The following is a 55,306-nucleotide window of genomic DNA, read 5'->3' on the forward strand; positions in this document are numbered from 1 at the left end:
GGAGGCCGGCGCGCTGCGGCCGGATGCGCCCACGGTGGTCCTGGACCGCCTGCAGGATGCCGGCAATGTCGGCTCCATCCTGCGCAGCGCCTCGGCCTTCGGCTTCCGGCAGGTGGCGGCGCTCAAGGGCACGGCGGCCCTGTGGAGCCCGAAGGTGCTGCGCGCCGGCATGGGCGCGCATTTCGCGCTGCACCTCGTGGAGGGGCTGGCCGTGGAGGACATCGACACGCTGTCGGTGCCGCTGCTGGCCACCAGCTCGCACGAGGGCGATTTCCTGCACCGGGCGGCTCTGCCCTGGCCGTGCGGCTGGATCATGGGCCACGAGGGGCAGGGCGTGTCGGCGGAGTTGCAGCGGCGTGCCCGGCGCCACATCCGTATCGCCCAGCCCGGGGGCGAGGAGTCGCTCAACGTGGGCGCCGCCGCGGCGATCTGCCTGCATGCCAGCGCGGCAGCAGCGGGCGCAGGCCCGGCCGCTTGACGTAGACAACGGCCCGTAGCGCTCCGGGCCCGGTGGGGCTTCTGCTGCACGGGCCTGCCAGTCCCCGCGCGCCTCTGCGCAAGCCAAGAAAAAGGCCCCGCCGTGCGGGGCCTCGTGCCGTGGGCCGAGCGTTCTCCAGAGGCGCCCGGCGTGGCGCGCCGCCGGTCAGGGCTGCGCGGGCAGGCTGTAGGCGATCACGTAGTCGCCACGGTCGGGCGAGTTGCGCGCGCCGCCCGCGGACACCACGACGTACTGCTTGCCCGTGCCGGGTGCCTTGTAGCTGATCGGGGTGCCCTGGCTGCCGACGGGCAGGCGGGCTTTCCAGGCCTCCTCGCCGGTGCGGCTGTCGTAGGCGCGCAGGTAATAGTCCTGGGTGGCGGCGATGAACACCAGCCCGCCCTGGGTGGCGAGCGTGCCGCCGATCGTGGGCATGCCCACGGGAATGGGCAGGCGCATCTTGATGCCCATGGGGCCGGTGTCCTGCACGGTGCCCACGGGCACCTGCCAGGCGATCTGGCGCGTGCGCAGGTCCACGGCCGTGAGCGTGCCGAAGGGGGGCTTCTGGCAGGGGATGTCCAGCGCCGACATGAAGCGCAGCTTGGCATTGATGGCGTAGGGCGTGCCTTCCAGCGGCACGGCGCTGGCGATGTTGGCGGCCTCGCCGCCGTCGTTTTTCGCGCCGCCGGCCTTGGGGGCCTGCGGCATGAGCTGCACCTCCAGGCCCACGCGCATGTCGTTCACGAAGAGGGTCTGCGTGGCGGGGTCCACCGACAGGCCGCCCCAGTTCATGCCGCCCAGGGAGCCCGGCAGGTTGAGCGACGGGTCGGTGCCGGGCGGCGTGAAGAGGCCGGTGTAGCGCATCGACTTGAACTTGATGCGGCACAGCAGCTGGTCGAACGGCGTCGCGCCCCACATGTCGGATTCGACCAGGTCGCTGGCGCCGATCTGCGGCATGCCGACCGAGAAGGGCTGCGTGGGCGCATAGGTCTCGCCCGGGATGTTGCCGGCGGGAACGGGGCGCTCCTCCACCTGCGTGAGCGGCTGGCCGGTCTGCCGGTCGAGCACGAAGAGCTGGCCGGCCTTGGTGCCGAAGACCAGGGCGGGCGTGGTGCCGCCGCCTTCGCGGGGGAAGTCCACGAAGGTGGGCTGCATGGGCACGTCGTAGTCCCACAGGTCGTTGTGCACCGTCTGGTAGACCCATTTCTCGCGCCCGGTCGTGGCGTCCAGCGCCAGCAGGGAGGCGCCGTACTTGCGGTCCAGGGCCGTGTGCTTCACGCCCCAGAGATCGATCGCGGCGCTGCCCACGGGCAGGAAGACGGTGTTCGATGCGGGGTCGTAGGACATCGGGGCCCAGACGTTGGGCGTGGAGCGCGTGTAGGTGCGGCCCGCCAGGGGCAGCAGCGTGGTCTCCGGCGCGCCGGGATCGAAGGCCCAGCGCAGCTCGCCGGTGACCACGTCGAAGCCGCGCAGCACGCCGCCGGGCATGTCGGTGCTCACGTTGTCGGCCACGCGGCCGCCCACGACGATGGTCGTGCCCGCGAGCGTCGGCGCCGAGGTCAGCGAATACTGGCCCTTGTCCACGCCCTTGCCGATGTCCTTCTTCAGGTCCACGCGGCCGTGGCTGCCGAAATCGGGGCAGAAGGCGCCGGTGCCGGCATCGAGGGCGATGAGCTCGGCCTCGATGGTGTTCATGAGGATGCGCTGCTGGCACGGCGCGCCGGGCGGCACCGCGGGGGCCTTCACGGGCGTCGCGCCCGCCACCGTGGGCTGGGCGATGGGCCGCGTGGCATCGAAATAGGCGAGCCCGCGGCAGCGCATCCACTTCTTCTGCTTGGCGTTGATCTCGGTTTTCCAGACTTCCCGGCCCGTGGCTGCGTCCAGCGCGATCACGTTGTTGTGCGGCGTGCAGAGGAACACGCGGTCACCCACCTGCAGCGGCGTGAGCTGGTCCTCGGCGCCGTTGCCGCCGGGGCTCTCGGGTACGTCGCCCGTACGGTAGGTCCAGGCGACCTGCAGGGTGTCCACGTTGGCGCGGTTGATCTGGTCCAGGGCCACGAAGCGGGAGCCGCCGGGCGTGTTGCCGTAGTGCTCCCAGTTGGCGGCCTCCGGCGTGGCAGCGGCCGCCGGTGCGGCTGGCGCGGCCGGTGCGCCGCTGGCGGCCCGCGCCGCGACGGTGGGGTGGGGCACGAACATGCCCAGCACGATGCCGGCCGTGGCGACGGCCAGCAGGCCGGCCAGCGCGAACGGCGGGCCGCGCCGTGGCGCCTGGCCGCCCGCGCGCCGCATCAGCGGATAGGAGAGCGCCACCAGCATCGCCACGCCCGTGGGCAGCAGCAGGCGCGAGACCTGGGGCCAGAATTCGAGGCCGGCATCCCAGAGCGCCCAGGCCACGGTGGCGGCGAAGGCCACGGCGAAGATCAGCCCGCCCGAGGCGCGGGCGCGCAGGATCTGGATGCCCGAGAGTGCGAGCGGCACGCCGGCCGCCACGAAGTAGAGGCTGCCGCCGAGCCGTGCGAGCTGCACGCCGTAATAGAGGAAGAAGGCGCCGGCGGCCAGGAGGGCCAGCCCCAGGAGGGTGAGCCACAGCCGGGCGGGCAGCGAGAGCGATGGAGGAGGGTTACGCGGTTCCATAGACGGTCGGAAATGAGCAGTGCGCGCGATGCGAACGCATTGGCATGGCCCCGGCGAAGCGTTGCCCGCGCACGCTGTGGCCAGGGCGCACGGTGCAGGCTTTTTCGGGGGAGGGCATCGTAGGAGATGGAATGCGGGCCCCGGCACAGCGGTGGTGCGGGGTCCAGGGAACGGAGACTGTAATGAAAAAACCCCTGACTCTTTCGAATCAGGGGTTTTTCATTTTGGTGCCGGAGAGATGAATCGAACACCCGACCTTCTCATTACGAATGAGCTGCTCTACCGACTGAGCTACACCGGCGAAGAATTGAATTATATACCGGAATAGTAGCCCGTCACGCGATCCACTTCATTTTTCGAACCCAGGATCACGCTGACGCGTTCGTGCAGCTGCTTCGGCGGGATGTCGAGGATGCGCTCGCGGCCGTTGGTGGCCGCGCCGCCGGCCTGCTCGATGAGCCACGCCATCGGGTTGGCCTCGTACATCAGGCGCAGCTTGCCGGGCTTGTTCGGTTCGCGCTTGTCCCAGGGGTAGAGGAAGATGCCGCCGCGCGTGAGGATGCGGTGCACGTCGGCCACCATGCTCGCGATCCAGCGCATGTTGAAGTCCTTGCCGCGCGGGCCTTCGGTGCCGGCGAGGCATTCGCCGATGTAGCGCGTCACGGGCGCGTCCCAGTGGCGCATGTTGCTCATGTTGATGGCGAATTCCTTGGTGTCGGCGGGAATGCGCACGTTCTCCTGCACCAGCACGAAGGAGCCCTGCTCGCGGTCGAGCGTGAACATCGCCACGCCGTCGCCCACCGTGAGCACCAGCGTGGTCTGCGGGCCGTAGATGCAGTAGCCCGCCGCGACCTGCTTGCTGCCGGCCTGCAGGAAGTCCTCGGTGGTCACGCCGGGGTGGCCCTCGGGCTTCTTGAGCACGCTGAAGATGGTGCCGATGCTCACGTTCACGTCGATGTTGGAGGAGCCGTCGAGCGGATCGAACATCAGCAGGTATTCGCCCTGCGGATAGCGGTTGGGCACGACGTAGATGCTGTCCATCTCCTCCGAGGCCATGGCGGCGAGGTGGCCGCCCCATTCGTTGGCCTCGATGAGCACCTCGTTGGCGATGATGTCGAGCTTCTTCTGGATTTCGCCCTGCACGTTCTCGCTTTCGGCCGAACCGAGCACGCCGCCGAGCGCGCCCTTGTTGACGGCCTGGCTGATGCTCTTGCAGGCACGGGCCACGACTTCGAGCAGCAGCCGCAGCTGCGAGGGAATGAGCCCGTCGACGCGTTGCTGCTCGACGAGGTAGCGGGTGAGGCTGATGCGTTGTGCCATGGGGTGGGCGTCTCTCTGGTCTTGCGTGGGGGAGGCGTGGGCTTCAGTCGGCCAGCGCGCGGCTGACGACTTCGCGCACGTCGTTGGACAGGTCGGGCTTGGCGGCCACGCGGGCGATGGCCTCGCGCGCGGCCGTGCGGTAGGGCTCGGCGAGCTTGCTCCAGCGGTCGAGCGCGCGCGCCAGGCGCGCGGCCACCTGCGGGTTGATGGCGTCGAGTTCGATCACGCGGTCGGCCCAGAACACGTAGCCCGCCGCGTCCCGGCGGTGGAAGGCGCCGGGGTTGGCGCTGCAGTAGCTGAAGATCAGGCTGCGCGCGCGGTTGGGGTTGCGGATGCTGAAGTCCGGGTGCTTCATGAGCTGCTTCACCGCGGGCAGCACGTCGCCGCCGCGGTCGGGCGTGCCGGCCTGCAGCGCGAACCACTTGTCGAGCACCAGGGCCTCGTGCTTGAAGAGCGCATGGAAGCGCGCGAGCGCCTGCGCGCCCAGAGGCTGGCCGCTCGCGACCAGGGCGCTGAGCGCGTTGAAGCGGTCGGTCATGTTGCCCGCGTCCTTGAAGCGCTGGTAGGCCTTGCCCGGCCACACGGTGTCGCCCGAGCTGCGCGCCGCCAGGCACAGCATGGCCAGGGCCATGCCCGCGAGTGCGCGGCGCCCGGCGGACACGGCGTCGGGCCGGTAGCCGCCCGTGTCGTGGTGCTGCTCCCAGGTCCATTCCCAGTCGGGCTGCAGCGCCGTGGCGAGCTGGCCGCGCATGGCTTCGCGCACGGCGTGGATGCGCTGCGGATCGACCACGTCGAGCTGCTCGGCGATGTAGCCCTCGGAGGGCAGGGCGAGGACCAGCTCCTTGAAGGCCGCGTCCAGCGTGGGGTGGCGCAGCACGTCGCGCATGGCCGCCACGAAGCTGTCCGGCAGGATGTTCTGCTCGGAGGGGGCGCTTGTCGCCGTGTTTTCTGCATTGTTTGCTATGTTGTTGATAGCAATGCGCAGCGCGAGGCGCTGGCCGGCCTCCCAGCGGTTGAACGGGTCGGTGTCGTGCGCGAGCAGGACGAGCAGCTCCTCGTCGGTGCTGTCGATGTCCAGCAGCACGGGGGCGCTGAAGCCGCGCAGCAGCGAGGGCACGGGCGCCGAGGGCACGTTCACGAAGGTGTAGGCGTGGCGCGGCTCGGTGAGCACGACAGTGCGGTCCGTGCCGCCGGCCTGGGCTTCGCCTTCGAGCTGCAGCGGCAGCGCGCCGCCATCGGCGCCCAGCAGGCCCAGGGCCACGGGGATCACCATGGGTTCTTTCACGGGCTGGCCCGGCGTGGGCGCGAGGCTCTGCTCCAGCGTGAGGGTGTAGGTGCGGGCGGCGGCGTCGTAGGTGCCGGCCGCGCGCACGCGCGGCGTGCCGGCCTGGGCGTACCAGCGCTTGAACTGCGGCAGCCGCCGCGCGAGGTCGCTGTCCGGATTGGCGTCGGCGATGGCCTGGGCGAAGTCGTCGCAGGTCACGGCCTGGCCGTCGTGGCGCTCGAAGTAGAGCTTCATGCCCCGGGCGAAACCGTCGCGGCCGACCAGCGTGTGCATCATGCGCACGACCTCGGCGCCCTTCTCGTAGATGGTGACGGTGTAGAAGTTGTTGATCTCGACGTAGCTGTCGGGCCGCACCGGGTGGGCCATCGGGCCCGCGTCCTCGGGGAACTGCGCGGTGCGCAGCACGCGCACGTCCTCGATGCGCTTGACGGCGCGCGCCGAGGGGCTGCCCGAGAGGTCCTGGCTGAATTCCTGGTCGCGGAAGACCGTGAGGCCCTCCTTCAGCGAGAGCTGGAACCAGTCGCGGCAGGTGACGCGGTTGCCGGTCCAGTTGTGGAAGTATTCATGCCCCACCACGCTCTCGATGTTGGCGAAATCGGCATCGGTGGCCGTGGCCTGGCTCGCCAGCACGTACTTCGTGTTGAAGATGTTCAGGCCCTTGTTCTCCATCGCGCCCATGTTGAAGTCGCTGGTGGCGACGATCATGAAGCGCTCCAGGTCGAGCGGCAGGCCGAAGCGCGCCTCGTCCCAGGCGATGCTGGCCATGAGCGAATCCATCGCGTGCTCGGTCTTCTCCAGGTCGCCCGGGCGCACGAAGATCTGCAGCAGGTGGTCGTTGCCCGAACGCGCGCGGATGCGCTGCTCGCGCGCCACGAGCTTGCCGGCAACCAGCGCGAACAGGTAGCAGGGCTTGCGGTGCGGATCGGCCCACTTGGCGAAGTGCCGGCCGTCGCCCAGATCGCCCTGGTCCACGAGGTTGCCGTTGGACAGCAGCACCGGGTACTCGGCCTTGTCGGCCCGCAGCGTGACGGTGTAGCTCGCCATCACATCCGGGCGGTCGAGGAAGTAGGTGATGCGGCGGAAGCCCTCGGCCTCGCACTGCGTGAAGAACGTGCCCTGGCTCACGTAGAGGCCCGAGAGCTGGGTGTTCTTCACGGGCGCGCAGGTGGTGAAGATCTCCAGGTCGAAGGGCTCGTGGCCCTCGGGCAGGTTCTCCAGCACGAGCTGGCTGCCTTCGAGCTTGAAGGACGTGCCCGCCCCGTTGACGAGCACCCGCGCGAGGTTCAGCTCCTGGCCGTCCAGGCGCAGCGGCGCGGCCGGCACGTCGGCATTGCGGCGCACGCGCAGGCGGCTCAGCACGCGGGTCTTGGCGGGATCGAGATCGAACGTGAGGTCCACGGTGTCGATCCAGAACGCGGGGGCGGTGTAGTCGGCACGGTGGATGGCGGCGGGTTGTCCTTCACGCATGGGGCGTAATCTCCAGGTTGGGCGCAAGCCGTCTCACGGCGGGCAGGGGGGGCATAAGAATCATTGGACGAGGTTCAATACCGCGCGACTGAGGCGCTGGAAACTCGGCGAATGTTGTCCGAGGTAGGTCAGATTCAGTTGGGACGCTATTTTTGCCTGATGCGTCGTGGGTTTGTACGCCATGCCCTTGGGCTGCGCGGCGGAAAGCCAGCCTTTGGCATCTCTCACGCTTTCCGGGTCGGCAGGGAAAACCGTTTCTGGCGGTATGGCTGGAAGGGCCGATCGCGTGGTCGCTTCGTCGCATAAAAAAAGCGACTCGAATTCCTTCACGATGAAGCAGGCCTCGAAAGGGTAATCGGTCCGGATACCCCGGGCCATGGATTTGAGGTTCCGCTCTTCCTGCTCCACGTCGAGGCACCATTCGCAGTCGAAGTCCAGCACGCACAGCACGGCGGCGTTTTCCAGCATGGCGGCCTCGAAGAAACGGGCGAAATTGGCCTTCACCTTGGGCAACTCGCCCCGACGCTGCGGCTTCAACACCTGCACGTCATAGCGGCCATGGTGTTCCAGAATGTGCCGCAGCAGCACGGGCACCGCGCGCTCGTCGCCCTCTCCTTCCACGATGGCCAGCAGGCGCTGGCGGATCGCCGTCATTGAGCGTCTTCCGGCTGGAGACCTTCCGCCGCCATGAATTCACCCAGCGTCATGAGGCCGCGCTGCACGGCCTCGCGCTGCGACGCCTTGATGGGGGCGATGTGCGTCACTCCTTCCTGCATGGTGACGATGCGGATGTCGCTTGGCTCGAAGTGCTCGATGAGCTGTGGGCTGTGCGTGGTGACGATGATCTGCGTCACTTCCGCCACTTCTTTGAAGGCTTCTGCGAGCATTGACAGAACCGCGGGGTGGACCGTTTGCTCGGGCTCTTCGATCACGATGAGCGACGGCGTCGGCGTCTGGTAAAGCGTGAGCAGGATGCCCAGGATGCGTAGCGTGCCGTCGGAAAGCTGGGCGGGGTCGAACTGCCTCTGCGCCTGCCCTTCCTGGCCGAAGCGGAAAAAGGGGATGAGGTAGCTGCCCACGGGTGTGACCGCCACGTCCATGAAGTCGGGCAGCACGACGCGCATCATCTCGTAGATGCGCTCCAGCATCTGGCGGCCTTCTTCCGTGCGTTGCGCGGAGCGAATGACGGACACCCAGTTGCTGCCGTCTTCGCGCAGGCTCGTGTCTGCGTGTAGGGTAGTGACTTGCCGCAGGATGTTGGGATAGAGCGAGGAAAATCTCCAGCGCAGGATGTGACGCTCCAGCGGCTTTCCTAATTCATCGAATCCGAACATCCTGGTCTCTCCCAGCAGGGCGCCTAGCGCTAGGCGCTGCGGATCTTCGATAGTGAAGGGTGTGTTGGGGGAGATGTTCTTCCTCAGGATCTGCCCTGTTCCGTCCCGAGTGAAACCGAATTCGAACACTTCCCAGGCCCATCCTTGCTGCCGCCCGTCCCGCGGAACGAGTTCTTCGTGGTGGTAGTTTGCATCCTCGCTGGCCACGCGGTAGTTGCCATCGGCGGCGCTGTCGATTTTCAGCACATAGTGCGCGGGCTGATTCGCGTGCTCCCTGAGAGACTGCGTGGCATGGATACCGATTTCCACCGAACCGGGCACGTCCGCTTCTCCGCTGTGCTGGCGCAGGCGACCGATACCGCCGCGCGCCGCGACGGCATGGTCCAGTCCATCGCGCACGGCATCGCGCAGGAACTCCAGCGTGCGCACGAAGTTGGTCTTGCCGGTCGCGTTGGGGCCCACCAGCACCGTCACGCCTGGAGACAGGTCCACACGCACGTCTTCCAGGCTGAAACAATGATGTGCCTCCACGCGGGTCAGTTTCATCGTCGTCTCACACGCCCTGCTTGAGGGAGGCTTCGATGAACACGTCGAGGTCGCCGTCCAGCACCTTCTGGGTGGCGGAGATCTCGACGTTGGTGCGCAGGTCCTTGATGCGGCTGTTGTCCAGCACGTAGCTGCGGATCTGGTGGCCCCAGCCGACGTCGGTCTTGGTGTCTTCCAGTTTCTGCTGCTCTTCCATGCGCTTGCGCATCTCGAAGTCGTAGAGGCGCGAGCGCAGGCGCTGCCAGGCGACGTCGCGGTTGCTGTGCTGGCTGCGGCCGTCCTGGCACTGCACGACGATGCCGGTCGGGATGTGCGTGAGGCGCACGGCCGAGTCGGTCTTGTTGATGTGCTGGCCGCCGGCGCCGGAGGCGCGGAAGGTGTCGGTGCGCACGTCGGCCGGGTTGATGTTGATCTCGATGGAATCGTCGATCTCGGGATAGACGAAGAGCGACGCGAAGCTCGTGTGGCGGCCGCCCGAGGAGTCGAACGGGCTCTTGCGCACGAGGCGGTGCACGCCGGTCTCGGTGCGCAGCAGGCCGTAGGCGTATTCGCCCTCGATCTTGATCGTGGCGCTCTTGATGCCGGCCACGTCGCCCGGGGTCTCGTCTTCCACGGTGGTCTTGAAGCCCTTGCGCTCGGCGTACTTGAGGTACTGGCGCAGCAGCATGCCGGCCCAGTCGCAGGCCTCGGTGCCGCCGGCGCCGGCCTGGATGTCCACGAAGCAGTTGAGCGGATCGGCCTCGTTGCTGAACATGCGGCGGAATTCCAGCTCTTCGATGAGCGGGCGCAGCTTGGCGGTCTCGGCCTCGATGGTGAGCAGGCCGGCCTCGTCGCCTTCTTCCTTGCTCATCTCGTACAGCTCGGCGTTGTCGGCCAGCTCGCGCGTGAGCTTGTCGAGCGTGAGCACCACGCCGTCGAGGGATTTCTTTTCCTTGCCCAGCTCCTGGGCGCGCTTGGGGTCGTTCCAGACCGCGGGGTCTTCGAGCGAGGCGTTTACCGTGCGCAGGCGTTCGAACTTGGCATCGAAGTCAAAGATACCTCCGTAACTCTTGCGTGCGCTGGGCGAGGTCTTCAAGGGTGGTGCCGATGAGGTTGATGCGTTCTGCGTCCATGGGGTGTCCTGTCCTGGGTGTGTGGTGTGGAGTAACCGGCGATTTTCTCATGCGCGGGCCCGGGCACCGCCCAATGCCCCTTCGGGTCCGGGCACGGGCCGCGGTGCCTCGCGCCGGCAGGAAGATTGCTATCGAAAGTGTAGCTATCCATGCAGTCGATACGCCGACATGGAGGCGGAAAGACTCTGGAAAAGGGTCAGGAGGCGCCCAGGAAGTCCTCGATGAGCCGCGCCACGGCCGCGGGCTGGTCGTGGTGCAGCATGTGGCCCGCGTCCTGCACGTGCGCGGTGCGGCAGTCGGGAACGTGCCGCAGGCGCGCGTGGTAGTCGTCCAGCGAGTAGCGCCCGCTCCACCAGAGGCCCAGGCTGTCGTCGCTGGCCTCCACGGAGAGCACGGGCGCGGCGATCCGGGCATACAGCGCGAGCGTCTCCTCCACGCGGTAGAGCTGAGGACTGACGAGCCTGTGCGCCGCATCGCCCAGGATGCGCCAGGCACCCCCGGCATCGGGCCGGGCCCATTGCCGCGCGAGCCAGCCGGCGCGGGCGCGGTCCAGGCGCGGATTGGTCTTCATGAGCCGCTCCGCGACCGCGTCGGCGCTGCCGTAGGGCTTGAGGTCCGAGCCGTCCTGGCCGAAATCGCGCAGCTCGTCGAGCCATTGGGCGTAGCGCTCGGGGGCCTTGTCGGGCGCGGCGGCGGGCAGGCCGAAGCCTTCGAGGTTGACGAGCCGCCGGATGCGCTGCGGGCGCACGCCGGCATAGGCCATCGCCACGTTGCCGCCCATGCTGTGGCCCACGAGGTCCACGGGCTGGCCGGGGGCGTAGTGGTCCAGCAGCCGGTCCAGGTCGGCGAGGTAGTCGGCGAAGGGGTAGTGGTCGCACGGCGCGGGCGGCATGCTGAGGCCGAAGCCGCGCCAGTCCGGCGCGACGATGCGGCGCGCGGCGGCGAAGGCATCGCCGAAGGCGTCCACGACGAACTGCCAGGAGGCGCCCACGTCCATCCAGCCGTGGAGCATGACCAGGGGCGGCGCGGCGCTGGCGCGGGCCGTGTCGCCTTCCCAGACGCGGACGTGGTAGTCGAGGGTGCGGATCGGCAGGCGCTCGCTGCGCGGGGCTCGGGCGGGCTGGTACATGGGGCGATTATTTCCGTGGGGGCGGCCCGGGCGCGGTCAAGGCCGGGACAGGCGGCGCGCGGAGCACGGGCCAGGCGGCTGCAGCGCGCGGAAAAATCCATTATTCTGGACCGCTGCCCACGGAGGGTGTTCGGCCCTCCGTCTTCCTCTCTTTCTTCACCTTCCTCCTTCCCTTCCCATGCAAAAAGTCACGTTGGGCGCGAGCGCGCTCCAGGTCACTCCCATCTGCCTCGGCACCATGACCTTCGGCGAGCAGGTGGGCGAGAACGACGCGCACGCCATCCTCGACCGCTCGCTGGCGGCCGGCGTCAACTTCATCGACACCGCCGAGATGTATTCGGTGCCCGCGCGCGCCGAGACCTACGGCGCGACCGAGGCCATCATCGGCCGCTGGTTCGCGAAGAACCCGGGCGCGCGCGGCCAGGTGGTGCTGGCCACGAAGGTGGCCGGCCCCTCGCGCGGCATGCCCTGGGTGCGCGAGGGCCAGGGCATGGCGGCGGCCGACATCGTGGCCTCGTGCGAGGGCAGCCTGCGCCGGCTGCAGACCGACGTGATCGACCTCTACCAGATCCACTGGCCCGAGCGCCACGTGCCGGCCTTCGGCACCATGTACTACGACCCCGCCAAGGAGACGTCCGCCACGCCCATCCGCGAGCAACTGGAGACGCTCGCCGGGCTGGTGAAGGCGGGCAAGGTGCGCTACGTGGGCCTGTCCAACGAAACCCCCTACGGCGTGCACGAATTCGTGCGCCTGGCCGAGGCGCACGGCCTGCCGCGCGTGGCCACGGTGCAGAACCCCTATTGCCTCGTCAACCGCACCTGGGAGAACGCGATGGACGAGAGCTGCCACCGCCTGGGCGTGTCGCTGCTGGCCTACTCGCCCCTGGCCTTCGGCCTGCTCACGGGCAAGTACGACGAGAGCGGCATCACCGGCCCGGGCGCGCCGCAGGGCGCGCGCATCGCCGCCTACGAGTCGGTGCGCAAGCAGCGCTGGGGCCGTCCCGCGTCGCTGGAGGCCGCGCGCCGCTACAACCGGCTCGCGCGCGACAACGGCCTCACGCCCACGCAGATGGCGCTGGCCTTCTGCTACCGCCAGTGGCGCGTGGCCAGCACCATCATCGGCGTGACGTCCATCGCCCAGCTGGAGGAGGACATCGCCGCGTGGAACACCACGCTCTCGCCCGAGCTGCTGGCGGCCATCGACGCGATCCGCTGGGACATCCGGGACCCGGCCCTGTGAGCCGCAAGGACCGGGCGGCCGCCCACGCCGGCGAGACGCCCGCCACCCAGTTCCTGCGCCGCCACGGCGTGGCGTTCACCGAGCACCCCTACGAATACGTGGAGCACGGCGGCACGGCCCACAGCGCCGCGAGCCTGGGCCTGGACGAGCACACGGTGGTCAAGACGCTGGTGATGCAGGACCAGGACGCGAAACCGCTGATCGTGCTCATGCACGGCGACCGCAAGGTGTCCACCAAGAACCTCGCGCGGCAGATCGGCGCCAAGTCGGTCGAGCCCTGCCGGCCCGAGGTGGCGAACCGCCACAGCGGCTACCTCGTGGGCGGCACCTCGCCGTTCGGCACGCGGCGCGAGATGCCGGTGTATGCCGAGGAGACCATCCTCGCGCTGCCGCGCATCGCCATCAACGGCGGCCGGCGCGGCTTCCTGGTGCAGCTCGACCCGCGCGCGGGCCTGGAGCTGCTGGGCGCGGTGCCCGTGCGGTGCGCGCTGGCAGAATAGCCGGCCCGCCGCGCGCCACACCGGCCGCCGCGCGCCCCGTTTCCACCACAAGGACCGAAGATCTTGACCGCCGTGTATTCCCTCCTGGCCACCGTGGCCGCCTATCTGCTGGGCTCGCTGTCCTTCGCCGTGATCGTGAGCCGCGCGATGGGGCTGAACGACCCGCGCACCTACGGCAGCAAGAACCCCGGCGCCACCAACGTGCTGCGCTCGGGCAGCAAGGCCGCGGCGGTGGTCACGCTGCTGTTCGACGCGCTCAAGGGCTGGCTGCCCGTGGTGCTGGTGCAGGCCTATGGCCGGCCCTACGGGCTGGAGGAGGGCACCGTCGCCCTCGTGGGCCTGGCGGCGTTCCTGGGGCACCTGTGGCCGGTGTTCTTCCGCTTCGAGGGCGGCAAGGGCGTGGCCACGGCGCTGGGCGTGCTGATGGGCGTGAGCGGCTGGCTCGGCCTCGCCACGCTGCTCACCTGGATCATCATCGCCTTCTTCTTCCGCTATTCGTCGCTGGCCTCGCTGGCGGCGGCCCTGTTCGCGCCGCTCTACTACGTGCTGGCCGGCGGCGTGGCGTGGGATGCCGAGGCGCCCGTGGGCGTGTCGATCGCCGTGATGTCGGGGCTGCTCGTCTGGCGCCACCGCGAGAACATTCGCCGCCTCATGGCGGGCACCGAGTCCCGCCTGGGCCGCAAGCCCAAGCACTGAAGCCTGCGCGCGCTCAATACATCGACCGGGGCGTGCCCGGCGCATTGACCAGCCGCGAGAGCCCGCGGTAGTGCTGCGCGGCGTACAGCCCCAGGCGCACCAGCATGCGGTGGTCCAGGTCCACCTGCACGGCCGAGCGCGCGAGCGCCGACTGGATGCGCGGGCGGCCCGTGGCGGTCTGGTGCAGTGCGGGCTGGCGGCGGTGTTCGCCGTTGCGGTCGAGCAGGCTCGCCACCAGGGGCGAGTTCACCTTGTCGCTGCGGCGCAGCACGAGGGCGGTTTCGCCGTTGTCGAGCTTCACGAAGGTGCCCGGAGGGCACAGCCCCACCGAGCGCACGAGGGTGAAGGTCACCTCGTCGCGCCGCTCGTCGTCCTGCCCGACGATGGCGCGCACCGAGTCGGTGGCGCTGCGGCCGGCGCGGGATTTGCGCGGGCTGATCATGGCCGCGTAGCGGTCGATGGTGCCCAGGATGCGGGTGAGCCGGTCGGCGGCGGGCAGGATCGAGAGGGGGCGGGTGCCGCTCTCGGGCGCCGGGGCGTGGTGGTGGTCCACGACCTCCAGCCACAGCGGGTCCCGCACGCCCAGCCGCTCCAGCAGCACGCGGCCGTGGCGCGGATGCTCCTCGATGGCCTTCTGCTGGGCCGGCGTCGGGCGCTCGCGCTGGTTGGCCAGCTCGTCCTGCAGCGCGGTCATGCCGATGTTCATGGTCATCGCCGCGCGCACGAGGCTGTCGCGCTCCGCGGGGGCCACCTCCAGGTCGTGCGCGAGGATGTGGCAGAGCGTGGCGCACACCAGCGCGTGGGAAGCGCTGTAGCCCGCGCTGGAGGTCGCCGCGAGCTGGAACATGAGGTAGAGCGCCGCATCGGTGTCGTGCGCCACGAGGTCCTGCAGCCAGCGGTCGCACTGGCGCACCTTGGCGCCGAAATCCAGGGCCTGCAGGGGCCGCGCGAGCAGCACCGACAGGGCCGACTCCAGGTCGGACCACAGCCCGAGCAGGTCCTCGTACTCGCTGTCGGGCGATTCGGCGTGCGGGGTGGAGGAGGGCGGTGGCATGGCGAGGGGCCGCGGGCGGAGGGGCCGGGCAGGGCTCAGTGGCGCTTTTCCAGCACGAGCTGGTCGTTGAGCCGGGTCATCTGGAATTCGTTGAGGAAGCTGTTGCCCAGCAGCACGTAGGGCATGCCCTGCGGCGTGACCACCGCCTCCACGCCGAACACCTCGACATCGCCGAGCCGCACGGAGTCGAGCTTCACGCGCCAGCCCCGGGCCGTGCCGTTGGCCGTGCCCATCATCACCGGCGGGCCGTTGCGGTAGTCGAGGCCCATGCGCTCGGCGTCGGGCTGGCCGATGGCGACCACGCTGGCACCCGTGTCCACGAGGTACTGCATGGACCGGCCGTTGATGGTGCCGGTGTTCACGAAGTGGCCCCGGCTGTCGGCCGTGAGCACCACGCGCCGGCCGGTGCCGGCGCCCCGGCCGCCCACGCTCACCGGGGCCTCGCCCAGCACCAGCGTGCGGCGCGCGCCGGCGGTCTCCACCACGGCCTCGTCGCGCCCGACCGACAGCACCTTCACGCCCTGGTGGGTTTCTCCGGCGGCCACCGCGCGCGGCGCCGAGCCGTTCACCACCAGCAGCGCCTTGCTGCCCAGGATGCCCGTGAGCGCCACCGCCTGGGCGCACGCGAGCGCGGGCGCCAGCGCGAGCACGCAGGCACCGGCCGCGCGCAGCATGCGCAGGGCGGACGGGGCGAGGGGGGCGGCGTGCATTGGGAGGAGGGGCGTGCTCAGTCGCGGAAGTTGTCGAACGACAGCGGCACGTCGGTGACATCCTTGCGGATCAGTGCCATGGCGGTCTGCAGGTCGTCGCGCTTGGCGCCGGTCACGCGCACCTTGTCCTCCTGGATGGCTCCCTGCACCTTGAGCTTGCTTTCCTTCAGCAGCTTCTGGATCTTCTTGGCCAGCTCGCTCTCGATGCCGTTGCGCACCTTGATGACCTGCTTGACCTTGTCGCCGCCGATCTTCTGCACGGCGCCCTTGTCGAGGAAGCGCACGTCCACGTTGCGCTTGGTGAGCTTGGCCCGCAGGATGTCCTCGACCTGCTGGAGCTGGAAATCGGCATCGCCGAAGAGGGTGATCTCCTTGTCCTTGATCTCGATCGAGGCGGAGGTGCCCTTGAAGTCGAAGCGGGTGCCGATTTCCTTGGCCGAGTTCTCCACGGCGTTCTTCACTTCAACGAGGTTGGCTTCACAGACGGTATCAAAAGAAGGCATGGCTTCACTCTCGGTATCTCGGGGGGAGCCGGCCCCCGCGCGGGGCCGGATGCGACAATCCGGTGGATGTTAGTCGAGAAAAACGTCCCCCTGCAGGCTTGCAACACCTTCGGCATCGTGGCGCGGGCCCACACCCTGGTGCGCGCGCGCTCCGCGGAAGACGTGCGGGCGCTGGTGGCGGATTCCCGGCTCGGCGGCGGCCCCCTGTTCGTGCTGGGCGGGGGCAGCAACATCGTGCTCACGGGCGACGTGAAACCCACGGTGCTCAAGATGGAGATCCGCGGCATCCGCCTCGTGGAGGAAACCCCGCGCGCCTGGATCGTCGAGGCCGGCGCGGGCGAGCGCTGGCACGACGCCGTCGCCTGGACGCTGGAGCACGGCTTTCCGGGGCTGGAGAACCTGGCGCTCATCCCTGGCACCGTGGGCGCCGCGCCGGTGCAGAACATCGGCGCCTACGGCGTGGAGCTGCAGGACCGCTTCGACTCGCTGGACGCCGTCGATCTGGCCACCGGCCGGCCCTTCACGCTCGATGCCTCGCAGTGCGCCTTCGGCTACCGCGATTCCGTCTTCAAGCACGCCCCCTCGGCCGCCGGGGTGCCCGAGGGCCTGCCGCGCGGCATGGGCCTCGCGGGGCGCGCCGCCATCACGCATGTGCGCTTTCGCCTGCCCAAACCCTGGAAGCCCGAGCTGGGCTACCTGGACCTGGAGCGCAGGCGCGCCGAGGCCGGTGTGGAGGCGCCCACGGCGCGGCAGATCTTCGACTGGGTGTGCGAGGTGCGTCGCGCCAAGCTGCCCGACCCGGCCGTGCTGGGCAATGCCGGCAGCTTCTTCAAGAACCCCACGGTGACGCCCGAGCAGTGCTCGGACATCATCGCGCGCGACCCCAAGATCGTGCACTACCCCATGCCCGACGGCACCATCAAGCTCGCGGCGGGCTGGCTCATCGATGCCTGCGGCTGGAAGGGCAAGACCGTGGGCAAGGCCGGCGTCTATGAAAAGCAGGCCCTGGTGCTCGTGAACCGGGGCCAGGGCGCCGACAGCGTGACCGGCGGCGAGGTGATGACCCTGGCCAAGGCCATCCAGACCAGCGTGTACGAGCGCTTCGGCATCCGGCTGGAGCCCGAGCCGGTCGTGGTTTGACGCGGACGGCTGCGGCAGAAAAGAGGCAAGGCGCGGGGCCGCTGGGGCGCGTGCGCCTTGCAGGGGCGCCTCACCAGGCCATCTCGCCCTTGTTGACCTTCGCGCCCAGTTCCAGCGAGGAACCCTCTCCGAGCTGCGGATAGGCCTCCCCCACCGCGCGGATCACGCCGGCGCTGTCCTTCGACTGCTGCAGCGCGGATTCGAACTTCACCAGATAGCCGCGCGTGAAGTCGATGGAGCCGGCGTCCAGCGGCGTGCCGGGCGCCATGTGGCCGGGCACCACCACGCGGGGCTTGAGGGTCTTCATCTCGTCGAGCTGCGCGATCCAGGCCTGGCGCTCGGCGGGCTTTTGCGTGTCGGCCGTCCACACGTGCATGTTCCCGAAGATGCCCACGTTGCCCAGGATGGCGTGCAGCGAGGGCACCCACACGTACGGCCGGTGGGCCAGCGGGCCGCTGGTGCCGCGCACCTCGATAGCCTCGCCGTCCACGGTGAGCGTGGTGCCGGCGATGGCGTCGGGCACGATCGGCTGCGTGGGGGCGTTCGCGCCCATCTTGGGGCCCCAGAACGCCACCTTGGCGGGCAGCTTGGCGACGATCTTCTCGCGCACGGCGGGCGTGGTCTGCACCTTGGCCTGCGGGAACAGGGCCTTGAGCACCTCGGCACCGAAGTAGTAATCCGGGTCGGCGTTGCTCACGAAGATGGTGGTGAGCGTCTTGCCGCTGTCGAGCACGTTGGCGGCGATGCGGTAGGCGTCGGCGCGCGTGAAACCGGCGTCGATCACCACGGCCTCCTTCGGGCCCGTGATGAGTGCGGAATTCACCAGGAAGCTGCTGGCGGGAGCGTTGTACACCTTCAGCTCCAGCGGCTGCGCGGCCGATGCCGCGCCGCAGGCGACGGCCAGGGCGGCGGCGAGGGTGGTGGTGCGAAGGGCGAAAAGCGGAGAGATCGGGGTCATGGTCGTTTCCAGAAAGGGATTCGGGTCAGCCATGGACTGTATTTGCCTGGACCGATCGAATAAACGCCTCAGAATGCCCTTATTTGTTGCACGAACCGATCAAATACCATGGACAGACTCACCGCCATGCAGGTGTTCACGGACGTGGCCGCCACCGGCAGCTTCACGGCCAGCGCGCAGCGGCTGCAGATGTCGCGCGCCATGGTCACGCGCTACGTGGCCGAGATGGAGCGCTGGCTGGGCGCGCGGCTGCTGCAGCGCACGACCCGCAGCGTCACGCTCACCGACGCGGGCGAGCAGTGCCTGCGCCGCTGCCTGCAGATGCTCGACATCGCGCAGCAGGCCGAGGAGGAAACCACGCCCGCCGGCGGAACCCTGCGCGGCCAGCTCCGCCTCACCTGCAGCGTGTCGTTCGGGTATGCGCAGCTCGCGGCCGCGCTGGGCGAATTCCTGGAGCGGCATCCGCACCTCAAGGTGGACCTGGACGCGGGCGAGGGCACCGTGAACCTGGTGGCCTCGCGCATCGACCTCGCGATCCGCATCAGCAGCGACCCCGATCCGGCCCTGATCGCGCGGCCGCTGGCGGCCTGCGAGTCGGTGCTGGTGGCCGCCCCGGACTACCTGCGCCGCGCGGGCCGGCCCGCGCACCCGTCCGAGCTGGCCGGGCATGCCTGCCTGGGGCACGCGACCTTCGGGCGCAGCCGCTGGCGCTTCACGGCCGGGCCGGACGGCGGCGCGGAGCCCGTGGAGGTGCCGGTGCCCACGCGGTTCACGGCCAACGACGCGGTGGTGCTGCTCGCGGCCGCCGAGGCGGGCGCCGGCATCGCGCTGCAGCCCACCTACCTCGCACGCCCCCGCGTCGCGGCGGGGGCGCTGGAGGTGCTGCTGCCGCACTGGCACCCGCCCGAGCTCACCGTGTACGCGCTCTACCCCTCGCGCAAGCACCTGTCGGCGGCGCTGCGGGCGCTGCTGGACTTCCTGGTGGAGCGCTTCGCCGGCGCGCGTTGGTAGGTGCTGGCGCGGCGCCATCCGGTATGAAAAAGGCCCCCACGCTCCCTCGCTGCGCGGGGTCGCTGCCCCCCAAGGGGACGTTTTTCATCTTGGGACGGCCCGGCAATGAAAAATGTCCGCTGTCAAGCTACTTCAGCGGGCGCTGCGCGATGCGCGATGACGGCATGGGATTCAGTCTGGTGCCGTGGCGGCCGGTGATCAAACAGCGGCTGGGGCGGCAGCTCGCCGCGACGGCGCGGGGCGGCGGGGTGCCGTGGGAGATTGGGCGGATTCGCGGTCCCGCTATCGGTCGATCAGGCGTCGAGGTTTCGCTCCGGGCTTGTCCACAGAAGCTGGAAACACCCGCGCGCACAGGAAGTCCACCAACGCCCGGACCTTCGGCGAGGGGTGCTTGCTCGCGGGCCACAGCACGTGAAAGACGCCGCTGCGCTGCACATGGTCGGCCAGGATTGGCTTGAGCCGGCCATCGGCCAAGGGCTCCCGGATGGCGAAGTCCGGCAGGTAGGCGATCCCCAGTCCTTGCAGCGCGAAACACACGCGCGTCTCGATGTTGTTGCAGATCATCGAGGTGGGCAATTGCAGTTCCGGCGCGCCGGGTTCCTGTCGCAACGCCCAGGTCTCCAGCTTGCCGCTGTTGGGGAAGCGGTAATGCAAACAGATGTGTTCCAGCAGATCGGCCGGTGCTTTGGGCGTACCTCGCCGCGCCAGATAGTCGGGTGAGGCGACCAACATCGAACGGAAGGTTCCCAGCCGGCGCGCAGTGAGGCGAGAGTCGGTCGGCTCGCCCGTGCGTACCACCGCGTCGAAACCTTCCTCGATCACATCGACCATCCGGTCGGTGAAATCCAGGTCCAACTCGATCTCGGGGTACTCGCGCATGAACTCGCCGAGCACCGGCAGCACCAGCGAGCTGACCAGCGGAAGACTCACGCGCAAGCGTCCACGGGGCGCCGTGCTGGCTTGCGACAGCTCCAGTTCCGCCGCTTCGATCTCGGCCAGGATGCGGCGGCTGCGCTCCAGGAACAGCGTGCCCTCGGCGGTCAGCGTGACGCTGCGCGTACTGCGGTGGAACAGGCGCACCCCCAGCTTCTCCTCGAGGCGCGCCACGCTCTTGCCCACGGCCGAGGCCGACACGCCCAGCAGCCGGCCGGCTGCGACGAAGCTGCGCGTCTCGGCCACCTGCACGAACACCACGAAGCCGTTCAGGCTGTCCATCCTGTACCTCAATTGCGGAAATTAAGGTCCGCACAAAAATGAACTGTAGCCTACTTTTTCTTTAATCGCAGGATTTCTATCGTCAAGGCTTCACCCATTGAATCGAGCGACTTGCCATGACGAATCCTCCACTTTTCCTGCGCCAAGGCGTTCCGCCGGCGCACCTCGGTACGCGCATTCACAGCACCGTTCAGCAGGCGCTCGACGACCAGCGGCTGGTCGGTGCCGTCATCCTCGTGGCGCGCGACGGCGAACTGATCCACCAGCAGGCCGCCGGCTTCGCCGACCGCGAAAGCGGGCGGCCGATGACCGCCGAAACGGTGTTCCGCTTGGCCTCGGTGAGCAAGCCCATCGTCTCCACTGCGGCACTGGCGCTGGTGGCGCAAGGCCAACTCGACCTGGACGCGGGCATCGAGCGCTGGCTGCCGGAATTCCAGCCGCGGCTGGCCAACGGCCGCCCGGCACGCATCACCGTGCGGCAACTGCTCAGCCATACGGCCGGTCTCGGCTACCGCTTCTTCGAGGCCGATGCAGCCTGCCCCTGCGCACGGGCCGGCGTGTCGGACGGCATGGATGCGTCCGGCATCAGCCTGGAGGAAAACCTGCGCCGCCTCGCCAGCGTGCCGCTGCTGTACGAACCGGGCACGGCCTGGGGCTATTCATTGGCGACGGACGTGCTGGGCGCGCTGATCGCGCGCGTCCACGGCACGCCGCTGGACGAGGCGGTGCGCCAACTCGTGACTGGCCCGCTGGGCATGGTCGATACGGGCTTTGCCGCTCGCGATCCCCAGCGCGTGGCGACCGTCTATGTGAACGACACGCCGCAGCCGCATCGGCTGGCCGAGGGTGAGACGGTCTCGGCCTTCGAGGGCACCGTGGGCATCACCTACAGCCCATCCCGCATCTTCGATCCGCAGGCATTTCCCTCGGGCGGTGCCGGCATGGCGGGGACGGCGGAAGACCTGCTGCGCCTGCTGGAAGCCTTGCGCCAGGGCTGCGGTGCGTTCCTGCCCAACGAATGGATCGCGGAGATGGCTCGGGATCAAACGGAGGGTCGGGCACTGCCCGATGCGCCGGGCTTCGGCTTCGGACTGGGGTTCTCGGTCCTGCGCGACCCTCGGCTGGCCAATTCGCCGGAATCGGCCGGCACCTGGCGCTGGGGCGGCGCCTACGGCCATTCCTGGTTCGTGGATCGGGCGCAGGGCCTGAGCGTCGTCGCCTTCACCAACACGCTGTACGAAGGCATGTCCGGCCGCTTCGTCACCGACCTGCGCGATGCCGTCTATGGCGCGCTGGAGGTGCGGTGATGACAACGATTCCTGCACGCATGGCGGCCATCGCATTTCGCTGCGGTTCCACGCTGGACGATCCAGACTGCCTGACAGACATCGAAACCGATTGTCCCGAGCCGGGGCCGCACGACTTGCGCGTCGTGGTTCATGCCGTCTCGGTCAATCCGGTGGACACCAAGATCCGGGCCGGCCGGGTCGCAGTGCCTGCTGCCGTCCGCTCGCTGGGATGGGATGCCGCTGGAATCGTCGAAGCCGTCGGCGAAGCGGTCACACTGTTTCGGCCGGGTCAGAAGGTCTACTACGCCGGCTCCTTCGACCGCAGCGGCAGCAATGCCCAGTTCCACCTGGTGGACGAGCGCATCGTCGGTCGCATGCCACAGGCCCTGGGTTTCGCCGAGGCGGCAGCGCTGCCGCTGACGTCGCTGACTTCCTGGCAACTGCTGTTCGACCGCCTGGGCGTGGCGCCCGGCAAGCCGGCCGATGCCGGCAGCCTGCTGGTGTTGGGCGGCGCGGGTGGCGTCGGTTCGATGCTGATCCAGCTCACCCGGCGGTTGACCGGCCTGACGGTGACCGCGACGGCCTCGCGCGGAGAAAGCCGCGACTGGTGCCTCGCCCTGGGTGCCGACCACGTCATCGACCATCGGCTGCCGCTGACGGCACAGATCGGCGCGCTGCCGGTGCCGCCCGTCACCCACATCGCAGCGCTGTCGCATACCGCCGAGCATCTGCGCGAGCTGGCGGAACTGATCGCGCCGCAGGGCCGGCTGGCCATCATCACAGACCACGACACGCTTGATGCCGCGCCGTTCAAGGCCAAAAGCGTCTCGCTGCATTGGGAGATGGTGTTCACGCGCCCGCTGTACCGAACCCCGGACATGGTCGCGCAGCACCGCATCCTCGACGAAGTGGCCGCGCTGGTGGATGCGGGCGTGCTGCGCTCGACCGCCAGCCGCGTGCTGTATCCGCTGGACGCAACCCGCCTGATCCAGGCCCATCGACTGGTGGAAGGCGGTGGCATTGCCGGCAAGGTGGTCGTGGCCCGCACGCTGGACGACACGGCGCAACCCGCGCGGGAGGCCCGACGATGAGCGCGGTTGCCCATGACCGCCTGCCGCTGGCGTCGTTGCTGGCACTGGCGATGGCGGCCTTCATCACCATCCTGACCGAAGCGCTGCCGGCAGGACTCCTGCCGCAGATGGCGCAGGGCCTGGCGGTGTCCGAGGCCTGGGTCGGCCAGACCGTGACCATCTACGCCATCGGTTCGCTGGTGGCCGCGATTCCGCTGACCGCCGCCACGCAGGGCGTGCGCCGCCGCCCGCTGCTGCTGGCGGCCATCGCCGGTTTCTTCGTCGCCAATACCGTCACGACGTTTTCCGGCAGCTATGCCCTGACGATGGTGGCGCGCTTCCTGGCGGGTGTGTCGGCCGGGCTGCTATGGGCGCTGCTGGCGGGCTATGCCGCGCGCATGGTGCCCGAGCACCAGAAGGGGCGCGCCATCGCCATTGCGATGGTCGGTACGCCGCTGGCGCTGTCGCTGGGCGTGCCGGCCGGCACCTTCCTCGGCAATCTGCTGGGCTGGCGGATGTGCTTTGGCGTCATGGGTGTGCTGGCGCTGGCGCTCATGGTGTGGGTGCGCACCAAGCTGCCGGACTTCGCCGGGCAGGCGGCGGGCCAGCGGCTGCCACTGGGCCGGGTGTGCACCATCGCGGGGGTACGCCCGGTGCTGTGCGTGGTGCTGGCCTTCGTGCTGGCGCACAACATCCTCTATACCTACATCGCGCCGTTCCTGGCGGCGGCGGGCATGGCCGAACGGACGGACTGGGTACTGCTGGTGTTCGGCATCACGTCCTTGCCGGGCATCTGGATCGTCGGCGTGCTGATCGACCGCCATCTGCGCGCGCTGACGCTCGCCAGCACCGCCGTGTTCGGCCTGTCCGCGCTGGCGCTGGGCGTCGCGGGTGATGCGCCTGTCGTGGTCTATGCAGCGGTGGCCGCCTGGGGCCTGGCCTTCGGTGGTGCGGCGACGCTGTTCCAGACGGCGCTGGCCAAGACGGCGGGCGAAGCGGCGGACGTCGCCCAATCCATGCTGGTCACGGCCTGGAACACGGCGATTGCCGGTGGCGGCATTGTCGGCGGCGTGCTGCTCGAACGGCTGGGCGTCGGCGCTTTCGCCCCGGCCTTGCTGGTGCTGCTGGCAGCGACGCTGGGGGTGGTGTGGGCGGCCAGGCGGCACGGCTTTCCCGCTCCGGTGGGTGCGGCCGGGTCATGCCTAGCAACGACACCCGATCAACAGACAGAGGCGCAGCCATGAACGGCGCGCGCACACTGTTCTTCATCGCACTGGGGCTGTTCGGTCTGTATGCCGTCGAGTTCGGCGTGGTCGGCATTCTGCCGGCCATCGTCCAGCGCCATGGCGTCAGCGTGGCCCAGGCCGGCTGGCTGGTCGCGCTGTTCGCGGGCGTGGTCGCGATGTGCGGGCCGGCCATGGTGCTGTGGCTGTCGCGCTTCGACCGGCGCAAGGTGTTGGCCGGCTCGCTGCTGGTCTTCAGCCTGTGCAGCCTGCCGTCGGCCTGGGCGCCCAGTTTCGGGGTGCTGATGGCGCTGCGCGTGCCGTCGGCCCTGCTGCACCCGGTGTTCTTCTCGGTGGCCTTCGCTGCGGCCGTGTCGTTGTACCCGCCGGAACGTGCCGCGCACGCCACCTCGATGGCATTCCTCGGCACCACGCTGGGGCTGGTGCTGGGTGTGCCGCTGGCGACCTGGATCGAGGCCAGAGTGTCCTACGAGGCGGCGTTCTACTTCTGCGCGGCGGTGAGCCTGGCCGCCGCCGGGCTCTGGATCATGCTGCCATCCAGGCCCGAGGCGCAGGCGGCCATGCCGGGACGTCCGCTGGCCGTCCTGCGCAGACCCACGGTCTGGCTGTCGATCGCAACGGCGGTGTGCGTGTTCGCCGCGATGTTCTCCGTCTACAGCTATGCCGCCGAATACCTGGCGCGGCAGGCGCGCCTGGGCGGCGAGGCGATCAGCGTGCTGCTGGGGGCCTTCGGCGTGGGCGGCGTGCTGGGCAACCTCCTGGCCGGGTGGGCGCTGGGACGCCGGCTCGCCCGGACCGTACTGGCCTATCCCGTGGTGCTGGCGGCCGCCTATGGGGTGCTGCTGGTGTTCGCTTCGCCGTCTTTCGCGGCCATGCTGCCGATCTGCCTGCTATGGGGCGCGGCGCACACCAGCGGTTTGATCGTCAGCCAGATGTGGATGACCTCGGCGGCGCCGGAGGTGCCCGAGTTCGCCACCAGCCTCTATGTCTCGGCGGCCAACCTCGGCGTGGTGCTGGGGGCGTCGGCTGGTGGCAGTTTCATCGATGCAGTGGGGGTGCAGGGAACGGTCTGGAGCGGCTGGCTGTTCGCGGCGTTGGCGGTGGCTGCCGTGCTGGCCAGAAAGCCCTGGCGGGCCAGCGAGGCCGCGTGAACGACGCAACGCTGGCAAAGCACCCCTCGGATGCCACGACTGTTCAGCCCGTCTGGCGGGTTTGGGCGGCGATGCGGCGGATGACGGTGGCGTTCATGCGGGTCGTGGCAGCGGGCTCTCTGGCCGACGTGCCTGAACTGGCGCATGGCGCCACCGCATTCGCCGTCGTGCGGGGGCTGTGGCCCGTGTCGGTGGATCATGGATCTCCCGGCCGTTGACGGAACGGCCTGAGTCACAGGGAACGAGGGAGGGGTGGCGCTTGGAACTGCGCCATCTTCGCTGCTTTCTGGCCGTGGCCGAAGAACTTCACTTCGCCCGAGCAGTTGAGCGACTGCGCAGCGAACAGTCGCCGTTGTCGCGTGCCATCAAGGAACTGTATGGCCTTGCCCCAAGGGGACGTTTTTCATCTGGGGGCGGCCCGGCGATGAAAAAGCCGCCCGGCTGGCAGCGGGGCGGCTTGCATGGGTGAGTGCTATTGTTTTAGTAGCTACTCATGTAGATTCGACGGCGACCTCGTGCCTCCAGGGCCTGCAAACAGGCCTCAGGGCGCCTTGCCGTCGTCCGAAAGCTGCGCCAGCGCGGCGCCGCCGCCGAGCGACAGCAGGCCGGCGCGCGAATACACGCCCAGCTTGTCGCGCGTGTCGGTGATGTCGAGGTTGCGCATCGTGAGCTGGCCGATGCGGTCCGCGGGCGAGAACGGCGCGTTCTCGACCTTCTCCATCGACAGCCGCTCGGGCGCGTAGGTCAGGTTGGGCGACTCGGTGTCGAGCAGCGAGTAGTCGTTGCCGCGGCGCAGCTCCAGCGTCACCGTGCCGGTGACGGCGCGGGCCACCCAGCGCTGCGCCGTCTCGCGCAGCATGATGGCCTGCGGGTCGAACCAGCGGCCCTGGTAGAGCAGGCGGCCGAGCTTGAGGCCGTTCATGCGGTACTGCTCGATCGTGTCCTCGTTGTGGATGCCGGTCACGAGGCGCTCGTAGGCGATGTGCAGTAGCGCGAGGCCGGGGGCCTCGTAGATGCCGCGGCTCTTGGCCTCGATGATGCGGTTCTCGATCTGGTCGCTCATTCCCAGGCCGTGGCGGCCGCCGATGCGGTTGGCCTCCAGGAACAGTTCCACGGGGTCGGTGAACTCGCGGCCGTTGAGGGCCACGGGCTGGCCTTCCTCGAAGCGAACGGACACCTCTTCGGCCTTCACCGGCACGTCGTCCTTCCAGAACGCCACGCCCATGATGGGGTTCACGATGCGGATGCCGGAGTTCAGGTGCTCCAGGTCCTTGGCTTCGTGCGTGGCGCCCAGCATGTTGCTGTCGGTGGAATAGGCCTTCTCGGCGCTCATCTTGTAGCCGAAGCCGGCCTTGGTCATGAACGCCGACATCTCGGCGCGGCCGCCCAGCTCGTCGATGAAGGTCTGGTCGAGCCAGGGCTTGTAGATCTTGAGCGAGGGGTTGGTGAGCAGGCCGTAGCGGTAGAAGCGCTCGATGTCGTTGCCCTTGAAGGTCGAGCCGTCGCCCCAGATGTTGACGTCGTCCTCCTTCATGGCCGCCACGAGCATCGTGCCCGTCACGGCGCGGCCCAGCGGCGTGGTGTTGAAGTAGGTGATGCCGGCCGTGCTGATGTGGAACGCGCCGGCCTGCAGCGCGGCGATGCCCTCGTGCGCGAGCTGCTTGCGGCAGTCGATCAGGCGGGCCTTCTCGGCGCCGTATTCCATCGCCTTGCGCGGGATGGCGTCGTAGTCGGGCTCGTCGGGCTGGCCCAGGTTGGCGGTGTAGGCGTAGGGGACGGCGCCCTTGAGCTTCATCCAGTGCAGCGCGGCGCTGGTGTCGAGGCCGCCGGAGAAGGCGATGCCGACCTTCTGGCCGGCGGGCAGGTTCTGGAGGATGGTGGCCATGGAAGATTCTTCTTTCGCTTCAGCCGAAATGGCAGATGTAGTGGTAGGCCTCGGTCACGCGGATCTCGAACTTGGAGTTGCCGGGCACGCTGAATTTCTCGCCCTCGCCGGACTTCACCCAGGTGTCGCTGCCGTCCAGCTTGTATTCGCAGGCGCCGCCCACGCATTCCATGATTTCCGGGGCACCGGTGTTGAAGGTGAGCGTGGCGGGCAGGACCACGCCGACCGATTTCTTCGTGCCGTCGGGAAAGGCGATGCCGTGGCTCACGCACTTGCCGTCGAAGTACACATTGGCTCGGGTGGTGACGGACACGCCGTCGATCTTTTCGGTCGTCATGGATGCGCTGCTCAGGGAAGGTGGAAAGAAAAGGAGAGGGCGAAACCGAAGATTCTAGGTCGATTCCCTGCGTGCCTTCCCGTGGCCCGCGGCACCGGGGTGCGGGTCCGCCGGCCCATGAAAAAAGGAGCCCGGAGGGCTCCTTGGAGGCGGATGCCGCCGCGCCGCGCGGCGGCGGGGTCTCATCAGCGCCAGTAGGGATCACGCGGCGGCGAGTACGGACGGCCGTAGGCATCGCGGTACTCGATCACCGTGGCGGCCGGCGGGGTCATGTAGGCCGCCGGGCCGGGCACGGTGGAGACGACCACGCCGGGCTGGACATAGGTCGTGGTGCTGCTGTAGGCGGGCGCGCGCGGCTGGCTGGCCAGCGGCTGCACGCTCAGCGGAATCCAGGCGCCCGGATCGTGCTGGGTGCGCGTGGTGTACTGCCGGCCTGCGTATTCGTACAGCACGTCGTAGCCCACGACGCGGTTCTCGTAGTTCGTCTGGTTGGTGCAGCGCGTCACGTTCTGGTATTCGGGGCGCCCGCCGCCCTCGATGTTGTTGCCGAGCACCGCGCCGCCGATCAGGCCCAACGCCGTGGCGGCGGCCCGCCCGCTGCCCTTGCCGATCGCATTGCCGGCTGCGCCACCGGCGACGGCCCCTAGCAGGGCGCCCGCACCCGTGGGGCGGGATTCGGAATAAATCGTTTCGTTGCCGCACAGTTGCTGGGGCACGGCCACCTGCTGGGTGATGGGGGTGGCGGAGAGCACGCGGCCCTGTTCCTGGGCGCTCGCACCCGCGGCGAGGGCGGCGAGGGCGGTCAACACGATGATCTTTTTCATGGAGAAGCTCCTTTCGGTCGGCATATAACGCTCCGGCCTGCAGAAAAGTTTAGGCACCCGGTGTGAATCCCCCTGGGAGGCTCCGTAAAACTCCGTAAAGTTTCCTCTCCGGATGCAGGTGGGCGCCGGGTTCAGGGTTTGGATGCGGCGGCCAGCCGTTCGTTCCATCGCGCGTCCTGGAAGCCCACGGTCACCTCGCCGGCGGCATCGCCCGACCATTCCACCACGGGCCGCTTGATGGCGCTGGGCTGGGCCTGCAACAGCGCCGCCGCGCTGGCCGCATCACGCACCGAGGCCTGCGCGGCGGGGTCGATCTTGCGCCAGGTGGTGCCCTGGCGGTTCACGAGGGCCTCCCAGCCCGCCGAGGCCATCCAGGCCGCCAGCCGGTCGGCCGGGACGCCTTGCTTCTTGAAGTCGTGGAAGCGGTATTCGATGCCGCGCTCCGCGAGCCAGGCCCGGGCCTTCTTGACCGTGTCGCAGTTGGGAATGCCGTAAACAATCGGATGGAGGGTACTCATGGCCGCGATCATCGGGCATGGCGGGCTCGGCGACAATCCAGGGCTCTATGCAAACCACTTTCGATACCCTGGACGGCTGGCTGGCCCATTGCGAGCGCATCCACCCCAAGACCATCGACATGGGGCTGGACCGCGTCCGGGAGGTGGCCCAGCGCCTGGAACTGCGCTTCGACTGCCCCGTGATCACGGTGGCCGGCACCAACGGCAAAGGCTCCACCTGCGCGATGCTGGAGGCGGTGGCCCTGCAGTCGGGCTACCGCACCGGCGTCTACACGTCGCCCCACCTAGTGCGCTTCGAGGAGCGCTGCCGGATCCGGGGCGAGAGTGCCGATGCGCCGGCGCTGATGGCGGAATTTGCTGCGGTGGAGGCGGCCCGCACCCGGGGCGGGCAGGAAGTCTCGCTGTCCTACTTCGAGTTCACCACCCTGGCCATCCTGCGGCTCATGAGCCGCGCCGGGCTGGATGTCGCGATCCTGGAGGTGGGGCTTGGGGGGCGGCTGGACGCCACGAACGTCATCGACGCGGACTGCGCCGTCATCACCAGTATCGACATCGACCACACCGAATTTCTCGGCCCCGATCGCGAATCCATCGGCCGCGAGAAGGCCGGCATCATGCGCCCGGGCCGCCCGGTCGTGGTGAGCGACCCCATGGCGCCGCAGAGCGTGATCGATCATGCACGGGCCATCGGCGCGGATCTCTGGCGGTTCGGCCAGGATTTCAACTTTTCCGGCGACAAGCAGCAGTGGGGCTGGGCGGGCCGGGGGCGGCGCTATGCCGGGCTGGCGTATCCGGCGCTGCGCGGGGCCAACCAGCTGGTGAACGCTTCCGGCGTGCTGGCCGCGCTGGAGGCGCTGCGCGACCGGCTGCCGATCACCGCCCAGGCGGTGCGCACCGGCCTCGCCATGGTGGAGCTGCCCGGGCGTTTCCAGATCGTGCCGGGCCAGCCCACGCTGGTGCTGGACGTGGCGCACAACCCGCACTCCGTGGCGGCCCTGGCGGCCAACCTGGATGCGATGGGTTTCTTCCCCACCACCCATGCCGTTTTCGGCGCCATGGCCGACAAGGACCTGTCGCCCATGCTCGCCAAGGTCGGGCCCCTGGTGGACCGCTGGTACTTCACCGACCTGCCCACGCCGCGCGCCGAGACGGCGGCGGTTTTGCAGCAGAAATGGAATGCGCTGCAGATCGTGGCGGGCGGGCGGCGGCAGGTGGCCACCAGCCTGCACGCGGACCCGCAGCAGGCACTCGATGCGGCCGTCGCTGCGGCAGAGCCGGCTGATAGAATTGTGGTCTTTGGCTCTTTCTACACGGTAGGCGGCGTGCTGCTCCACGGGACGCCCCGCCTGCACGCCAAGCATCTGGGCGCTTGAGAGTTCCATCACCAGCGCACGAGTCCGCACCGCACCCATGGCATTTTTCAAGTTTCGTTGGCCCGGCCGCAAGGAGCAGCCCGAAAAGCCCGCCAAGCGGTCGCGCAGCAGCAGCGGCGCCCAGGCCGAGAGCATCGAGGTGATGCGGCGGCGCGCCCGCCACCGCCTCATCGGCGCGGCCGTGCTGGTGCTGGTCGGCATCGTCGGCTTCCCGATGCTCTTCGACACGCAGCCCCGGCCCATTCCGGTGGATATCCCCATCGACATCCCCGATCGCAACAAGGTTGCGCCTCTCGTGGTGCCCGAGTCCGCGCCCGCAACCCCGTCGGCGGCGGCGTCTGCCGCCCCCTCCGGTTCCGGATCGCCGTCGGCCGGCTTGTCCGATGGCGAGGAGGTCGTGCCGCCTTCCCGGTCCGCAGCCGTCGCCACGCCCCACAAGCCCGAGGTGCACGCCGACAGCCGCCCGGCGGCGCCGAAGGTGGCGGAACCCAAGCCCGCCGCCAAGCCCGCGCATGAATCCCGGCCGGAACCGAAGCCCGAGCCGAAACCGGCTCCCGCTGCGGAGTCCAGGCCACAGACTCAGCCCGCTGCGCCCCGCGACGATGCGGCGCGTGCCCGCGCCCTGCTCGAAGGGCGCGACGGCTCCGCAGCGCCCGCCGCTGCCGCGAAGTCCGAGGACCTCCGCCTGATCGTGCAGGTCGGGGCTTTCGCGGATGCCGACAAGGCGCGCGAGGTGCGCCAGTCGCTGGAGCGCTCCGGGCTCAAGACCTACACGCAGGTCGTGGATACCAAGGACGGCAAGCGCACGCGCGTGCGGGTCGGGCCGTTCTCGACCAAGGCCGAGGCCGACAAGGCCGCGGCGCGCATCAAGGGCCTGGGACTGTCGGCCTCGGTGCTCACGCTGTAGCGCCATCGGCTCGGGCTTGCGGCATGGCGGCGCTGGACTGGATCTTCGTGGCGGCGCTGCTGGCATCGCTGCTGCTGGGCGCGTGGCGCGGGCTGGTGTACGAGGTGCTTTCGCTGGCGGGGTGGGTGCTTGCATTCTTCGTGGCGCAGTGGTGGGCCGCCGACGCGGCGGCGTGGCTGCCCATCGGCGAATCGGGGGGCTCCATCCGCCATGCGGCGGGATTTCTGGTGGTGTTCGTTGGCACGGTGTTCGCATGCGGGTTTCTCGCATGGCTGGCCAAGAAGCTCATCGAGGCGGTGGGGCTGCGGCCCGCCGACCGGACGCTGGGGGCGGCTTTCGGCCTGCTGCGCGGGCTGATCCTGCTGCTGGCGGCCACCCTCGTGGCGCTGTGGACACCGATCCACGAGGCCGTATGGTGGAAAGAGTCCGCGATGGTCCCCATATGGACCGAGATGCTGGCCACATTGAAGCCGGCGATCCCGGAGGCGCTCGGGCGGCACCTGCCCGGATGAATGCTGTTGTTTCGTACGCGTGGCGGCCATCCCGCAAGGGGGCCGCGGCGGGTTTTTGGGGTATTGCGGGCCGGGCCCGCCTTTGGATGGAACGCTAACTATGTGTGGAATCGTCGGTGTGGTCAGCTCGGCTCCCGTCAACCAGCTGATCTATGACGCCTTGCTGCTGCTGCAGCACCGGGGGCAGGATGCCGCGGGCATCGTCACGCAGCAGGAACGCAAGTTCTTCATGCACAAGGCCAAGGGCATGGTGCGCGACGTGTTCCGCACCCGCAACATGCGGGCGCTGCCGGGCACGGTCGGCCTGGGGCAGGTCCGCTATCCCACGGCGGGCAATGCCTACAGCGAGGAAGAGGCGCAGCCCTTCTATGTGAATGCGCCGTTCGGCATCGTGCTGGTGCACAACGGCAACCTCACCAATGCCCAGTCCCTGCGGTCCGAGCTGTTTTCCACGGACCATCGCCACACCAACACCGAGAGCGACTCCGAGGTTTTGCTCAACGTGTTCGCTCACGAACTGGAGCGCGCGACGCGTGGCGTGCCGCTGCAGGTCGAGGATGTGTTCTCGGCGGTGCGGGCCGTCCACCAGCGTGTGAAGGGCTCCTATGCCGTGATCGCGCTCATCGCGGGCCATGGCCTGCTTGCCTTCCGCGATCCCCATGGCATCCGCCCCCTGTGCATGGGCCGCAGCAGCGATGGCACGGTGATGGTGGGCAGCGAGTCGGTGGCGCTGGAGGGCACGAACCACGCCTTCGAGCGCGACATCCAGCCAGGCGAGGCGGTGTTCATCACGCCCGACGGCAAGGTGCATTCCAAGCAGTGTGCGCAGGCGCCGCAGCTCAACCCGTGCATCTTCGAGTTCGTCTATCTCGCCCGTCCCGATTCCGTGCTGGATGGCATCTCGGTCTACCAGGCCCGCATGAACCTGGGCGAAGCGCTGGCCAAGCGCGTGGTGTCCACCGTGCCTCCGAGCGAGATCGATGTGATCATCCCGATCCCCGAATCCAGCCGCCCGAGCGCCACGCAGCTCGCGCACCTGCTGGGCATTCCCTACCGCGAGGGCTTCGTGAAGAACCGCTACGTGGGCCGGACCTTCATCATGCCGGGGCAGGGCGTGCGCAAGAAGTCCGTGCGCCAGAAGCTCAACGTGATCGGGAGCGAATTCAAGGGCCGCAGCGTGCTGCTGGTGGACGACTCCATCGTGCGCGGCACGACCTCGCGCGAGATCGTCCAGATGGCCCGCGATGCCGGTGCGCGCAAGGTGTATCTCGCCAGCGCCGCGCCGCCCGTGCGCTATCCCAACGTCTATGGCATCGACATGCCCACGAGCAGCGAGCTCGTGGCCCATGGCCGCACGGTGGAAGAGGTGCGGCAGGCCATCGGCTGCGATGCGCTCATCTACCAGGACGTAAACGCGATGAAGAAGGCCGTGGGCTCGCTCAACGTCAGCATCGAAGGGTTCGATGCATCGTGCTTCGACGGCGTGTACGTGACGGGCGACATCACCGCGCAGGACATTGCGCGGCTGAATGAAGGCCGTGTCGGCGTCGAAGAGCAGGAAGAGGACACGTCCCGCCTGGCATTGCCCAATGCGCAGGACGCTTGAGAGGGGTGGCAGCCATGGATTCTGATTCCAACGTCGAGCGGGCGGGCCTGCCGCAAGGCCTGCATCCCGACACGCTCGCGGTGCGGGAGTCCATCCCGCGCAGCCAGTACGGCGAGCATTCGGAGGCCTTGTACCTCAGCAGCAGCTTCGTGCAGCCCGATGCCGAGACCGCCGCCCGCCGATTCGCCGGCGAGGAGGAGGGCTATACCTACACGCGCACCAGCAACCCCACGGTGACCGCGTTCGAGCGCCGCCTCGCGGCCATGGAGGGTACCGAGACCGCCATCGGCACGGCCACCGGCATGTCCGCCATCCTGCTGATGTGTCTCGCGCTGCTCAAGGCGGGCGACCACGTGGTCTGCTCGCAGTCCATGTTCGGCTCCACCATCAAGCTGATCGGCGGTGAGCTGTCGAGGTTCGGCGTGCAGACCACCTTCGTGCCGCAGACCGATGCCTTCGCCTGGAAGTCTGCCCTGCGTCCTGAGACGCGGCTCATGTTCGCCGAGACGCCGACCAATCCGCTCACCGACCTGTGCGACATCGCCGCGCTCTCGGCCATCGCGCGGGAGGCGGGCGTGCTGCTGGCCGTGGACAACTGCTTCGCCTCGCCCGCGCTGCAGCAGCCCGCGAAGTGGGGTGCCGACCTCGTCATCCATTCGGGCACCAAGTTCATCGACGGGCAGGGGCGGGTCATGGCGGGTGCCGTGTGCGGCCCGCGCTCGCTTATCGACGAGAAGCTCGGCCCGATGATCCGCAGCGCCGGCATGAACCTCTCGCCGTTCAACGCCTGGGTGGTGCTCAAGGGGCTGGAGACGCTCTCCATCCGCGTCAAGGCGCAGGCCGACAACGCGCTGCGTTTGGCAGCGTGGCTGGAATCGCATCCATCGGTGGCCAGGGTGTATTACCCGGGCCTGGCGTCCCATCCGCAGCATGCGCTGGCGATGCGCCAGCAATCGGGCCTGGGCGGCGCGGTGCTGTCCTTCGACGTGAAGTCCGCCGGCGTGGACGCGGCGCGCCAGTGCGCGTTCCACGTGATCGACAGCACGCGCGTTTGCAGCATCACGGCCAACCTCGGCGACGTGAAGACCACCATCACCCATCCCGCGAGCACGTCGCACGGGCGGCTCAGCGAAGACCAGCGGCAGGCCGCGGGCATCGGCCAGGGGCTGATCCGCGTCGCCGTGGGCCTGGAACATATCGAAGACCTGAAGGCCGACCTCGCGCGCGGCCTGGATACCCTGCAATGAGCCAAAGCCATTCTCCCGACACCGCCGCGGCGGGCGCGCTGCGCGTGCGCACGCGATTCGCGCCTTCGCCCACGGGCTTCATCCACCTCGGCAACATCCGCTCCGCGCTCTACCCCTGGGCGTTCGCCCGCGCCACGGGCGGCGACTTCATCCTGCGCATCGAAGACACCGACGTGGAGCGTTCCAGCCAGGCGGCCGTGGACGTGATCCTGGAGGGCATGCAGTGGCTGGGCATGGACCCCGACGAAGGTCCGTTCTACCAGATGCAGCGCATGGACCGCTACAAGGCTGTCCTGGCGCAGATGCAGGCGCAGGGGCTGGTCTATCCGTGCTACATGAGCGTGGCGGAACTCGACGCACTGCGCGAGCGGCAGATGCAGGCCAAGCAGAAGCCCCGCTATGACGGCACCTGGCGCCCCGAGCCGGGCAAGACGCTGCCGCCGGTGCCGGCGGGCGTGCAGCCTGTGCTGCGGTTCCGCAATCCGATCGGTGGATCGGTGGTTTGGGAGGACAAGGTCAAGGGCCGCATCGAGATCAGCAACGACGAGCTGGATGACCTCGTCATCGCGCGCCCCGACGGTACGCCCACGTACAACTTCTGCGTGGTGGTGGACGACATCGACATGGACATCACCCACGTGATCCGCGGCGACGACCACGTGAACAACACGCCGCGCCAGATCAACATCTTCCGCGCGCTGGGCAAGGAGCCTCCGGTCTATGCCCATCTGCCCACCGTGCTCAACGAGCAGGGCGAGAAGATGAGCAAGCGCAACGGCGCCAAGGCCGTCACGCAGTACCGCGACGAAGGCTATCTGCCCGAGGCGATGGTGAACTACCTCGCGCGCCTGGGCTGGAGCCACGGAGACGACGAAATCTTCTCGCGCGAGCAGTTCCTCGCCTGGTTCGACCTGGACCACCTGGGCCGCAGCGCGGCGCAGTTCGACGAGGCCAAGCTGCGCTGGGTGAATGCACAGCATCTGAAGGCAACGCCCGACGAGCGGCTGGCCGAATGGATCGCCCCGCGCCTGCAGGCCCGCGGCATTCCTGCGGGGGAACTCGGCGACGGCCGCCTGCCGCGCATCTGTGCGCTGTTCAAGGACCGCTGCGACACCCTGGTGGCACTGGCCGACTGGGCCCACGTGTTCTATGGCGAGGTGGCACCGAACGAGGAAGAGCGCGCCAAGCACGTGGTGGATGCCGTGAAGCCGGCCATCGAGGCCTTGTCTACGGCATTGGCCACATGCGCCTGGGACAAGGCCGCTATCGCCGCCGCGTTCAAGGAAGTGCTGGCGGCCCATGGCCTCAAGATGCCCCAACTGGCGATGCCGGTGCGCGTGCTGACGGTGGGAACGGCGCACACGCCGTCCGTGGATGCGGTGCTGGAACTGCTCGGGCGCGAAAAAATTGCTGCGAGATTGCGAAACGCCTGAAAAGCTGTCTATAATTCAAGGCTCAGGAGATGACGGCGATAAATAAATATCGCGGTTATCGAAGTGGGGGTATAGCTCAGCTGGGAGAGCGCTTGCATGGCATGCAAGAGGTCAGCAGTTCGATCCTGCTTACCTCCACCAAACTGAAAAGAGAACGGTAAATCGGTTCCAAGGTTTTGACCCTATCGTCTAGAGGCCTAGGACATCACCCTTTCACGGTGAGTACCGGGGTTCGAATCCCCGTAGGGTCGCCAAGTTTGTAGCACTTGGCTTGCATGAATATGCAAGCAAAAGCTGCCTGCCAGGAGTGGTAGTTCAGTTGGTTAGAATACCGGCCTGTCACGCCGGGGGTCGCGGGTTCGAGTCCCGTCCACTCCGCCAGTTATTCAGCCTTTGCAGGTAGTTCGCGCAAAGGCCGGTATTTTGGCAAATGCCAGGATATTCGGGGGTATAGCTCAGCTGGGAGAGCGCTTGCATGGCATGCAAGAGGTCAGCAGTTCGATCCTGCTTACCTCCACCAAACTAAAACGGTAAATCGGTTCCGAGGTTTTGACCCTATCGTCTAGAGGCCTAGGACATCACCCTTTCACGGTGAGTACCGGGGTTCGAATCCCCGTAGGGTCGCCAAGTTCGTGGCACTTGGCTTGCATGGATATGCAAGCGAACGCTGCCTGCCAGGAGTGGTAGTTCAGTTGGTTAGAATACCGGCCTGTCACGCCGGGGGTCGCGGGTTCGAGTCCCGTCCACTCCGCCATTCGGTCGAGATTCGATCGGATCGGGATCAGCAAGATTAAAAACATTGAAAGCGCTGTAGCGGTCAAAACGCTATGGCGCTTTTGTTTTTTCCGCTCGGGTTTTTGGATTGCGCTTTGCTCTTTCACGCCATTCGGTTGTCCATGTCATCTGCGTCTTCCCCTCCAGTCTTGTCCGCCGCGCCACGCCTGCAATCGATCGATGCGCTGCGCGGGCTGGTGATCCTGTTCATGCTGTTGGACCATGTGCGGGAGACGTTCTTCCTGCATCAGCAGGTGATGGACCCGATGGTGGTGGCCGACACGTCGCCCGCGGTGTTCTTCAGCCGGATGCTGGCGCATGTCTGCGCCCCGGTGTTCGTGTTCCTGACGGGGCTGTCGGCGTTCCTCTATGGTGCGAGGCAGGCCGACCCCCGCAGCGCGGCCATGGCCTTCCTGTTCAAGCGGGGGCTGTTCCTGGTGCTGCTGGAGGTCACGCTGGTCAATTTCGCGTGGACGTTCCAGTTCCCGCCGAAGGTGGTGTACCTGCAGGTGATCTGGGCGATCGGCCTGAGCATGCTGGCGCTGGCACTGCTGCTCTGGCTGCCCCGGGGCGCGCTGGTGGCGCTGGGCATCGCGCTGGTAGCGGGGCACAACCTGCTCGACGGGCTGCATTTTCCGCAGGGGCATGCGCTGCACGTGCCATGGGCGATCCTGCACGACCGGGGATGGATCGGTTCGGAGGATGTCTTGCGCCTGCGCACTTCCTATCCCGTGCTGCCGTGGATCGGCGTGATCGCGCTGGGCTATGCCGCGGGCCCGTGGTTCCGCGCGTCGCAGGACGCTGCGGCGCGCCAGCGGCGGCTGGCGGGCTGGGCGCTGGCCCTGCTGGCGGGTTTCGTGGCGCTGCGCTGGGTGAACGTGTACGGCGACAAGGCCTGGGCGGCGGGCGAGACGCCGCTCCTCACGCTGATGGGTTTCCTGAACGTGACGAAGTACCCGCCCTCGCTGCTCTTCGTGGCGCTGACGCTGGGCATCGGGCTGTGGCTGCTGCGGGCTTTCGAGCGGGCCCGGCCCGCGCCGTGGCTGGCGGTGCTGGCTGTCTTCGGCGCGGCCCCCATGTTCTTCTATGTGCTCCATCTGTATGTGCTGAAGGCGCTCTATCTCTCGGCCCAGTCCGTGTGGGGCAACAACCAGGGGCGGTATTTCGGTTTCGATGCCATGTGGCAGATCTGGCTGTGCACGGCGGTGCTGGCCGTGCTGCTGTACAGGCCGGTGCGCGCGTTCGGTGCCTTCAAGGCGCGGCGCAAGGACCTCGCCTGGCTCAAGTACCTGTAGCGCTGCCGCACATGCCGCAGCGTGCCCGTGGGATGAGGGTCCTGGCGACAATGCGGTGATGTCTTCGCCTTCCTCGCCATTCCTGCGCATGGCCCTCGTGCTGGGGCTGCTCTCGGCCATCGGGCCCTTCGCCATCGACATGTACCTGCCGGCGCTGCCGGAGATCGGGCGCGGCCTGGGCGCGCAGGTCGGCGCGGTGCAGTGGAGCCTCACGGTCTTTTTCGTTTCGCTGGGTGCCGGGCAACTGCTCTACGGCCCGGTGTCGGACCGGGTGGGGCGCAAGCCGCCGCTGTTCTTCGGTCTGGGCCTGTTCACGCTGGCCAGCGTGGGCTGCGCCCTGGCGACGAACATCGAGACGCTGCTGGCGCTGCGCTTCCTGCAGGGGCTGGGTGCGGCGGCGGGCATGGTGGTGCCGCGCGCGGTCGTGCGGGATCTGCACACGGGGCACGAGGCCGCGCGGCTGATGTCGCTGCTGATGCTGGTGTTCAGCGTTTCGCCGCTGCTGGCGCCGCTGGCGGGCAGCGGGGTGATCGCGCTCGCGGGGTGGCGGGGCGTTTTCTGGGTGGTGGCGGGCGCGGCGCTGGCCGGGCTGGTGCTGGTGCGCTCGGCGCTGCCCGAGACGCTGCCGCCCTCCGACCGGGCGCGGGGCCATCTCGCCGATGTGCTGCGGGCCTATGCGCAGTTGCTGCGCGACGGGCATTACCTGGGGCTGGTGTTCATCGGCGGTTGCGCGATGTCGGGGTTTTTCGTCTATCTCGCGGGCTCGCCGTTCGTGCTCATCAACCACTACGGTTTCACGCCCACGCAGTACAGCCTGGCGTTTTCCTTCAACGCGGCCGCGTTCTTCGCGATGGCGCAGTTCAACGGCGTGCTCAGCAAACGCTTCGGCCTGGCGCCGATCGTGAAGGTGGCGGCCACCGCCAGCGGCCTGGTGATGGCCGTGCTGCTGGCCTACTACCTCGCGGGCGGCGACCGGCTGGCGGTGCTGATCGGGCTGTATTTCATGGCCAGCGCGCTGATGGGGCTGGTGATCCCCACGACCTCGGTGCTGGCGCTGGAGGAGCACGGCGCGATCGCCGGCACCGCCTCGGCGCTGATGGGCACGCTGCAGATGCTGGCGGGGGCCGTGGCGATGGGGCTGGTGGGCCTGTTCGCGGACGGCCGGCCCCTGCCGATGGTGGTGGGCATGGCGGCCGGGGCGTTCCTGGGCACGGTGCTCTGCTGGGCCACGCTCGGGCGCGCCAGGGCCGCTGGCGCCGGGCCGGGAGCGCGCGGATGAAGCGGCTCCCCGCCGAACCGCTGTCCGTGCCGGCCCTGCAGGTCGGCCCCCGGGGCCCCGGCGATGGCGCGCCGCCGGACGGGCTCGCGCAGCCGGCGCGCGGGCGCGCGATGCTGGTGATCATCCTGGGCATCGCGGTGGCGGTGCTGGACGGCAGCATCGTCAACCTCGCGCTGCCCGCGATCGCCCGTGAGCTCGGCGCCAGCGCGCCGCAGGCGATCTGGGTGGTGAACGCCTACCAGATCGCCACGCTGGGCATGCTGCTGCCGCTGGCGGCGCTGGGCGAGCGCATCGGCTACCGGCGCGTGTACCTGCTGGGGATGCTGTTGTTCGCGGTGTCGTCCATCGGCGCGATGCTGGCCTCGTCGCTCGCGACCCTGGTGGCGGCGCGGGCCGTGCAGGGGCTGGGGGCGGCGGGGATCATGAGCGTGAACGCGGCACTGGTGCGGCTGACCTATCCGCGCGCGCAACTGGGCCAGGGCCTGGCGATCAATTCGCTGGTGGTGGCGGCCTCGTCGGTGGCGGGCCCCTCGGTGGCCGCGGCGATCCTGTCGGTGTCGTCCTGGCCCATGCTGTTCGCGATCAACCTGCCGCTGGGGCTGGCCACGCTCTGGCTGGGGCGGCGCGCGCTGCCCTTCAATCCACCGGCGCCGGCGCGGGCCGGCCACGGCGGCGGCGCGAGGCTCTCGCCGCTGGACGTGCTGCTCAACATGCTGATGTTCGCCCTGGTGTTCGTGGGCGGGGACCAGCTCGGCGTGCGGGAGGAGGGCGGCGGCACCCCCCTGGCGGGTGCGCTGACGCTGCTGGCCGGCGTGGCCGTCGGCGTGGTGTACCTGCGCCGGCAGGTGCGGCTGGAGCGCCGGCACGCGACGCCGCTCTTTCCCGTGGACCTGATGCGTATCCCGGTGTTCGCGCTGTCGATGGGGGCGTCGGTGGCGGCGTTCTGCGCGCAGATGCTGGCCTTCCTGTCGCTGCCGTTCCTGCTGCTGGAGGCCCACGGCCGCTCGCACGTGGAGGCGGGGCTGCTGATCACGCCGTGGCCGCTGGCCATCGTGCTCGTGGCGCCGCTCGCCGGGCGGCTGATCGGGCGGGTGTCCGACGGGGTGCTGGGCGGCGTGGGCATGGCCGTGCTGGCGGCGGGCCTGCTGGCGCTGGCGATGCTGCCCGCCGATCCCGGCGCGCTGGGCGTGGCCTGGCGCATGGCACTGTGCGGCGCGGGGTTCGCGCTGTTCCAGTCGCCCAACAACCACACCATCGTGACCTCGGCGCCGATCCACCGCGCGGGCGCGGCGGGGGGCATGCTGAGCACGGCGCGCCTCACGGGGCAGACCCTGGGGGCCGTGCTGCTGGCGGTGATCTTCGCGCTGTGGGGCACGCGGGGCGGCCAGGCCGAGACGGTGGCGCTGTGGATCGCCGCGGGCTGCGCGGTGCTGGCGGGCGTGTGCAGCATGCTGCGGATGCGCCAGACGCCGCCTTCAGGGCAGGTTGGGCACTGAAACCGCTCCATGTCGCCGTATCTTCTACATTGTTTGCTATTGAAAATGTAGCTAACGGGGTGCCGCGGCGGAGCCCTGCGGCTGCAGCGCCACCACCCGGTCGGCCAGCGTGCGGAGGGTGAGCGGCGCGCACCCCTCCGCGTGGTTGCTGATGGCGACGAAGGCGTTCTGCCCCGCGCCGGTGACGCCGGCGAGCGTGCGGGCCAGCACCGCATGCACTTCGGGCGCGGGGTGGACGATGCGGTCGAACGGGCTGTAGAGGGCTTCCGCGTCCTTGTAGCCGTGGGCGCCGTGCACGGGGTTCAGGTTCCAGCGGCAGACGAGCGGCCCGGGCCAGAGCCGCCGCAGCAGCGGCAGCTGCTCTTCGAGCGGTGGCATCCTGGCGTGCAGCCCCAGGCAGTAGGTGGCGCCGGCCGAGCGCAGGGCCTCGGCGAAGAGCGGCAGATATTCCGGCCACAGCCACTGCGGGTCGCGCACCTCCACGGCCAGCACGCCGTCGGGCGCGGCGGAGGCGAGCGGCGGCATGGCGCGCAGCAGGGCGCCCAGGCGGTCGATGGCCTCGGGCAGCCGGTCGAGCTGCGCGATGGGCAGCGGGCTGAGCTGGAACACCAGCGCGCCGGTCTTGCGGCCCAGGCCCTGCAGCGCGGGCTCGACGAATTCCCGCGCGGCCAGCGTCGCATCCAGGAAGGCCGGGTTGGGCGCGCGGCCGCGTCCGTCCTCGGCGCGCACGAGCGCATCGGTGACGAGGCTGGGCGCCTTCACGATGAAGCGGAAATCGTCGGGCACCTGGGCGGCATAGTGCTCGTATTCGGTGGCCGTGAGCGCGCGGTAGAACCCCCGGTCGATGCTCACGGTGCGCAGCAGCGGGTGCTGCGCGTAGGCGAAGAGGCCGTTGCGCGCCAGGGCCTGCGCGGAGTGCTCGCTCTCCCAGACCAGCCCCTTCCAGCCGGGGTAGCTCCAGGAGGAGCCGCCGAGCCGCAGCGTGGGGGGCAGGGCGGCGGCCAGGGCGATCAGGTCCTCGCCGGGCGTGATCGGCACGATGCCCTGGCGGCGCTTGCCCGGGGCAGGGGCTTCTGGCGCTTCCGGCGGTTTGCCGGGGGCGGGCGGAGGCGGTGGTGGCGGCGGCGGGAGGTCGTCGCCGAACAGGGATTCTTGCATGGGGCGGAACTATCGCCGATGCGGCCCCGCCGCGCGGCCTTCGCGCGGAGGGAAAACCGTGGTCCGGCCGGAGGGGACTGGCGACGACGACGGGGGGCATGGAGGGCATGGGCTGCGCGGTGGCTGCGTGGCGCAGCGGAGGGTGCGGCGATTGTCGGAGGGCGGGCGGCGGCTCCGTGGCCTCAATGTCACGAATTGTTGTGCCGTGCGGCGTGGAGCGGGGCGCCGCGCCTGCTATGGCAAACTCGCCCGCTTCGTTTTTCGACGTTCGTTCGCAAGGGATATGCAGCAGATCATCCGGCAACTGGCCACGGAAATCAGGGTGGAAGAAAAGCAGGTCCGCGCAGCGGTGGAGCTGCTCGACGGCGGGGCGACGGTGCCCTTCATCGCGCGTTACCGAAAAGAGGTCACGGGCGGCCTGGACGACGTGCAACTGCGTGAGCTGGAGGCGCGCCTGTCGTACCTGCGCGAGCTGGAGGACCGGCGCGCGGCCGTGCTCAAGGCCATCGACGAGCAGGGCAAGCTCACCGACGCGCTGCGCGCGGCCATCGCCGCCGCGCCCACGAAGCAGGAGCTGGAAGACCTCTACCTGCCCTACAAGCAGAAGCGCCGCACCAAGGGCCAGATCGCCCGGGAGTTCGGCATCGAGCCGCTGGCCGACCGTCTCTTCGCCGACCCGGCGCTCGACCCCGCCGCCGAGGCGCAGGCCTTCCTGCGGCCGCCCGAGGTGCTGGACGACGGCAAGCCGGGCGCCGATTTCTCCACCGTGGGGGCCGTGCTCGACGGCGTGCGCGACATCCTCTCCGAGCGCTGGGCCGAGGACGCGGCCCTCGTGCAGTCGATGCGCGAATGGCTCTGGGCCGAGGGCCTGCTGCGCAGCAAGAAGGTCGAATCGAAGAACGAGGCCGATCCCGAGGTGGCCAAGTTCCGCGACTATTTCGACTACGACGAGCCCATCGGCCGTGTGCCCTCGCACCGCGCGCTGGCGGTGTTCCGGGGCCGGGCGCTCGAAATCCTGGAGGCCAAGCTGGTGCTGCCCGTGGAGCCCGAGCCCGGCAAGCCCAGCATCGCGGAAGGCCGCATCGCGCTGCACCTGGGCTGGAGCCATGCGGCCCGGCCCGCCGACGACCTGATCCGCAAGTGCGTGGCCTGGACCTGGCGCGTGAAGCTCGGCCTCTCCACCGAGCGCGACCTGTTCTCGCGGCTGCGCGAGGAGGCCGAGAAGGTGGCCATCAAGGTCTTCGCCGACAACCTGCGCGACCTGCTGCTGGCCGCGCCCGCCGGCCCGCGCGCGGTGATGGGGCTGGACCCCGGCATCCGCACCGGCGTGAAGGTGGCGGTGGTGGACGCCACCGGCAAGCTGGTGGAGACGGCCACCGTGTACCCGCACGAGCCGCGCCGCGATTGGGACGGCTCGCTGCACACGCTCGCGCGCCTCGTGCAGAAGCACGGCGTGCAGCTCGTGGCCATCGGCAACGGCACCGCGAGCCGCGAGACCGACAAGCTCGCGGCCGACCTGCTCAAGCTGGTGGCGAAGGCCGATCTCGCTTTCGAGAAGGTCGTGGTGAGCGAGGCCGGCGCGTCCGTCTACTCGGCCAGCGAATACGCGAGCCAGGAGCTGCCCGACGTGGACGTGAGCCTGCGCGGCGCGGCCAGCATCGCGCGGCGCCTGCAGGACCCGCTGGCCGAGCTGGTGAAGATCGACCCCAAGAGCATCGGCGTGGGCCAGTACCAGCACGACGTGAACCAGAGCGAGCTCGCGCGCATGCTCGACGCCGTGGTCGAGGACTGCGTGAACTCGGTCGGCGTGGACCTGAACACGGCCAGCGCGCCGCTGCTCTCGCGCGTGTCGGGCCTCTCGGGCAGCGTGGCCAAGGCCGTGGTGCGCTGGCGCGAGGCCCACGGCGCCTTCCGCAGCCGCAGGCAGCTCATGGAGGTGAGCGGCCTGGGCGCCAAGACCTTCGAGCAGTCCGCGGGCTTTTTGCGCATCCGCGGCGGCGACAACCCGCTGGACATGACCGGCGTGCACCCCGAGACCTACCCGGTGGTGGAGCGCATCCTCGCGCACGCGGCCAAGCCGGTGAGCGAGGTCATGGGCCGCGCGGACATGCTCAAGCAGCTCCGGCCCGAGCTGTTCGCCGACGAGCGCTTCGGCGCCATCACCGTCAAGGACATCCTGGCCGAGCTGGAGAAGCCCGGCCGCGATCCGCGTCCCGACTTCAAGGTGGCGCGCTTCAACGACGGCGTCGAGGACATCGCCGACCTGAAGGACGGCATGGTGCTGGAGGGCACGGTGAGCAACGTGGCGCAGTTCGGCGCGTTCGTGGACCTGGGCGTGCACCAGGACGGGCTGGTGCACGTGAGCCAGCTCAGCCACAAGTTCGTGAACGACGCGCGCGAGGTCGTGAAGACCGGCGACATCGTGAAGGTGAAGGTGCTGGAGGTGGACGCGGCGCGCAAGCGCATCAGCCTCACGATGAAGCTCGATGCCGCGCCGGCGCGCCGCGATGGGGACGGCCGCGGCCCGCGCGAGAACCGCTTCGAGGGCGCGGGCCGGGGCCATGCGCAGCCGCAGCGCCGCGCGCAGGAACCGGCGCCGCCCTCGGCCATGGCCTCGGCCTTCGCGAAACTGCAGGGTAAGCAGCGGTAAGAATCGTTGCATTGAGCATGGATAATCGGTCGCATCCCTTCAACCCCGTCCGGCCGATCGCATCCATGGAGCTGAACGCCCTGCTGGAAATCCCCGTGGCGCTGCCGAGCCTTCCGCGCGCGGTGGCGCTGCTGATGAGCGAGCTCGCGCAGCCCGAGCCCAGCCTGAGGCGCCTGACGCAGATCTTCGGCACCGACCCGGCCCTGGCCGCGCGGCTGCTGGAGAAGGCCAATTCCCCCGCCTTCCAGGCCGAGCGCCAGATCTGCGGCGTGCCCGAGGCCCTGGCCCTGCTGGGCGTGCGCGAGCTGCGCCTGCTGGTGGGCTCCGCGCCGCTCGGGACCACCTCGCGCTCGGTGCCGGGCGTGAACATGCAGCAGTTCTGGCGCTACAGCCTGCACACCGCCAAGCTCGCGCGCTCGCTGGCCGGCAGCGTGCGGCAGAACTCCCTGGCCGCCTACACCGCCGGGCTGCTGCACGGCCTGGGCGAGCTGCTCATCCACCTGGGCCACCCCGAGCAGCTCGGCTCCATCGACACCCTGGTCGGCATCTTCGACCCGCGCCGCCCGGGGCTGGAGCAGCGCCTGCTGGGCTACGGCTTCGGGGCGGTGAGCGCGGCCATGGCGCGGCGCTGGCAGCTGCCCCAGGTGGTCGTCGATGCGCTGCAATACCAGCACGCGCCGTTCGACAACAGCGTGTACGGGCCGCTGGCCGGCGTGCTGCACCTGGCCTCCTGGCGCGCCTGGGGCCGCGAGGCGGGCTGGGGCGACAAGGAGCTGGCCGTGTCCTTCCCCGCCGAGGTCGGCCTGCCGCTGGGCCTGGACATCGACATGGTGCTGCAGCAGGACCCCATCGACTGGACGGCGCCCGCGGACGCGAGCGCCTACATGGTGTGATGCGCCCGTGACGGCGCCGCCGCGTGCGCTGCGCATCCCTGCGGACCTGCTGGCGCGGCACCACCGACGACCCCCTCCACCGAGCCTGCGGCGGCAGGATTGCTATTGAAAAGATAGCGAGAGAGATAGCAAACCCGCCGACATGGGGCCGGAAAGACCTGAAAACCACCGGCAAAGCACCCGCTGGCGTCCCCCGGGTGCCCTATCCGCTACCCGCCACTTTGCGCAGCCCGCCCGGCGACGGCCGGATGCATTCACACCTTCCGGGCCGCTCCAGGCCACGCCGGCGCGCCGCGCTACATCGATTCCGCCAGCATCTCCCGGTAGTCCTGCACGCTCGCCTCGCGCGGGTTGGTCTTGTGGCAGTGGTCCGCCAGCGCGCCCTCGATCACGCCGTCCCACGCGGCAGGCGCGACGCCCAGGGCCGCGAGACCCGGGGGCAGGCCCAGGCGGGCGTTCATGTCGTGGATGGCCTGGGGGATGTCGCCCGCCGAGGCGAGGCCCATGGCCTGGGCCATGCGCTCCAGCCGGCGGTCTTTCTGCACGGCCCCGTCCCGCGCGTTGAAGCGCACCACGGCCGGCAGGAAGACGGCGTTGAGCGTGCCGTGGTGCAGGCGCGGATCGATGCCGCCCAGGCTGTGGCTGAGCGAATGCACGCAGCCCAGGCCCTTCTGGAAGGCCAGGGCGCCCTGCATGCTGGCGCACATCATCTGCAGGCGGGCGTCCCGGTCCTGGCCGTCGCGCGTGGCGCGCTCGATGTGCGCCCAGCCGCGCGCCAGGCCGTCGAGCGCGATGCCGTCGGCCGGCGGGTTGAAAGCCGAGGACATGAAGGTTTCCATGCAGTGCGCGATCGCGTCCATGCCCGTGGCGGCCGTGAGGCGGGGCGGCAGGCCCAGCGTCAGGGCCGGGTCGCAGACCGCGGCCCTGGGCACGAGATGCCACGAGTGGAAGCCGAGCTTGCGGTGGTCGTCCACGATGAGGATCGCCCCGCGCGCCACCTCGCTGCCCGTGCCGGCCGTGGTGGGCACGGCGATGAGCGGCGCCGTGCGCTCCGTGATGCGCGGCGAGCCGCCCTCGATGGTGGCGTAGTGCGCGAGCGGCCCCTCGTGCGTGGCCGCGATGGCGATGCCCTTGGCGCAGTCGATGGCCGAGCCGCCGCCCACCGCCACGAGGCCGTCGCAGCCCTGGGCGCGGTAGATCTCCACGGCCGCGCGCACGGCGGCCTCGGTGGGGTTGGAGGGCGTCTGGTCGAACACGGCCACGGGCAGGTCCGCCAGCGCGTCCAGCGCGGGCTGCAGCACGCCGGCGGCCCGCACCCCGGGGTCGGTGACCACGAGGGGCCGCCCGATGCCCGCCTGCGCGCACGCCTGCGCGAGCTGGCGCACCGCGCCGAACTCGACCTGGATCTGGGTGATGTAATGGATGAGGGCCATGGTGGTGTCCGCCAGGAAATCGTGGGAAGGCGCGCGTTCCGGGCGGCCGGTGCATGGCCTTCGTCCCGGCCGGGCCGCCTGCCCGCCCCGGCCGCGCATCGGCATCAATCTATTCCTTCGGAGCTCACCATGGTCTTGCAGCAAACCCTCACTGCCGCCGTGCTGGCGGTCGCCTGCGCGACAAGCGCCCAGGCCGCCTGCCTGGGCGACGCCCAGGTGGCGGAATTCGCGGCGAACTACTTCGCGCGCACTCCCGCCGCCAACCCCGGGCCGATGAGCGCGGCCGACGCCGCCTGCACGCGGGCCAAGTTCAACGCGCTGCTCGAACAGCGCCTGGGCAAGCCCGTGGGCTACAAGGCCGCGCTGACGAATCCCGCCGTGCAGCAGCGCTTCAAGACCGACCAGCCCGTCTGGGGCAAGCTCTACGGCGGCATGGTGCTGCCCTCGGGCAGCACGGTGGACGCGGCCTTCGGCGCGCGGCCGGTCTATGAGGCCGACATGCTCGTGCGCGTGAAGAGCGCGGCCATCAACCACGCGCGCACGCCCGCCGAGGTGCTGGACGCCATCGACCAGGTGATCCCCTTCATCGAGCTGCCCGACCTGCTGGTGCAGGCGCCGTCCGAGCTGGACGCCGCGGGCGTGGCGGCGAACAACGTCGGCGCGCGCCTGGGTGTGGCCGGCACGCCCATCGCCGTGCCGACGCTGCGGGCCGAGCGCTATGCGCTGCTGGACGCGCTGGCGTCCATGTCGGTCACGCTCACCGATGGCGCGGGCGCGCGCCTGGGCGGCGGGCGCGGCAGCGACCTCCTGGGCCATCCGCTCCAGGCGGTGGTGTGGCTGGCCGGCGCGCTGCAGAAGGAAGACATCACCCTGCAGCCGGGCGACCTGGTGAGCCTGGGCTCGTTCTCCGCGCTGCTGCCGCCGCGCCCCGGGCTGGCGGTGACGGCCACGTTCGAGGGCCTGCCGGGAGCGCAGCCCGTGCGGGTGCAGTTCAAGTAGGGCGGCCGGGCGGGGGCGGGCCGGCGTGGTTTGGGGGATGATCGGCGCTTCCGGATGTCCGATCCGCTTCCCGTCCGCCCCTTTCCGTGACCGCTGCCCCGACCCCCCCGCTTCCTCATTCCCCGGCTGCGCCGCAGCACCGGCTCACGCCGCTGATGCGCGGCGTGATCGACCGCATGCACCGCGCGCGCCGCGCCCCCATGGAAACCGTGCCCGTGGCCGATGCCCGCGCCGCCTACGAGCTGGGCGCGGGCGTGCTCGAAATCCCCAAGCCCGCGCTGGCGCGCGTGGAGGACCTGCGCATTCCCGCGCGCGACGGCCACGGGCTGCCCGCGCGGCTCTATGCGCCCCGCGAGGGCGGCGGGGCGCTGCCGGCGCTGCTCTACCTGCATGGCGGCGGTTTCACCGTGGGCAGCATCGCCACGCACGACACGCTCTGCCGCGAGCTGGCGCGCCGGGCCGGCTGCATGGTCGTCTCGCTCGATTACCGGCTCGCGCCCGAACACCGCTTTCCCACGGCGGTGGAAGACACCTGGGATGCGCTCGCCTGGATCGCCGCGCAGGCGGGCCGCCTCGGCGCCGACCCCGCGCGGCTGGCCGTGGGCGGCGACAGCGCGGGCGGCACGCTGGCCGCGGTGGCCGCGATCCAGGCGCGCGATGCCGGCCTGCCGCTGGCCCTGCAGATGCTTTTCTACCCGGGCTGCACGGCCCACCAGGACACGGCCTCGCACGCGCTGTACGCGCGCGGCTTCGTGCTGGAGGCGCAGGCCATTACCTGGTTCTTCGGCCACTACGTGACCCCTGCGCAGCGCGACGACTGGCGCTTCGCCCCGCTCAACGCGGATAACGTGGACGGCGTGGCCCCGGCCTGGATCGGGCTCGCGGAATGCGATCCGCTGGTGGATGAGGGCGTGGCCTATGCCGACAAGCTGCGCGCCGCCGGCGTGGCGGTGGACCTGGAGATCTACCGCGGCGTGACCCACGAATTCATCAAGATGGGCCGCGCGATCCCCGAGGCGCGCACCGCCCACGTCCACGCCGCCGCCGCCCTGCGCGCGGCCTTCGGCCTGCCCGATCCCCTGACCGAGGAGGCCGCCCATGCGCCGCGCTGATTTCCGCTGCGCCGAGCGCCTGCGCGTGCGCTGGGCCGAGGTGGACATGCAGAAGATCGTCTTCAACGGCCACTACCTGATGTACATCGACACCGCCATGTCCGCCTACTGGCGGGCGCTGGCCATGCCCTACGAGGAGGGCATGCGCGCGCTCGGCGGCGAGCTGTACGTGAAGAAGGCCACGCTCGAATACCACGCCTCCGCGCGGCTGGACGACGTGCTGGACGTGGGCCTGCGCTGCGCGCGCATCGGCACCAGCTCGCTGCGGTTCGAGGCCGGCATCTTCGCGGGCGACCGGCTGCTGGTGTCGGGCGAGCTGGTCTATGTGTTCGCCGACGCGGCCAGCCAGACCTCCCGGCCCGTGCCCGCCGCGCTGCGCGCGCTCATCGACGCGTTCGAGGCCGGCCACGAGGTGGTGGAGCTGCGCGTGGGCGACTGGGCCACGCTCGGCGAGGACGCGCTGCGCCTGCGCATGGCCGTGTTCGTGCGGGAGCAGGGCATCGACCCCGCGCTGGAGGCCGACGCGCTCGACGCCGGTGCCGTGCATGCCGTGGCCTACAACCGCATCGGCCTTCCCGTGGCCACCGGCCGGCTGCTGCAGCCCGCGCCGGGCGAGGCGCGCATCGGCCGCATGGCCGTGGACCGCGCCGTGCGCGGCCAGCGCTGGGGCCGGGCCGTGCTGGACGCGCTGGTCGCTGCGGCACAGGCGCGTGGCGACCGGCGGGTCACGCTGCATGCCCAATGCAGCGCGGAGAACTTCTATCGCCGCGCGGGCTTCGAGGCCGAGGGGGCTCCCTACGAGGAGGCGGGCCTGCCGCACGTGAACATGCGGCGAGGGTTGAAGTGACATCCCCCTGAGCGGCTTTGCCGCTTCCCCCTTCTCCTGCGGGAAGGGGGACAACGCCAGTGGCCGGGCAGAGCCCGCTCCACGGCGTTTGCTGGCGTGGCCTGCTCCGCGGCCGTCTGAGGGGTGGCGTGGCGTCGGTTCATGGGCCGTGGGTGACACGCAGCGCCATGGGACGCTCAGATGTCTTCGAGCAGGGCGTAGGGCAGGTCGCCCAGCGCCAGCGGCACGCCCTCGGGGCCGCCTGCGCGCAGCGCCTCGCCGGTGGCGGCCACCTGCAGCGCCACCAGCGCGTCGAACCCGCCCCCGGGCGCGGCGGCGGCCTGCACCACCGTGCCGCAGGGCTGCTCGGCATCGCTGGCCGCGAACACCTCGGCGCCCACGGCGAGGGCCTCGGGCGCGTGGGCCAGGTATGTGCGGCGCTTGAGCGTGCCGCGGAACTGGCTGCGCGCCACCACCTCCTGGCCGGGGTAGCAGCCCTTCTTGAAGTTCACCCCGCCCACGGATTCGTAGTTGAGCATCTGCGGCACGAACAGGTCCACGAGCGGGGCCGTGACCGTGGCCACGCCGCTCTGCACTTCGCTCCACTCCCAGAGGCCGGGCGCGAGGGCCGGGCCCTGCGGGGCGGGGCTGCCTGCGGGCTGCGCCAGCAGCGCGCGCGGCTGGCCGGCGGCGGGGTAGAGGTGAACGAGTGTGCCGAGGTCCGTGTCGGCCTGGCTCCAGGGCGGCGGCGCGGCGCCGGCCGCCGCCGGCACGGCATCGCCCGCGAGCCCCCACAGCGCGAAGTCGGCCGTGGCGTCGGAGAGCCGCGCCTTGGCGCGCAGCACGAACATCGAGAGCCGCTTGAGCACCGGCGCGAGCACGTCGCGGCTGCACACCAGCAGCACCTCGGCCTCGCCCTGGCGCCAGCCGATGAAGCTCGCCTGCATGCGGCCCTTGGCCGAGAGGAAGGCCGCCAGCCGGGCCTGGCCGGGGGGCAGCAGCAGGAAATCCTGCGTGAGCTGGCCGTGGAGGAATTTGGCCGCGTCTTCGCCTGCCACGCGGATCACGCCGAGCCCGCTGAGGGGGGCCAGGCCATTCAAGGGGGACGTCATGGCGTGAATTATCATGCCCGGCTCCTTTTCCTCTGGGTTCATCGGGTCGTGCGCCGTTTCTTCCTTCTCATCGTGCTGGTGGCCATCGCGGCGGCCGGCGCGGGCTACTGGTGGCTGCACCAGCCCCTGCCCCTGCGCGCGCCCTCCGGCGCGGGCGCCGCACAGCCGCTGGAGCTGGAGATCGAGCCCGGCACCACCCCGCGCGGCGTCGCGGCGGCGGCCGTGGCCGCGGGCGTGGACACCGATCCGCGCCTGCTCTACGCCTGGTTCCGCGTCTCGGGCAAGGACCGCCTCATCAAGGCCGGCAACTACGAGATCCCCCCGGGCACCACGCCCTTCGGGCTGCTGCAAAAGCTCGTGCGCGGCGAGGAGGCGCTGCGCGCCGTCACCCTCGTGGAGGGCTGGACCTTCCGGCAGTTCCGGCAGGCCCTGGGCCGCGAGGACCAGCTGCGGCACGACACCCAGGGCCTGGCCGACGACGCCGTCATGGCCCGCCTGGAGCGCCCGGGCGTGCACCCCGAGGGCCGTTTCTTCCCCGATACCTACACCTACGCCAAGGGCACGAGCGACCTCGCCGTGCTGCGCCGCGCCCTGCACGCCATGGACCGGCGGCTGGAGGCCGCCTGGGCGCAACGCGCCGCCGACACGCCGCTCAAGAGCGCGGACGAGGCGCTCATCCTCGCGAGCATCGTCGAGAAGGAAACCGGCCGCGCCTCCGACCGGGGCCAGATCGCCGGCGTGTTCTCCAACCGGCTGCGCACCGGCATGCTGCTGCAGACCGACCCCACCGTCATCTACGGCATGGGCGAGAAGTTCGACGGCAACCTGCGCCGCCGCGACCTGCTGGCCGACACGCCCTGGAACACCTACACCCGCGCCGGCCTGCCGCCCACGCCGATCTCGATGCCGGGCAAGGCCTCGCTCATCGCGGCCGTGCAGCCCGAGCGCACCAGCGCGCTCTACTTCGTCGCCCGGGGCGACGGCACGAGCCATTTCAGTCCCACGCTCGACGAGCACAACCGGGCCGTGAACCGCTACCAGCGCGGGCAGGGTCCGCAGCAATAGGGCCTGCGGCGGGCGACCGGCCCGGGGCACGCACCACCAGAGGTTTTCTTCCATGCAGCGACGGGGTTGGTTCATCACATTCGAAGGCATCGACGGCGCGGGCAAGTCCTCGCACATCGAGGCCGTGGCCGAGGCGCTGCGCGCCGAGGGCCGGACGGTCGCGGTCACCCGCGAGCCCGGGGGCACGCCCCTGGCCGAGACCCTGCGCACCCTGCTGCTGAACGAGGCCATGGACGCGCTCACCGAATCGCTCATCGTGTTCGCCGGCCGGCGCGACCACCTGCGCGCCGTGATCGCGCCGGCCCTCGCGCGCGGCGAGGTGGTGCTGTGTGACCGCTTCACCGACGCCACCTTCGCCTACCAGGGCGCGGGGCGCGGCTTCGACCGCGAGGTGCTATCGATTCTGGAGCGCATCACGCAGGCAGGACTGCGACATGAGGCCGATCCGGTGCTCAACCCTGATCTCACGCTGTGGTTCGACGTTCCGCCGGACGTGGCGGCGGCCCGGCTCGCGGGCGCGCGCGCCCCTGACCGCTTCGAGGTCCAGCCGGTCGAATTCTTCCGCCGCGTGGCCCGGGGCTATGCTGATCGGGCGGCCGCCGACCCCGATCGCTTCGCGCGGCTCGATGCCGACCGGCCGCGCGAGGCCGTGCGGGAGCAGCTGCTGTCCGTGCTGCGGTCGCGCGGCGTGCTCGGGGCCGCGGGCGGCCCGGAGGCGGCCCCATGAGCGATCCGTCCGGCACCCTGGTCTCCCCCTGGATCGCCGCGCAGCGGCGGCGGCTGCTGGCCCAGCGCGGCCATGCGTGGCTGCTCAGCGGCCCCTCGGGCCTGGGCCAGTACGCCCTGGCGCTGGAGTTGGTCCGCGCCTGGCTCTGCGACGCGCCCTCGCCGGAGGGCGCCTGCGGGCACTGCGGGAGCTGCCACGCCATCGAAGTGCGCACCCATGCCGACCTGTGCGTGCTCATGCCCGAGACCGACATGATCGAGCGCGGCTGGCCGCTGCCCGAGAAGGCCCAGGCCGAAATCGACGACAAGAAGCGCAAGGCGAGCCGCGAGATCCGCGTGGAGGCCATGCGCGACGCCGTGCAGTTCGCGCAGCGCACCTCGGCGCGCGGGCGGGGCAAGGCGGTGCTGGTCTATCCGGCCGAGCAGATGAACACCATCACCGCCAACGCGCTGCTCAAGACCCTGGAGGAGCCGGCGGGCGACGTGCGCTTCGTGCTCGCGAGCGAGGCCGCGCACCAGCTCCTGCCCACCATCCGCAGCCGCTGCCTGGGCCATACGCTGCAATGGCCGGCCGAGTCCGATTCGCTGGCGTGGCTGGCCGGGCAGGGCGTGGCCCCCGAGGCCGCCGCCGACCTGCTGCGTGCGAGCGGCGGCCGCCCCGAGGATGCCCTGGCCCTCGCGCAGGCCGGCCGCAGCCCGCAGTCGTGGGCCCGGCTTCCGCGTGCCGTCGCGCAGGGCGATGCCACGGCGCTGGGCGATTTTTCGCCCGCCGAGGCCGTGGATGCGCTGCAAAAGCTCTGCCACGACCTGCTCGCGCGGCGCGTGGGCGCCGCCCCGCGCTACTTCGCCGAAGCCGACCTGCCGACCCCGCCGGGCGTGGGGCCATTGACCCGCTGGGCCCGCGCCCTTGCCCGGGAGGCGCGCACCGCGGACCACCCGTTCAACCCCGGCCTCATGCTGGAGTCGCTTGTTGCGCAGGCGCGAAACGCCCTAAACTCCCGCCATTGAAAGATCGACATGCCCAACACGAGCCCCCCATCCAGCGCACCCCGCCCCAGCGTCATGCAGCTGGCCATCAAGGAGAAGGCGGCGCTCTATGCGGCATACATTCCATTCTTCGCCGAGGGCGGCATCTTCGTGCCGACGCAGCGCGACTACCGCCTGGGCGACGACGTCTACGTGCTGCTGACCCTGCCCGAGGACACCCAGCGCTATCCCGTGGCGGGCCGTGTGGCCTGGGTCACGCCGGCGCGCGCCGCGGGTAACCGCACGCAGGGCATCGGCATCCAGTTCCCCCGGGACGAAAAATCCCGGCTGCTCAAGACCCGCATTGAGGAGATCCTGGGCACGGCACTGGGATCGGAGCGGCCCACGCAAACCATCTGACACCGCGCCCGGGTGCCATGCCATGCCGGCCCGCGCGGCCGGCATTTTTCTTGGCGCCGCGCATCCCGCGCGCACCCCGTCTTCCGAGCGACCCATGTTCACCGATTCGCACTGCCACCTCAGCTTTCCCGAACTCTCCGCCGAACTGCCCGCCATCCGCGAGGCCATGGCCAGCGCGCGCGTGGACCGCGCGCTGTGCATCTGCACCACCATCGAGGAATTCGGGGCCGTGCATGCGCTGGCCCTGGCGCATGACAACTTCTGGAGCACCGTGGGCGTGCACCCGGACAACGAAGGCGTCACCGAGCCCTCGGTGCAGGACCTGCTGGACCGCGCCGCGCTGCCGCGCGTGATCGCCATCGGCGAAACCGGCCTCGACTACTACGGCATGGAAGACCGCAAGGGCGGCCGCAGCATCGCGGACATGGAATGGCAGCGCGAGCGCTTCCGCACCCACATCCGTGCCGCGCGCGCCTGCGGCAAGCCCCTGGTCATCCACACGCGCAGCGCCTCGGACGACACCCTGGCCATCCTGCGCGAGGAAGGCGAGGACGGCGCCGGCAACCGCGCGGGCGGCGTGTTCCATTGCTTCACCGAGACGGCCGAGGTGGCGCGCGCGGCGCTGGACCGGGGCTACTACATCTCGTTCTCGGGCATCCTCACCTTCAAGAACGCCCAGGCGCTGCGCGACGTGGCGGCCTTCGTGCCGCTGGACCGCATGCTCATCGAGACCGACAGCCCCTACCTCGCGCCCGTGCCGTACCGGGGCAAGACCAACAACCCCTCGTACGTGCCCTTCGTGGCCCGGCAGATCGCCGAGCTGAAGGGGCTGGACGCCGAGGCGGTGGGCGAGGCCACCAGCCGCAATTTCGACACGCTGTTCTTCCGGAGCCCCCCCACGCCATGACGCTGTCCCGCCGTTCCTTCGTCTCCTCGGTCGCTCTCGCGGGCGCGGGCCTGTGCGGCGCCTGCGCGCACGCGGGCGCCTACGACGATTTCTTCACGGCCATCGTGCGTGACGAGGCCGGCGACATCGCGTCGCTCCTGCGGCGCGGATTCGACCCCAACACGCGCAACCCGAAGGGCGAGGTGGGCCTCACGCTGGCCCTGCAGCAGGGGTCGATGCAGGCCTTCAAGGCCCTCATGGCAGCACCGGGCATCAAGGTGGAGGCCCGTAACGCCAAGGACGAGAGCCCGCTCATGATCGCCAGTCTGCGCGGGCAGCTCGAAGCGGCGCGCGCGCTCATCGCCAAGGATGCCGACGTCAACAAGACCGGCTGGGCGCCGCTGCACTACGCGGCCTCCGGCACCACCGACCGGCAGCTGGAACTGGCGCGGCTCCTGATCGACAACGACGCCTACATCGACGCCGAATCG

At 69.9% G+C, this 55,306-nt stretch carries 49 protein-coding genes, 7 tRNA genes and 2 pseudogenes (2 of these 58 running past the window's edge); 38 read left to right on the forward strand and 20 right to left on the reverse strand.

Going from position 1 to position 55,306, the window contains the following annotated elements:
- Positions 1-478, forward strand: the 3' portion of a protein-coding gene (locus AX018_RS03425) for a TrmH family RNA methyltransferase (protein WP_111875916.1). 341 nt of this gene lie to the left of the window's left edge; the window shows 478 of its 819 coding nt (coding positions 342-819); its start codon lies off the left edge, out of view; the stop codon is at positions 476-478.
- A 165-nt stretch (positions 479-643) separates the two neighbouring features.
- Here the strand turns inward: AX018_RS03425 and AX018_RS03430 are convergent, their stop codons facing one another.
- The 8 genes from AX018_RS03430 to AX018_RS03465 form a co-directional block, all read right to left on the reverse strand.
- Positions 644-3,109 (reverse strand): membrane-bound PQQ-dependent dehydrogenase, glucose/quinate/shikimate family, encoded by a 2,466-nt coding sequence (locus AX018_RS03430; RefSeq protein ID WP_111875917.1) that lies wholly within the window; start codon positions 3,107-3,109, stop codon positions 644-646.
- 225 nt (positions 3,110-3,334) lie between these two features.
- Positions 3,335-3,410: transfer RNA gene (locus AX018_RS03435), tRNA-Thr, on the reverse strand.
- Positions 3,411-3,421: 11 nt separating this feature from the next.
- The gene (locus AX018_RS03440) at positions 3,422-4,429 is read right to left on the reverse strand and encodes a class 1 fructose-bisphosphatase (RefSeq protein WP_111875918.1); all 1,008 of its coding nucleotides are present in this window, start codon (positions 4,427-4,429) and stop codon (positions 3,422-3,424) included.
- Between the two features lie 43 nt (positions 4,430-4,472).
- Positions 4,473-7,181 carry an aminopeptidase N gene (gene pepN / locus AX018_RS03445; protein ID WP_111875919.1) on the reverse strand — a complete coding sequence of 903 codons (2,709 nt, stop codon included), beginning with the start codon at positions 7,179-7,181 and terminating at the stop codon, positions 4,473-4,475.
- A 60-nt stretch (positions 7,182-7,241) separates the two neighbouring features.
- Positions 7,242-7,835 (reverse strand): DUF4276 family protein, encoded by a 594-nt coding sequence (locus AX018_RS03450; RefSeq protein ID WP_111875920.1) that lies wholly within the window; start codon positions 7,833-7,835, stop codon positions 7,242-7,244.
- The gene (locus AX018_RS03455; RefSeq protein ID WP_111875921.1) at positions 7,832-9,061 is read right to left on the reverse strand and encodes an AAA family ATPase; all 1,230 of its coding nucleotides are present in this window, start codon (positions 9,059-9,061) and stop codon (positions 7,832-7,834) included. The genes AX018_RS03450 and AX018_RS03455 overlap by 4 nt, the downstream gene beginning before the upstream one ends.
- A 7-nt stretch (positions 9,062-9,068) precedes the next feature.
- A protein-coding gene (gene prfB / locus AX018_RS03460; protein ID WP_111875922.1) for a peptide chain release factor 2 occupies positions 9,069-10,173 on the reverse strand; the annotation gives its coding sequence in 2 pieces (ribosomal slippage) (positions 9,069-10,091 and positions 10,093-10,173; 1,104 coding nt in all).
- 196 nt (positions 10,174-10,369) lie between these two features.
- The gene (locus AX018_RS03465) at positions 10,370-11,302 is read right to left on the reverse strand and encodes an alpha/beta fold hydrolase (protein WP_111875923.1); all 933 of its coding nucleotides are present in this window, start codon (positions 11,300-11,302) and stop codon (positions 10,370-10,372) included.
- A gap of 178 nt (positions 11,303-11,480) precedes the next feature.
- On the opposite strand from AX018_RS03465, the gene AX018_RS03470 reads away from it, so the two are divergent.
- The 3 genes from AX018_RS03470 (at position 11,481) to plsY (ending at position 13,738) form a co-directional block, all read left to right on the forward strand.
- On the forward strand, positions 11,481-12,542 hold the full coding sequence (locus AX018_RS03470; protein WP_111875924.1) for an aldo/keto reductase: 1,062 nt from the start codon (positions 11,481-11,483) through the stop codon (positions 12,540-12,542).
- A complete protein-coding gene (locus AX018_RS03475) occupies positions 12,539-13,042 on the forward strand; it encodes an aminoacyl-tRNA deacylase (RefSeq protein ID WP_111875925.1) in 504 nt (167 codons plus the stop codon). The genes AX018_RS03470 and AX018_RS03475 overlap by 4 nt, the downstream gene beginning before the upstream one ends.
- A 63-nt stretch (positions 13,043-13,105) precedes the next feature.
- The gene (plsY, locus tag AX018_RS03480; protein ID WP_211322358.1) at positions 13,106-13,738 is read left to right on the forward strand and encodes a glycerol-3-phosphate 1-O-acyltransferase PlsY; all 633 of its coding nucleotides are present in this window, start codon (positions 13,106-13,108) and stop codon (positions 13,736-13,738) included.
- A gap of 13 nt (positions 13,739-13,751) precedes the next feature.
- On the opposite strand, the gene AX018_RS03485 is transcribed toward plsY, so the two are convergent.
- From AX018_RS03485 to AX018_RS03495, 3 genes are read right to left on the reverse strand one after another with little or no spacing between them, the layout of a single operon-like run.
- Positions 13,752-14,792: an HD-GYP domain-containing protein gene (locus AX018_RS03485; protein WP_111875927.1), complete on the reverse strand. Its 1,041-nt coding sequence runs from the start codon at positions 14,790-14,792 to the stop codon at positions 13,752-13,754.
- A 35-nt stretch (positions 14,793-14,827) separates the two neighbouring features.
- A complete protein-coding gene (locus AX018_RS03490) occupies positions 14,828-15,466 on the reverse strand; it encodes a retropepsin-like aspartic protease family protein (RefSeq protein WP_111876008.1) in 639 nt (212 codons plus the stop codon).
- A 53-nt stretch (positions 15,467-15,519) separates the two neighbouring features.
- On the reverse strand, positions 15,520-16,005 hold the full coding sequence (locus AX018_RS03495; protein ID WP_111875928.1) for a YajQ family cyclic di-GMP-binding protein: 486 nt from the start codon (positions 16,003-16,005) through the stop codon (positions 15,520-15,522).
- Between the two features lie 66 nt (positions 16,006-16,071).
- Here AX018_RS03495 and murB point away from each other — a divergent pair, with 66 nt between their 5' ends.
- Complete coding sequence (gene murB, locus AX018_RS03500) at positions 16,072-17,145, forward strand: UDP-N-acetylmuramate dehydrogenase (RefSeq protein ID WP_111875929.1); 1,074 nt, start codon at positions 16,072-16,074, stop codon at positions 17,143-17,145.
- A 70-nt stretch (positions 17,146-17,215) separates the two neighbouring features.
- On the opposite strand, the gene AX018_RS03505 is transcribed toward murB, so the two are convergent.
- Positions 17,216-18,103 carry an MBL fold metallo-hydrolase gene (locus AX018_RS03505; protein WP_111875930.1) on the reverse strand — a complete coding sequence of 296 codons (888 nt, stop codon included), beginning with the start codon at positions 18,101-18,103 and terminating at the stop codon, positions 17,216-17,218.
- 108 nt (positions 18,104-18,211) lie between these two features.
- Here AX018_RS03505 and AX018_RS03510 point away from each other — a divergent pair, with 108 nt between their 5' ends.
- Positions 18,212-19,114 (forward strand): LysR family transcriptional regulator, encoded by a 903-nt coding sequence (locus AX018_RS03510; protein WP_111875931.1) that lies wholly within the window; start codon positions 18,212-18,214, stop codon positions 19,112-19,114.
- Positions 19,115-19,248: 134 nt separating this feature from the next.
- A pseudogene (locus AX018_RS03515) lies at positions 19,249-19,401 on the forward strand (DUF3363 domain-containing protein); the annotation flags it as partial.
- On the opposite strand, the gene AX018_RS03520 reads toward AX018_RS03515, so the two are convergent.
- Positions 19,397-20,329 carry a LysR family transcriptional regulator gene (locus AX018_RS03520; protein WP_111875932.1) on the reverse strand — a complete coding sequence of 311 codons (933 nt, stop codon included), beginning with the start codon at positions 20,327-20,329 and terminating at the stop codon, positions 19,397-19,399. The pseudogene AX018_RS03515 and the gene AX018_RS03520 overlap by 5 nt on opposite strands.
- Before the next feature lie 116 nt (positions 20,330-20,445).
- On the opposite strand from AX018_RS03520, the gene AX018_RS03525 reads away from it, so the two are divergent.
- The 5 genes and pseudogenes from AX018_RS03525 to AX018_RS03545 form a co-directional block, all read left to right on the forward strand.
- Entirely contained in the window at positions 20,446-21,636 is a 1,191-nt protein-coding gene (locus tag AX018_RS03525; protein WP_111875933.1) for a serine hydrolase domain-containing protein, read from the forward strand.
- A 20-nt stretch (positions 21,637-21,656) separates the two neighbouring features.
- Positions 21,657-22,709: a zinc-binding alcohol dehydrogenase family protein gene (locus tag AX018_RS03530; RefSeq protein ID WP_111875934.1), complete on the forward strand. Its 1,053-nt coding sequence runs from the start codon at positions 21,657-21,659 to the stop codon at positions 22,707-22,709.
- Positions 22,706-23,932 carry an MFS transporter gene (locus AX018_RS03535; RefSeq protein ID WP_111875935.1) on the forward strand — a complete coding sequence of 409 codons (1,227 nt, stop codon included), beginning with the start codon at positions 22,706-22,708 and terminating at the stop codon, positions 23,930-23,932. Before AX018_RS03530 ends, AX018_RS03535 begins: the two co-directional genes overlap by 4 nt.
- Positions 23,929-25,083, forward strand: a complete 1,155-nt coding sequence (locus tag AX018_RS03540) for an MFS transporter (protein ID WP_111875936.1) — start codon at positions 23,929-23,931, stop codon at positions 25,081-25,083. Before AX018_RS03535 ends, AX018_RS03540 begins: the two co-directional genes overlap by 4 nt.
- A 259-nt stretch (positions 25,084-25,342) precedes the next feature.
- Positions 25,343-25,459: pseudogene (locus AX018_RS03545) on the forward strand (LysR family transcriptional regulator); the annotation flags it as partial.
- 165 nt (positions 25,460-25,624) lie between these two features.
- On the opposite strand, the gene argG reads toward AX018_RS03545, so the two are convergent.
- The 4 genes from argG to AX018_RS03565 form a co-directional block, all read right to left on the reverse strand.
- Entirely contained in the window at positions 25,625-26,968 is a 1,344-nt protein-coding gene (argG, locus tag AX018_RS03550) for an argininosuccinate synthase (RefSeq protein ID WP_111875937.1), read from the reverse strand.
- 19 nt (positions 26,969-26,987) lie between these two features.
- Positions 26,988-27,305 carry a pyrimidine/purine nucleoside phosphorylase gene (gene ppnP, locus AX018_RS03555; protein WP_111875938.1) on the reverse strand — a complete coding sequence of 106 codons (318 nt, stop codon included), beginning with the start codon at positions 27,303-27,305 and terminating at the stop codon, positions 26,988-26,990.
- Between the two features lie 185 nt (positions 27,306-27,490).
- Positions 27,491-28,129, reverse strand: a complete 639-nt coding sequence (locus tag AX018_RS03560) for a glycine zipper 2TM domain-containing protein (RefSeq protein WP_111876009.1) — start codon at positions 28,127-28,129, stop codon at positions 27,491-27,493.
- A 131-nt stretch (positions 28,130-28,260) separates the two neighbouring features.
- Complete coding sequence (locus AX018_RS03565; RefSeq protein WP_111875939.1) at positions 28,261-28,659, reverse strand: ArsC family reductase; 399 nt, start codon at positions 28,657-28,659, stop codon at positions 28,261-28,263.
- 35 nt (positions 28,660-28,694) lie between these two features.
- On the opposite strand from AX018_RS03565, the gene folC reads away from it, so the two are divergent.
- From folC to AX018_RS03640, 15 genes are all read left to right on the forward strand, one after another.
- The gene (folC, locus tag AX018_RS03570) at positions 28,695-30,020 is read left to right on the forward strand and encodes a bifunctional tetrahydrofolate synthase/dihydrofolate synthase (RefSeq protein ID WP_111875940.1); all 1,326 of its coding nucleotides are present in this window, start codon (positions 28,695-28,697) and stop codon (positions 30,018-30,020) included.
- 37 nt (positions 30,021-30,057) lie between these two features.
- A complete protein-coding gene (locus tag AX018_RS03575; RefSeq protein WP_111875941.1) occupies positions 30,058-30,927 on the forward strand; it encodes an SPOR domain-containing protein in 870 nt (289 codons plus the stop codon).
- Between the two features lie 23 nt (positions 30,928-30,950).
- Positions 30,951-31,439 (forward strand): CvpA family protein, encoded by a 489-nt coding sequence (locus AX018_RS03580; protein WP_111875942.1) that lies wholly within the window; start codon positions 30,951-30,953, stop codon positions 31,437-31,439.
- Between the two features lie 100 nt (positions 31,440-31,539).
- Positions 31,540-33,045, forward strand: a complete 1,506-nt coding sequence (gene purF, locus AX018_RS03585) for an amidophosphoribosyltransferase (RefSeq protein WP_111875943.1) — start codon at positions 31,540-31,542, stop codon at positions 33,043-33,045.
- Positions 33,046-33,059: 14 nt separating this feature from the next.
- Positions 33,060-34,292: an O-succinylhomoserine sulfhydrylase gene (locus tag AX018_RS03590; RefSeq protein ID WP_111875944.1), complete on the forward strand. Its 1,233-nt coding sequence runs from the start codon at positions 33,060-33,062 to the stop codon at positions 34,290-34,292.
- Complete coding sequence (gltX, locus tag AX018_RS03595) at positions 34,289-35,725, forward strand: glutamate--tRNA ligase (RefSeq protein ID WP_111875945.1); 1,437 nt, start codon at positions 34,289-34,291, stop codon at positions 35,723-35,725. The genes AX018_RS03590 and gltX overlap by 4 nt, the downstream gene beginning before the upstream one ends.
- Positions 35,726-35,790: 65 nt before the next feature.
- Positions 35,791-35,866, forward strand: a tRNA-Ala gene (locus AX018_RS03600).
- Between the two features lie 37 nt (positions 35,867-35,903).
- Positions 35,904-35,979 (forward strand) — tRNA-Glu (locus AX018_RS03605).
- Between the two features lie 50 nt (positions 35,980-36,029).
- Positions 36,030-36,106, forward strand: a tRNA-Asp gene (locus AX018_RS03610).
- A 63-nt stretch (positions 36,107-36,169) separates the two neighbouring features.
- Positions 36,170-36,245 (forward strand) — tRNA-Ala (locus tag AX018_RS03615).
- 31 nt (positions 36,246-36,276) lie between these two features.
- Positions 36,277-36,352: transfer RNA gene (locus AX018_RS03620), tRNA-Glu, on the forward strand.
- A 50-nt stretch (positions 36,353-36,402) separates the two neighbouring features.
- Positions 36,403-36,479 (forward strand) — tRNA-Asp (locus AX018_RS03625).
- 142 nt (positions 36,480-36,621) lie between these two features.
- Entirely contained in the window at positions 36,622-37,794 is a 1,173-nt protein-coding gene (locus AX018_RS03630) for an acetyltransferase domain-containing protein (protein ID WP_111875946.1), read from the forward strand.
- Between the two features lie 58 nt (positions 37,795-37,852).
- Entirely contained in the window at positions 37,853-39,073 is a 1,221-nt protein-coding gene (locus AX018_RS03635; protein WP_111875947.1) for a multidrug effflux MFS transporter, read from the forward strand.
- A gap of 110 nt (positions 39,074-39,183) precedes the next feature.
- Entirely contained in the window at positions 39,184-40,569 is a 1,386-nt protein-coding gene (locus tag AX018_RS03640) for an MFS transporter (protein WP_245951416.1), read from the forward strand.
- A 51-nt stretch (positions 40,570-40,620) separates the two neighbouring features.
- Here AX018_RS03640 and AX018_RS03645 read toward each other — a convergent pair whose 3' ends face one another.
- Positions 40,621-41,727, reverse strand: a complete 1,107-nt coding sequence (locus tag AX018_RS03645; protein WP_111875949.1) for a DUF72 domain-containing protein — start codon at positions 41,725-41,727, stop codon at positions 40,621-40,623.
- Positions 41,728-42,010: 283 nt separating this feature from the next.
- Here AX018_RS03645 and AX018_RS03650 point away from each other — a divergent pair, with 283 nt between their 5' ends.
- Positions 42,011-44,377, forward strand: a complete 2,367-nt coding sequence (locus tag AX018_RS03650) for a Tex family protein (RefSeq protein ID WP_111875950.1) — start codon at positions 42,011-42,013, stop codon at positions 44,375-44,377.
- Between the two features lie 65 nt (positions 44,378-44,442).
- Entirely contained in the window at positions 44,443-45,270 is an 828-nt protein-coding gene (locus AX018_RS03655) for an HDOD domain-containing protein (RefSeq protein WP_111875951.1), read from the forward strand.
- 296 nt (positions 45,271-45,566) lie between these two features.
- On the opposite strand, the gene gbd is transcribed toward AX018_RS03655, so the two are convergent.
- Positions 45,567-46,703, reverse strand: a complete 1,137-nt coding sequence (gbd, locus tag AX018_RS03660) for a 4-hydroxybutyrate dehydrogenase (protein WP_111875952.1) — start codon at positions 46,701-46,703, stop codon at positions 45,567-45,569.
- A gap of 129 nt (positions 46,704-46,832) precedes the next feature.
- On the opposite strand from gbd, the gene AX018_RS03665 reads away from it, so the two are divergent.
- From AX018_RS03665 to AX018_RS03675, 3 genes are all read left to right on the forward strand, one after another.
- Entirely contained in the window at positions 46,833-47,702 is an 870-nt protein-coding gene (locus tag AX018_RS03665; RefSeq protein ID WP_111875953.1) for a 2-keto-4-pentenoate hydratase, read from the forward strand.
- Between the two features lie 155 nt (positions 47,703-47,857).
- Positions 47,858-48,814, forward strand: a complete 957-nt coding sequence (locus tag AX018_RS03670; protein ID WP_111875954.1) for an alpha/beta hydrolase — start codon at positions 47,858-47,860, stop codon at positions 48,812-48,814.
- A complete protein-coding gene (locus tag AX018_RS03675; RefSeq protein ID WP_111875955.1) occupies positions 48,801-49,661 on the forward strand; it encodes a YbgC/FadM family acyl-CoA thioesterase in 861 nt (286 codons plus the stop codon). Before AX018_RS03670 ends, AX018_RS03675 begins: the two co-directional genes overlap by 14 nt.
- A 176-nt stretch (positions 49,662-49,837) precedes the next feature.
- On the opposite strand, the gene ygfZ is transcribed toward AX018_RS03675, so the two are convergent.
- The gene (gene ygfZ, locus AX018_RS03680) at positions 49,838-50,752 is read right to left on the reverse strand and encodes a CAF17-like 4Fe-4S cluster assembly/insertion protein YgfZ (protein ID WP_111875956.1); all 915 of its coding nucleotides are present in this window, start codon (positions 50,750-50,752) and stop codon (positions 49,838-49,840) included.
- A gap of 48 nt (positions 50,753-50,800) precedes the next feature.
- On the opposite strand from ygfZ, the gene mltG reads away from it, so the two are divergent.
- The 6 genes from mltG to AX018_RS03710 form a co-directional block, all read left to right on the forward strand.
- Positions 50,801-51,817 carry an endolytic transglycosylase MltG gene (gene mltG, locus AX018_RS03685; RefSeq protein ID WP_170146172.1) on the forward strand — a complete coding sequence of 339 codons (1,017 nt, stop codon included), beginning with the start codon at positions 50,801-50,803 and terminating at the stop codon, positions 51,815-51,817.
- A gap of 52 nt (positions 51,818-51,869) precedes the next feature.
- Positions 51,870-52,544 carry a dTMP kinase gene (gene tmk, locus AX018_RS03690; protein ID WP_111875958.1) on the forward strand — a complete coding sequence of 225 codons (675 nt, stop codon included), beginning with the start codon at positions 51,870-51,872 and terminating at the stop codon, positions 52,542-52,544.
- Entirely contained in the window at positions 52,541-53,551 is a 1,011-nt protein-coding gene (locus AX018_RS03695) for a DNA polymerase III delta subunit-related protein (RefSeq protein ID WP_111875959.1), read from the forward strand. The genes tmk and AX018_RS03695 overlap by 4 nt, the downstream gene beginning before the upstream one ends.
- A 9-nt stretch (positions 53,552-53,560) precedes the next feature.
- Positions 53,561-53,929 carry a PilZ domain-containing protein gene (locus tag AX018_RS03700; protein WP_111875960.1) on the forward strand — a complete coding sequence of 123 codons (369 nt, stop codon included), beginning with the start codon at positions 53,561-53,563 and terminating at the stop codon, positions 53,927-53,929.
- Between the two features lie 94 nt (positions 53,930-54,023).
- The gene (locus tag AX018_RS03705) at positions 54,024-54,836 is read left to right on the forward strand and encodes a TatD family hydrolase (RefSeq protein ID WP_111875961.1); all 813 of its coding nucleotides are present in this window, start codon (positions 54,024-54,026) and stop codon (positions 54,834-54,836) included.
- Positions 54,833-55,306, forward strand: partial view of an ankyrin repeat domain-containing protein gene (locus AX018_RS03710; RefSeq protein WP_111875962.1) — the 5' portion only. It continues 210 nt past the right edge of the window; the window shows 474 of its 684 coding nt (coding positions 1-474); its start codon is at positions 54,833-54,835; its stop codon lies off the right edge, out of view. Before AX018_RS03705 ends, AX018_RS03710 begins: the two co-directional genes overlap by 4 nt.

The organism is Paracidovorax anthurii (genome assembly GCF_003269065.1).
GTDB classification, from domain to species: Bacteria; Pseudomonadota; Gammaproteobacteria; order Burkholderiales; family Burkholderiaceae_C; genus Paracidovorax; species Paracidovorax anthurii.

Excerpts from the sequence above, each read along its gene's own strand:
- AX018_RS03670 (WP_111875954.1), top strand. The coding sequence starts at position 47,858 with ATGCGCGGCGTGATCGACCGCATGCACCGCGCGCGCCGCGCCCCCATG.
- AX018_RS03640 (WP_245951416.1), top strand. The coding sequence starts at position 39,184 with ATGCTGGTGATCATCCTGGGCATCGCGGTGGCGGTGCTGGACGGCAGC.
- AX018_RS03590 (WP_111875944.1), top strand. The coding sequence starts at position 33,060 with ATGGATTCTGATTCCAACGTCGAGCGGGCGGGCCTGCCGCAAGGCCTG.
- AX018_RS03440 (WP_111875918.1), bottom strand. The coding sequence starts at position 4,429 with ATGGCACAACGCATCAGCCTCACCCGCTACCTCGTCGAGCAGCAACGC.
- AX018_RS03655 (WP_111875951.1), top strand. The coding sequence starts at position 44,443 with ATGGAGCTGAACGCCCTGCTGGAAATCCCCGTGGCGCTGCCGAGCCTT.
- AX018_RS03700 (WP_111875960.1), top strand. The coding sequence starts at position 53,561 with ATGCCCAACACGAGCCCCCCATCCAGCGCACCCCGCCCCAGCGTCATG.
- AX018_RS03455 (WP_111875921.1), bottom strand. The coding sequence starts at position 9,061 with ATGAAACTGACCCGCGTGGAGGCACATCATTGTTTCAGCCTGGAAGAC.
- AX018_RS03505 (WP_111875930.1), bottom strand. The coding sequence starts at position 18,103 with ATGACCCCGATCTCTCCGCTTTTCGCCCTTCGCACCACCACCCTCGCC.
- AX018_RS03580 (WP_111875942.1), top strand. The coding sequence starts at position 30,951 with ATGGCGGCGCTGGACTGGATCTTCGTGGCGGCGCTGCTGGCATCGCTG.
- AX018_RS03530 (WP_111875934.1), top strand. The coding sequence starts at position 21,657 with ATGGCGGCCATCGCATTTCGCTGCGGTTCCACGCTGGACGATCCAGAC.
- AX018_RS03575 (WP_111875941.1), top strand. The coding sequence starts at position 30,058 with ATGGCATTTTTCAAGTTTCGTTGGCCCGGCCGCAAGGAGCAGCCCGAA.
- AX018_RS03470 (WP_111875924.1), top strand. The coding sequence starts at position 11,481 with ATGCAAAAAGTCACGTTGGGCGCGAGCGCGCTCCAGGTCACTCCCATC.
- AX018_RS03520 (WP_111875932.1), bottom strand. The coding sequence starts at position 20,329 with ATGGACAGCCTGAACGGCTTCGTGGTGTTCGTGCAGGTGGCCGAGACG.
- argG (WP_111875937.1), bottom strand. The coding sequence starts at position 26,968 with ATGGCCACCATCCTCCAGAACCTGCCCGCCGGCCAGAAGGTCGGCATC.
- AX018_RS03540 (WP_111875936.1), top strand. The coding sequence starts at position 23,929 with ATGAACGGCGCGCGCACACTGTTCTTCATCGCACTGGGGCTGTTCGGT.
- AX018_RS03635 (WP_111875947.1), top strand. The coding sequence starts at position 37,853 with ATGTCTTCGCCTTCCTCGCCATTCCTGCGCATGGCCCTCGTGCTGGGG.
- AX018_RS03485 (WP_111875927.1), bottom strand. The coding sequence starts at position 14,792 with ATGCCACCGCCCTCCTCCACCCCGCACGCCGAATCGCCCGACAGCGAG.
- folC (WP_111875940.1), top strand. The coding sequence starts at position 28,695 with ATGCAAACCACTTTCGATACCCTGGACGGCTGGCTGGCCCATTGCGAG.
- tmk (WP_111875958.1), top strand. The coding sequence starts at position 51,870 with ATGCAGCGACGGGGTTGGTTCATCACATTCGAAGGCATCGACGGCGCG.
- AX018_RS03645 (WP_111875949.1), bottom strand. The coding sequence starts at position 41,727 with ATGCAAGAATCCCTGTTCGGCGACGACCTCCCGCCGCCGCCACCACCG.
- AX018_RS03705 (WP_111875961.1), top strand. The coding sequence starts at position 54,024 with ATGTTCACCGATTCGCACTGCCACCTCAGCTTTCCCGAACTCTCCGCC.
- AX018_RS03560 (WP_111876009.1), bottom strand. The coding sequence starts at position 28,129 with ATGAAAAAGATCATCGTGTTGACCGCCCTCGCCGCCCTCGCCGCGGGT.
- gltX (WP_111875945.1), top strand. The coding sequence starts at position 34,289 with ATGAGCCAAAGCCATTCTCCCGACACCGCCGCGGCGGGCGCGCTGCGC.
- purF (WP_111875943.1), top strand. The coding sequence starts at position 31,540 with ATGTGTGGAATCGTCGGTGTGGTCAGCTCGGCTCCCGTCAACCAGCTG.
- pepN (WP_111875919.1), bottom strand. The coding sequence starts at position 7,181 with ATGCGTGAAGGACAACCCGCCGCCATCCACCGTGCCGACTACACCGCC.
- AX018_RS03535 (WP_111875935.1), top strand. The coding sequence starts at position 22,706 with ATGAGCGCGGTTGCCCATGACCGCCTGCCGCTGGCGTCGTTGCTGGCA.
- murB (WP_111875929.1), top strand. The coding sequence starts at position 16,072 with ATGTTAGTCGAGAAAAACGTCCCCCTGCAGGCTTGCAACACCTTCGGC.
- AX018_RS03630 (WP_111875946.1), top strand. The coding sequence starts at position 36,622 with ATGTCATCTGCGTCTTCCCCTCCAGTCTTGTCCGCCGCGCCACGCCTG.
- AX018_RS03565 (WP_111875939.1), bottom strand. The coding sequence starts at position 28,659 with ATGATCGCGGCCATGAGTACCCTCCATCCGATTGTTTACGGCATTCCC.
- gbd (WP_111875952.1), bottom strand. The coding sequence starts at position 46,703 with ATGGCCCTCATCCATTACATCACCCAGATCCAGGTCGAGTTCGGCGCG.
- AX018_RS03650 (WP_111875950.1), top strand. The coding sequence starts at position 42,011 with ATGCAGCAGATCATCCGGCAACTGGCCACGGAAATCAGGGTGGAAGAA.
- AX018_RS03695 (WP_111875959.1), top strand. The coding sequence starts at position 52,541 with ATGAGCGATCCGTCCGGCACCCTGGTCTCCCCCTGGATCGCCGCGCAG.
- AX018_RS03495 (WP_111875928.1), bottom strand. The coding sequence starts at position 16,005 with ATGCCTTCTTTTGATACCGTCTGTGAAGCCAACCTCGTTGAAGTGAAG.
- ppnP (WP_111875938.1), bottom strand. The coding sequence starts at position 27,305 with ATGACGACCGAAAAGATCGACGGCGTGTCCGTCACCACCCGAGCCAAT.
- AX018_RS03490 (WP_111876008.1), bottom strand. The coding sequence starts at position 15,466 with ATGCTGCGCGCGGCCGGTGCCTGCGTGCTCGCGCTGGCGCCCGCGCTC.
- ygfZ (WP_111875956.1), bottom strand. The coding sequence starts at position 50,752 with ATGACGTCCCCCTTGAATGGCCTGGCCCCCCTCAGCGGGCTCGGCGTG.
- AX018_RS03665 (WP_111875953.1), top strand. The coding sequence starts at position 46,833 with ATGGTCTTGCAGCAAACCCTCACTGCCGCCGTGCTGGCGGTCGCCTGC.
- AX018_RS03510 (WP_111875931.1), top strand. The coding sequence starts at position 18,212 with ATGGACAGACTCACCGCCATGCAGGTGTTCACGGACGTGGCCGCCACC.
- AX018_RS03430 (WP_111875917.1), bottom strand. The coding sequence starts at position 3,109 with ATGGAACCGCGTAACCCTCCTCCATCGCTCTCGCTGCCCGCCCGGCTG.
- AX018_RS03450 (WP_111875920.1), bottom strand. The coding sequence starts at position 7,835 with ATGACGGCGATCCGCCAGCGCCTGCTGGCCATCGTGGAAGGAGAGGGC.
- AX018_RS03525 (WP_111875933.1), top strand. The coding sequence starts at position 20,446 with ATGACGAATCCTCCACTTTTCCTGCGCCAAGGCGTTCCGCCGGCGCAC.
- AX018_RS03675 (WP_111875955.1), top strand. The coding sequence starts at position 48,801 with ATGCGCCGCGCTGATTTCCGCTGCGCCGAGCGCCTGCGCGTGCGCTGG.
- AX018_RS03465 (WP_111875923.1), bottom strand. The coding sequence starts at position 11,302 with ATGTACCAGCCCGCCCGAGCCCCGCGCAGCGAGCGCCTGCCGATCCGC.